The sequence below is a fragment of the Marinomonas shanghaiensis genome, assembly GCF_003259175.1.
GTDB classification, from domain to species: domain Bacteria; phylum Pseudomonadota; class Gammaproteobacteria; order Pseudomonadales; family Marinomonadaceae; genus Marinomonas; species Marinomonas shanghaiensis.
Map to the genome: position 1 here is coordinate 1 of NZ_QGOK01000012.1, position 57,671 is coordinate 57,671.

Consider the following 57,671-nt stretch of genomic DNA (forward strand, 5'->3'; position numbering starts at 1 on the left):
TACTGGCTTACTGAGGTGGGTGGCTTAGAAAGAGAAAAATGCTTCTTACCTCTCGGCAAAAAGCATTGTGTATTAAAGCTAGATAATTAGCGAAATTAAAGCGTGCTTTTCAGGCCTAATTCTAAACCTCTTACTTCTGCCAAGCCTTTCATTCGGCCTAGTTTTGAATAACCCGGTTTAGTATTTTTTTCTAAGTCATTAAGGATTTGGTGTCCATGGTCTGGTCGCATTGGAATCAAACTTGGAGCGTTGTTGTCATTACGCTTTTTCTCTTCGACAAGGAGTGCACGAACCACACCAACCATGTCTACATCACCACCAAGGTGAGACGCTTCATGGAAGCTGCCCGCGACCTCTTCACGTTTCGTTGAACGCAAGTGCGTAAAGAAAATTCGTGAACCAAAACGGTTTACCATATCCACTAGGTCATTATCGGCACGAACACCGTAAGACCCTGTACACAAGGTAATGCCGTTCACTGGGCTTGGTACAGAAGTCACCAGCCAATCAATATCGTCTTTCACTGATACAACGCGTGGTAGCCCAAGAATAGGACGCGGTGGATCGTCTGGGTGAATCGCCAAGCGTAGCCCACCTTGTTCAGCCGCAGGCACAATCTCTTCTAGGAAGAGTTTTAAATGCTCGCGAAGCTTGTCTTTGTCGATACCAGCGTATTCGTCCAATTTTTCACGGAACTGCTCTAGCGTATAACTTTCTTCAGACCCAGGAAGGCCGGCAATGATGTTTGCAACCAAGCGGTCTTTGTCTTCTGGTTTTAGGTTTTCTAAAAAGACTTTTGCTTGTGCTTTTTCTTCAGCACTGTATTCATTTTCTGCGCCTTTGCGCTCTAAAATGTACAGCTCAAAGGCCGCAAAAGCGGTTTGATCAAATCGCAAAGCACGTGAGCCGTCAGGTAATTCGTAATCCAAATCGGTACGCGTCCAATCCAACACTGGCATGAAGTTATAGCACACGGTATCAATGCCACATTCCGCCAAGTTAAGCAAAGTTTGCTTGTAGTTTTGAATGTACTCTTGGTAGTTGCCTGTGCGCTTTTTAATGTCTTCGTGAACTGGCACACTTTCCACTACAGACCAACGTAGTGAATGCGCTTCAATCATTTCTTTACGCGCTTTAATCGCCTCTACTGGCCACACTTCGCCATTAGGAATTTCATGTAAAGCCGTTACGACACCTGTTGCCCCAGTTTGACGAATATCCGTCAAAGTGGTTTCATCATTTGGTCCAAACCAACGCCAAGTATGTTCCATTTTATCCTCCAAAATTCGCAGTGTTGTTATTTGATAGCTTGTCAGTGAATGACAAAGATTCCACGACACCGCTTGAAATAAGTGTTTGATAAGCGCTCAACACAGCGCGAGAAAAGCTCTCGTTTTGGCTAAGCTTTGTAGAAAAAATATCGTTCAGTTTTAACGCTTCACGAACCAAGCTTTCAGGCTCAGAACAGCGACTGTGCAACTTGCTCAGCACGTCCGCCATTGGGTCATCCACCTTATGTGTGTTGCCTTCTAAGTCTTCCCCACGAACATAAAATAACCACGCTGCCACGCCTAATGCGGTTGCCGCAAGCACACTGTCTGAATCAGAAGAAAAACGCGCTTCCGCGCCATTTAACCAGCGTTGAGGAATTTTCTGTGATCCGTCCATCGCAATCTGCGACAACTGATGCTGCAAGCTGTCATTGGCAAAACGACTGATTAAGCTCTCAATGTATTCATGCACCTTCACCTCTTCTGGCAAATCCAAAGTCGGTGCTGCTTCGAAGCTCATATAGTGACGAATAAAGGCGGCAAACTTTTCATCCGCCACCGCTTGTGCCACGGTTTTGTATTTGGCGGCCAAGCCAACATAGGCCAACAAGGAATGACTACCGTTCAACAAACGCAACTTCATGGTTTCAAACGGATGAACGTCTTTCACCATTTGCACACCATCGTGTTCCCAATCTGGTCGACCTTGTGGGAAGTTGTCCTCCACCACCCATTGACTAAAAGCCTCACACATCACAGCGTTTTCATCGTGGCAATTAAGCTCCCGCTGCAAACGCTCATGGGAAGCCTCTGACATGGCAGGCACAATTCGGTCCACCATGGAACTTGGGAAAGCGACATGGTCATAAATCCACTGGGCAAACGCTTTTGAACGGTGTTCAGCCAACCCACACACGGCTTGACGCGTTAAATGACCGTTGTTCGGCATGTTGTCACAGGACAAAACAGTAAAAGGCGGTAAACCCAAGGCTTTTCGACGATACAAGGCTTCAACGAGTATGCCTGGCGCGGTTTTTGGCGCGTTAGGGTTTTCGATATCGTGCTGAATGCTTGGGTCGTCTTGGCGCAATGTTTTATCGGCTGGCGCTAAGTAATAGCCTTTTTCGGTGACGGTTAGCGTGACTATTTTGGTCTTCGCCGAAACCAGCTTGACAAATAAAGGCTCTTTATCTTGCCCTGCAAACAAAGCGTCACGAATCGCGTTGACTTCACGCCATTCCACCTGTTGGCTGTCTTGATATTCGGCAATATGGTAACGACAGTCATTGGCTTTTAACTGATCAACCAGTTGCGAATTAGAGCGAATATTCACCGCACAAATGCCCCAGTCTCCACCCTGATTACGATTCAGATTTTTTTCAATATAAACCGCTTGGTGGGCTCGGTGGAAAGCGCCCAAGCCAATGTGAACAATGCCCACATCAACCTTGTCAGGTTCGTATACGCTTTTGGTGGTTGTTATCTTGATCATGATGATTCCTTATGTTTAAAAACGTCTTAAAATCCGAAGTATTTTTTCGCGTTTTCAGCACAAATGCCTTTCACCATATCGCCCAATAGCGCCATATCGGCTGGGGCTTCACCACGTTCAACCCAACCCCCCATCATCTCGCACAACAAGCGGCGGAAATACTCATGGCGGGTATAAGATAAAAAGCTACGAGAGTCCGTTAACATGCCCACGAATTGGCTCAACAAACCCATTTGCGCGACGCTGGTAAGTTGACGTTGCATGCCGTCTAGCTGATCGTTGAACCACCAGCCAGAACCAAATTGCACCTTGCCTGCCACGCCACCACCTTGGAAGTTACCCGCCATGGTCGCTAACATTTCGTTGTGCATTGGGTTCAAACAATAAAGGATGGTTTTCGGCAATTCGTCACTTTGATCCAACACATTCAAGAAATCGGATAAAGGTTCAGCAAACGCGCGATCGTCCATGGAGTCAAAACCGGAATCCCCACCAATCAACTTAAACATTCTGGAAGAGTTGTTGCGACGCGCACCAATGTGCAGCTGCATCACCCAACCTTTTTTGGCGTATTGCTTGCCCAGCCAAACTTGAACCGTACTGGAAAATTGCGCGATCTCCAGCTCGGTTAAAGGCTGCTCATTTATTCGTTTCGTTAAAATGGCATCTAAGTCGGCTTCGCTTGGTTCATTGGCAAAGCGCATGATTTCAATACCGTGATCGGCACTGCGACAACCATGCGCATCGAATACCTCGAGACGTTGCGCCAAGGCATCAATCAAATCACTAAAACGAGTGATACTGATGTCAGCCGCTTTACCCAGTTTATTCAAGTAGTCTTTAAAACCCACATGATCGACTTTAAAAGCACGATCCGGACGCCAACTTGGTGTAACCGCAATGTCGAAGCTGCTGTCATTAGCAATAAATTTATGATGCTCAAGGCTGTCCGCAGGGTCGTCTGTGGTGCCGACCATTTTCACCTTCATTTGCTGCATGATGCCGCGCGCTGAAAACTCAGGTTGCTGTAGCATTTCATTGCATTGCTCCCAAATGGCATCGGCCGTTTTAGGGGAAAACAACACATCGGTAATGCCAAAAGGACGGCGCAGCTCTAAATGCGTCCAATGGTAAATAGGATTACCAATACACTGAGGCACGGTTTTCGCCCAAGCTTGGTATTTTTCCTTGAAGCTTGCATTGCCTGTGACCAAACGCTCTTCAATACCTGCGGTACGCATGGCGCGCCATTTGTAGTGATCACCCTCTAACCAGATCTCACCCAAGTCCGTGAAACGGCGATTCTCGGCAATTTCTTGCGGGCTTAAATGGCAATGGTAGTCATAAATTGGCTGATCAGCGGCGTATTCATGATATAAGCGCTTCGCCGTTTCTGTGGTCAGCAAAAAATCTTCTGTCATAAAGTTTTTCATATCATTCCCTCAGCTTATTTAAGGCTGCTCAGTGCGATAAGTTGTGAGCGCTCAACACGCTTGCCGTTCACATAGAAAGGACGTTGCTCACTGTCTGGCAAAACAAAACTCACCTCTTTGTAGGCGGGCTGCCATTCGCCTTCTTGGGCGACCATCAGGTCGATGCGCTCAAGATCGGATTTCAGCGTCATATTCAGCATTAGGTATTTGCCATCTAAATAGCCCGTTGATAGACCATCATCATCAAACACAGATAGATCTCGCTGCCCTGCGCCTTTAAATGGGAAAACAAGGAACTGACGTTGTGTGTCTTTTTCAGCATCCACATGAGCAATACGGCCGCTAGTCGGAATCACACTGCCAGCACGAGCCAGTAGCGGAATCTCTTCTAGCGCGGCAGGTAACGTAATGTCTTGTCCACCGGCATACCAAGTTTTGCGGTGGAAGTCGTACCAGCCTTCGCCATTGTCAGGCAAATACACTGGACGCGTGCGTTGACCTTGTTCTACGACAGACGCCACCAATAGATCTTTACCTAGCAAGAAGTCGTCGCTTTCTACATAGGTGCGAGCATCGGCTTCGTGGTCCAAGAAAGTAGGACGCAACATAGGTTCATGATCTTTGTGTGCCTGCCAAAGTAGATCATACAAATACGGCATCAGACGGTAGCGAAGCGTCATGGCTTCACGAATAATGGGCGTGACTTCTGGGTACATCCAAGGCTCGTTAACCGTCTTATCGTCATTCCAAGAATGGATGGTAAAACGCGGGTGCATAACCCCATTTTGAACCCAACGCACAAAGAGTTCTGGATCTGGACGATCACCTGAGAAACCACCGACATCGTGACCAAGGTTGTACAAACCAGAAAGGCTCATGCCCACACCCATACGCGTGTTGTAACGCAAAGTTTGCCAGTTGGTACGGTTATCACCGCTCCAGGTTTGCACGTAGCGTTGCATGCCTGGGCAACCAGAACGCGAGATCAAATAAGGCCGTAAATTTGGTGCGAACTCCGTTTGCGCTTCATAAGAAGCACGCATCATCAACAAAGGCTGTAATGGACGAATCAGCTTAATCGGCGTCGGTTTACCAAACCCCACACAGCGCGCATTGCCATCCCAGACTTCGTATTCGTTGTTGTCATTCCAAGTAGAATCAATGCCTTTTTCAAGCAGTTGCTCAGTGACATTCTGTTTCCACCACTGAATGGTATTCGGGTTGGTAAAATCCAAATGTGAGCCAGAGTCATCCCAAAACTGAGACGATTCAGGCGCATCAAACTCAGAGTCTTGAATGAATAACTGTTGTGAAGCGACTTCATCAAAGCGAGGGTGATCCTGCAGCAAGCAAGGCTTGATGTTGGCTGCCAGCTTAAGACCGGCTTGATGAAAGTCTGAGCTCAATTTAAGCGGATCTGGCACCTTACTGGTGTTCCAATTAAACACGTAACGCTTATTACCAATGGACGTGTAGCCAGACGAAAGCTGGAATGAATCACATGGCATGCTGTGATTGTCGCAGTGCTTAATAAAGTCACCAAGCTGTTCTTGCGCGTTTTCAGCGTCCGTATAAAGCATGGTTGAGCCACTGTAACCAAGGCTCCATTTAGGGCCAAAAATAGTACGCCCCGTCAGGTTCACATAGGTTTTGGTAACGTCTAGAACTTTTTCGCCATACATGAAGTAGAAATCCAAATCCCCTTCTTCTGCATGATAACTACGATAGTAGCCATGATAGTTATCCAGTTCATTACCCAAATCAAACCAGCTGGTAGATAGGTTATCGTAGAAGATACCAAAGCTCGCCTGCTCCGTTTTCGTGATGTAAAAAGGAATGTGTTTGTACAATGGATCGGTGTGTTTGGCATCGTACCCCATCGCATCGATATTACGCATTTGGTAGCGCGAACCGTGGCGATTTAAATCACCGGTCTTTTCGCCCAAACCGTAATATTTCTCGGACAAATCTCGGGCCATGTAATGGTGAATATCATTAGATTGCACACCCAACATATACGCACCACTGTGGCGGTCCGCAGCCAAATAGTGCCACTCACCTTTTGCGTCAGCGTATTCCCATGTCAATTTCAATGGTTTTGACAAAGTCACTCGAAGAGAAGAAGTCGCAATACTTAACTGATCACCTTGCTCAGCCACGCTAAAATCAGGGCAAGAAAACCCTTCCGTGCTCATGCGGTCACGACCTTCCCAGTTTATTTCACTGCCATTTAGGCTGTCATTTGGGGAAATGCACCAGCTGTTTTCAAGTTGCAAGGTTTTGTTCTTTTTCAACAAAACGCGAATGACGTTGGACTCTAGGACGAAAAAGTGCAAAACATGACGATCATCACATTCAATATCTATACGGTTATTTTCAACACCAAGAAGCTTCCAATGTTTAATCGGCTTCATAATTATTTATCTCCAAATATCGTTAAAATCTGCAAGCTTCTAAACTAGTAACCAAGCAAAAGAGACGGTAAAAACAAGGTAATTTCTGGAATGAAGGTCACCGCCAACAACGCCAATAACAACAATCCAAATATGGGTAATAAAGGCTTAATAACTTGATCGATTTTCACTCCGCTTACTGAACAGCCTACAAACAGAGCGCTCCCCACAGGAGGAGTACAAATACCAATACATAGGTTAAAAGTAAGAATGATGCCGAAATGCACTGGATCGATGCCCAGTTCCAAAGCAATAGGAAGAAAAATTGGCGTAAATATTAATAAAGCTGGCGTCATATCCATAAAGATACCGACGATAAGCAGAATTAAATTGATAATTAACAAAATGATAATTGGGTTATCAGACAAAGCGAGCAATGCATCACTCACCGCATAAGGTATATCGGCATTGGCCATTGCCCACGCCATAGACATAGACGCACCAATCAGCAACATGATCATAGCGGCTGTCATAACGGAACCGAGAATAATATTCGGCATATCTTTCAGGCTAACTTCGCGATAAATCAGCGCCAATAACAAAGAGTAAACAACGGCAATGGCGGAAGCTTCCGTCGCGGTAAAGACACCACCAATAATACCGCCCATAATGACAACTATAAGACCTAAACTGGGGACGGCTCGCCACGTTATAATTCCCGCCTCAGCAAGGGACACACGCTCGGATACAGGGTAGTTTTTTTTCTTCGCGACGATGGCAACAGCTAACATGACACAGGCGCCCATTAACAGCCCAGGTAAATAGCCACCTAAGAACAGTGCGCTAATAGAAGTGCCACCAGAGATAAGGGAATACACAATCAAGGCGTTACTGGGCGGAATCAACAAACCAGCGGGGCTAGAGGTAATATTCACAGCGGTTGAAAAGACCGGATCATAGCCATCTTTTTTCTGTAATGGCGCCATAGTGCCACCCACTGCGGCGGCTGCAGCGACAGCCGAGCCTGAAATAGAACCAAACAGCATGTTAGCGATCACGTTTACATGGCCTAAAGAACCTGGCAAACGACCTGCGAGTAGCTTAGAAAACTCAATAAGCCGAAGAGCTAAACCACCCCTATTCATGATGTTGCCGGCGAGAATAAAGAACGGGATGGCTAGCAAAGTAAAGCTGTCCATACCAGAAGCAAGTTTTTGCGAAACAACCGACAGTGACGCATCAAAAGGCAGCGACACCATGATAGACAACAACGAGGCAATCGCGATGGAAAAGGAAATTGGCACACCCAGTACCAACATGGTGAAAAAACTACCGAACAAAACAAGTGCAACTAACCATTCCACGTTTTTTATCCTTATTATTAGAATTTATGAATAACTGAATCAGGCAACGAAAAGACGTTATTACTTAGCCTGTAGAGCCGTTTAGTCTTGCGTTGGTGCAAAAAGATCTCGTAATAGATAGAGAATCATGCAAACACCGCTAATCGGAATGGCCGAATAAACCCATCCCATTTCCAATCCTAAAACGGGTGAAATTTGCCCGACACTTAGCGTTTTGAGCACTAAAGAACCGCCGCCAAACACCATAATGACCACAGCAAAAAACAACCCAATTAGCGTAATTAGCAATTGCAAGGTCGCTTTTTTTCGCCCATCCAACGCAAGCAACATAAAGTCCATTGCTAAGTGTTTTTTCTGGCCCAAGGTAAACGCCGCGCCTAACAAGCCAACCCAAATAAAGAGAAATCTCGCCATCTCATCTGTTGACGTACTCGGTGCCCCCAATACATAACGAGAGAACACTTGCCAAACCACACACGCCACCAGCGCCACCATTAACGTGACACAAACAGTAGACAATATGCGGTCTACCACTCGAATAAATTTCGTCATTTACCACCTCCAGAAGGGATAAAAATCTTACATGACCACCATCAATCCACAACATATTGAACCAAACATCAAATCTGGTCAACAAAATAGACCAAATTGGTTGACCAAATTTAATGTGCGTGCAATTATGCAAACTCATAAAGACACAATTTACTCATCCGAAAACGTAAAAAATAATATAAAAATACCAAAACGGAGATTTTGACAATGTTAAATATTAAACAAACTAAGCTGCATTTTGCCTCAGCATTACTGATAGGAGGACTAATGGGTTCCTCATCAGTAAGCTTCGCGGAAACGCTAAAGTTAAGTCACAACGGTGATACAAAATCGCCCGTCCATAAGGCACTCAAGTTCTTTGCCGATGAGGTAGAAGAAAAGACTAATGGTGACTTAAAAGTACGCGTTTATCCAAATGGTCAACTAGGCACACAACGTGAGTCTTTGGAACTGTTACAAAGTGGTGCTCTGGACATGGCAAAGTCTAATGCCAGTGAACTAGAGTCATTCGATCCCGCTTACGGCGCGTTTAATATCCCTTATATTTTTAGAGACCGTGAGCATTTTTATCGCGCACTAGAGAGTGAAGATATCGGCCAAAAGATTTTAAGCTCATCTGAAAAATATGGTTTTGTTGGTGTGGCCTATTTTGATGCTGGGTCTCGTAATTTTTATACGACGAAACCTGTTCGTTCCCCTGCAGATCTAAAAGGCATGAAGATTCGCGTCCAACCAAGTCCAAGTGCCATTAAAATGATGGAGCTCATGGGTGCCTCCCCTACGCCACTGCCATTTGGTGAGCTGTATACCGCTCTTCAACAACGTGTCGTCGATGGCGCTGAAAACAATATCGGTGCGGTGACAACCTATCGACATGGCGAAGTCGCAAAATATTACAGCCAAGATGAGCACGCCATGATCCCAGATGTTTTGGTTATTAGTAGTAAAACCTGGGAAAACCTATCCGATAAAAACAAAGACGCAGTACTGACTGCGGGTAAAGATGCAACCGCCTTCATGAAAACACTTTGGGCTGAGTACACAGAAGAAGAACTCAACAAAGCAACAAAAATGGGCGTTGAAATTCTAGATGTTGATAAGGATGCTTTTATTAAAGCCGTTGAACCGATGCATAAAGATGCTGCAAACGACCCCGTTATTGCATCCTATGTGGAGGCCATAAAAGCACTCGACAAATAAGCTGAATCAAGCGACTCTTTTTGATATTGTGTATCGGTATCAAAAGAGTCGCTCATTTATTACTTCATCTTAATGCATATCTATACCTAATCTTTTCCTGTTACTGGCTAATTTAAATAAAGTAGAAAGCTATGATAAATACACTTGTAAAACCAAAGCGCCTATACCAAGAAGTGGGACTTAAGTTATACGAGGAGCTCAGACAAGGCCAATATGATATAGGAGATCGGTTACCACCAGAGCGTGATATTGCGGAACAGCTAGGCGTTAGTCGAACCCTGTTACGAGAAGCATTAATCATGCTTGAACTCATGGAAATTGTTGAGGTTCGTAAAGGCAGCGGTATTTATCTTCTCAATCTACCAACTAGCATAAGATCATCAGATTCATTTGAAGAGTCTTTAAACAATGATGATGTTGGTCCTTTTGAAATGATGCAAGCAAGGCAGCTCCTTGAAAGTCATGTCGCTGAGTTTGCGGCCACTCAAGCGACCAAAAAAGACATTATTAAAATGCGTGATGCTTTGGAGCTAGAAAAACAAAACATCGATACAGTGGATGCCGATCATGCTGCTGATAAACTCTTTCATTTAGCCATTGCTGAAGCAACCCAAAACAGTGTGTTGGTTGACTTAGTAGAAAACCTTTGGGAAAGACGTGAAAACAGCCCAATGTGGAAACAGTTGCACTCTCATATTACCGACCAAGCCTATCGTAGAAAATGGCTAGTCGATCATGAAAATATACTATTGGCCATTCAACAAAGAAAACCCGATGTCGCACGTATGGCAATGTGGCGCCACTTAGAAAACGTCAAAGATACACTTATGTTATTGTCTGAACATCAAGACCCTAATTTTGATGGTTATTTATTTAGTTCAAACCCCGTACAACCCCCATGTGGTTAGTAAATGATACCCTTTCCCTTATTGGCTAATAAGGGAATCTTCGCTCTTTTCCTATTTAAGATACGCTTTTTAACAAATCTCTCTGTCTGCCTGATTGCCGTCAATGAATTCTTGGTCTATTAATATTAAAGAGAATCATTTTAAATGGTGTCAGTGATGGATCATAATGAATACACACAAAGCCCCCTTCTTGCCAGCAGTCTAAAATTAATGGAAAACACCTTTCTACAGCAATTAGTTAGCTGTTTACCGATGGGGGCAATGGTGGTTAACACCGAAGCGCGTATATTATTCGTTAATGATTCACTGACGGACATTTTAGGCTACTCAGCGACAGAGTTACTTGGGGCAGATATTGATTTTTTACTGCCTGACGAACTTAGATCAAATCACAAACACCTAATGAGTCAGTATTTTAGCCAACCACGCAAACGGCAAATGGGGGCAGGTCAGGCGCTACATGCAAAACGTAAAGATGGCGTGCTGATTCCAATAGAAATTGGCCTAAACCCGATTGAGCAAGACAATCAAACCCTGGTATTAGCTACCTTAGTGGATCTAACCTATAGGCTACGCGCTAACTCTATGTTCCAGCGGTCCATTCAAGATGCTCCACACGGCGTCTTAGTCATTGATGAAAAAGGCATTATTCGTGTTACCAACAGCATGCTTTGTGAGTGTTTCGGCTATCAGCCAGAAGAGTTACTCAATCAGCCTCTTGATCTCTTATTACCTGAACGCTATCGCCATCATCATGGCGATCTACGCCATTCTTTTCATCAGAACCCAATGCCTCGCATGATGGGGGTTGGACGTGATTTAACGGCTTTACATAAAGACGGGCGTGAGTTTCCAGTGGAAATAGGTCTAAGTCCTTTTGAAGATGAACACAACAACAATATGGTGTTCGTGTCTTTATTAGACATCACAAAACGTAAACGAATGGAACAGGAGCTGCGTGAGATTAATACCAATCTAGAAGAATTTACCTATGTTGCTTCTCATGATTTACGCTCCCCTCTTCGAGGTATTGCCGATTTATTAGAGTGGGTAAAAGAAGATCTCGGCCCAGACGCCTTACCAGAGGTGAGCAATAATCTGGATCGTATTGATATTCGCATTCAACGTATGGAACAGCTGATTGACAATCTATTAACCTATGCCCGAGCGGGAAAAAAAGACGCTATAACCCAACAAATTGATATAAACGCCTTGTTAGATAACGTTTTTGAGCTACTTGAAATACCGGAGGGTATGCATTTAGAGCGAGATATTCAAATAACACATTTTATTTCGACATGGGTACCGCTTGAAACCGTCATGCGTAATCTGATTAGCAATGCGATTAAACACCATGATACTAAAGTAGGTAACATTTTAATCCGCTGCGTCGTAGAAAATAATTTCTGTCATTTTTCAATTTGCGATGATGGACCTGGAATTCCTGCGGCGGCCCATGAACGCATTTTCCGATTATTCCAAACCATCACGGCAAGCGAGCGTGGTGGCACAGGTATTGGCCTTTCTGTCAGCCGACGGCTGGTGGAATCCCATGGCGGTCGTATTAGTGTCGAAGCCAATCAGCATCAGCGAGGCGTTACTTTTCACGTTTGGTGGCCGCGTTATTTAAGGAAGGATAACCATGATTAAAGAATTAAGTGTTTTAATCGTTGAGGATGATGATGTCGCAGCAGAATCCATCACTCGTGGGCTGCGAAAAGTGGCTCCCGATATTCATTTGGTCTACGCAGAAAACGGTCAAATTGCCATAGACATTTTAAAAAAGCAGCATCCAACTCGAGCCTTAAAAACCCCCTATTTGGTGCTATTGGATTTAAACATGCCCATTATGAACGGCTTTGAATTCTTAGAATACATTCGAGACGATAAAGCCTTACAAGATACGGTCATTTTCATTCTTACCACGTCAAATGATGATAGCGATCGATCTCGTGCCTATGACAATAATGTCGCCGGCTATATGGTTAAATCTTCCGTCGGTCCGCAGTTTGCGAAACTTGCCGCACTTTTACATGCTTATAAAAATGCGGTCGAACCAAATCGCTGATTCAGGAGGAATCATGGAAGCAACCATAAACGATACTGGGCATATTTTAAAACTTCTGCTTGTTGACGATGACGATGTAGACAGAGAACGTCTGCGCCGTATGTTGTCAAAATCTGATATTGAAACTCATGTATTAGAAGCCTCTTCAATTGAAGATTCGATGGCTTATTTAAAAGAAGGCGACTTTGACTGCGTCATTGTAGATTATCGATTAGGGCTTAATTCAGGCTTAACCCTTCTCAATCATATCCGTACTATTTTAGAGAAGCGTTGTGCTGTGATCATGGTGACAGGGTTGGGGGATGAAGAAGTGGCCGCTCAAGCAATGCGCTTGGGTGCAAGTGACTATTTGTTAAAAAGCCATTTGCAAAGTACCCAGCTTATCCGTGCCATTATTAGCTCTGTCCATCGTGCGGAAATTGACAAGAAACTGCACGACATGGCTCATTACGACAATTTAACGGGATTGGCTAGCCGCCCTCTGCTTTTAGAACATTTACAGCAAGCGATTACTCATGAAGAGTCTGCTGCGGTCGCCTTTCTTGACCTAGATAACTTTAAGCCTGTGAATGACAATTACGGCCATGACACGGGCGACTATGTACTGGTGACCATCGCCAACCGCTTAAAAGGGCTTCTTCGCAAAAGTGATACCTTAGCTCGAATCGGCGGTGACGAATTTGTACTCTTGTTGCGTGATGTATCCAGCAAAAAAGAGTGTGATGAATTCCTCAAACAACTCATTGATTTGGTCAATGCGCCAATTGAACTTGAAGCCTTCGATTGCCATGTTCAAGTGTCTGCTAGTATCGGTGTTGCTTTGGTTTCCAATGACAGCTTGGATGCTGACACCATTTTACGACGCGCGGATCAAACAATGTACCAGGCTAAAAACTTGGGCAGTAATAATATTTTATTTTTCGACCCTGAAGAGGAGCGCCGTCAATTTGCACGCCGAGCAATGTTACAAGCAGCAGAAAAAGGCATTGCAAACAATGAGTTCGAACTGCATTATCAGCCACAAATAAATATGGTAGAACATAAGTTAATCGGAGTAGAAGCGCTTATTCGATGGAATCATCCGACGATGGGATTTCTTTATCCGGCGGATTTTACAGAAGTACTAGAGCACCCTAATACCGGTATATTAATCGGCGAGTGGGTTTTACAAGAAGCCATGAGCCAACATGCCTTATGGCAAATAAAAGACCTCACGATCAGTGTTAACATCGCACCAGCCCACTTACTCAGCAAAGACTTTGTCCAACGTCTGGGCCTGTTATTGCAAAGTATGCCTGATATTAATCCGCAGTCGCTAGAACTTGAAATATTAGAAACGGTTTCGATATGTGACATTAATCAAGCAGTGGAAGTGGTAAAAGCCTGCTGTCAACTGGGGGTTCATGTCGCATTAGACGATTTTGGCACTGGATATGCGTCATTAAACTATTTGAAGAAATTGCCTCTCAATACCTTAAAAATTGATAAAGGGTTTGTACAAAACCTTTTAATCAATCAAGAAGATCGCTCCATTGTGAAATGTATTGTTGCTCTAAGCCAAGCGTTTCATTACAAACTCATCGCCGAAGGCGTAGAGTCACTCGAGCACGAGCAGACACTGATTGAAATGGGTTGCCAACTTGGTCAAGGCTATTTCATCGCTAAACCGATGTCCGCGGATAAAATGAGCTCTTGGATCCTATCGTACAGGCAAGAACATCAGCTTCATTAAGAAACATGACATCAAAACTGGACACTATTCCCCTCTAAAATAAGGATACGTTAACACCGTCTCATGGACTCAATCATGACAAAATGCGCGACCCATTGTGCAAAAAACCACCAAAAAAAGCCTTACAAAAGTTTCAAAACCGCTATTTAGTTTCATTAAAGGAAAAGTAACTTCCGCTTAGAAAGAAGGTTGGTAGACTTCTGCGCACATTAAAACAAGCAAAAAAAGAGAGTCTATCATGATCACTAACGATGTTATGACGGTGCAAGATCAGCGCACCAGCAAAATCATATTGGCCATAGCCGCTATCACTATTTTATTAGCTACCTTTGCAGGCAAGATGCCGGGTGGCATGATAGGGGCATTAGGAATTATGGTCATTATTGGTTTTATTCTTAACTATATTGGCGACAGAACACCGATTATTAACCAATTTTTTGGTGGTGGTGCTATTGTTGTCATTTTCGGCTCTGCATACTTATTTCACAGTGGTCTATTTCCTTCCAGTGCAGAAAACAATGTCACAACCTTTATGAAAAGTGGCGGTTTTTTGTCTTTTTATGTGGCAAGCCTAGTGACTGGCTCTATATTTGGTATGGACACTCAAACACTTAAAAAAGCCGCACTAAAATACATCCCTGTTATTTTAGGATCGGCTTTTTTTGCTTGTATCTTCACCGGTTTAGTCGGTATGTTGGTCAGTAAAGATTTTTATGACTCGGTTATGCTGATTGCCCTTCCTATCATGGGTGGCGGCATGGGCGCTGGCGCTGTGCCACTTGTTGAAATTATGTCTGGCAAAACAGGCATGAGCGCAGAATCCCTAATGTCGCAAATGGTACCAGCACTGGCAATTGGTAATGCCATTGCAATTGTCATGGCAGGCTTGCTGCACAAAGTAGGACAAATGGCCCCAAGCCTTACTGGTAATGGCCAGCTTATTCGTGGCCAAAAGCCAATGGAAGAAGAAGACCAAAAAGCCTCCGCGCTCAACGTGACCATTTTAGGTGTTGGCGCCTTGTTAGCCGTGAGCATGTATTTTCTTGGTACCTTGTTATCAAACTATATCAATATGCACACCTATGCGTTGATGATCCTTTCTATTGCCTTGATCAAGGTATCGGGCATCATGCCAAAAGCACTAGAGCAAGCCGCGTTCTCTTGGTACAAATTTGTCGTTAGCAACTTAACGCCCGCTCTATTAGTTGGTATTGGTGTGGCTTATACCGATCTGAACCAAATTTTGGATGCTTTGTCTCCAATGTATTTCTTACTGGTGTTAATTACAGTACTTGGGGCTGTATTTGGCGCAGGGTTAATCGGTTGGCTAATGGGCTTCTACCCTATTGAGGCAGCTATCACTGGCGGTCTTTGCATGGCAAACATGGGCGGAACAGGTGACGTAGCAGTACTTGCTGCCAGTAAGCGTATGGAACTGATGCCTTTTGCACAAATATCCTCTCGCATTGGTGGTGCTTTCATGCTGATACTGGCCACAATCGTGGTTCAAGCGATCGCTTAACACTTCCTTTTTAGACCATAGAAAAGGCAGAACATCCCTTGTTTTTGCCTTTTCTATTTTTGCGTTTTGTTTAGCACTCACTCTGTATGCTGTATAATCGCGCTTCTTCCTTTTCGTGATAATGAAGCGCCAATGACACTCAAGTCTTACCTTGCCTTAATTACAATCTCAACCATTACCATCATTGTCATTGCCGTCGCCTTAGTTTTTGGCTACTCCTTACAAAACGCCTATTTAGACGGCATCAGTAAGCGTGGGCTAGAATTAGCTCGTGTTGTTGCTCAAGATGACAATGTCATTCGTGCGGTACAATCCAGCAATACTGGACAAAGTATTTCCCTTGAGAAGCATATTGAGAATTTACGCGGTAAGACGGATGCCTCCTACATTGTGGTGGTTGACCAAAAAGCCATTCGTCTTAGCCATCCCACAGCCTCCCTTATCGGTAAAGTATTTATCGGTGATGATGTCTACCCAACCTTACAGCAAGGCATAGACTCTACCAGTATTGCCAGCGGCTCACTGGGAGAAGCCATTCGTAACTTTACCCCAATCAGAGACGAAACGGGCATTATTGGTGCGGTTAGTGTTGGCTATTTATCCAAGACCACCAGCGAATTGATTCATCAACACCTTCGTGAAGCGGGCCTATTAGTCGCATTCGTTTACCTACTTGGTGTCATCATCGCCATCGTCTTAATTGCCAAATTAAAGCGTACCTTTTTATCTCTTGAGCCAGAAGAAATTGTGCGTAAATTCAAAGAGCACGAATTAATTTTAGACAGTATTCGAGACGGCATTGTGGCGATTGATCATCAGCAAAATGTCACCGCTATTAATAGCATGGCCATTGAATGGCTAACCATGAATGTACTCAGTTCATCTCAGGTGGTAAACAAACCGCTTAGCGAGCAATCCCAAAGCCTTTCTCACTTTGCTCTAGAAGCAAAAGGGCAAATGACTCAAAATAAATTCAATTTGGGTAAGTTAAAGTTCCTTGCAAACTTATACCCAATTAAAAGCCCAAAAGGCGATGTCGGTTATGTTATTGTATTTTTTCCTGATCACGGTGAAAAATCTTTAGAGCAAGAACTGACCGCCAGTAAAAATTACGCCGATCTCTTACGCGCAAAAACCCATGAATACGCCAACCACTTGAATGTACTATCCGGTATGCTGCAAGCAGAGCGCTATGAAGACGCCATTGAGTTCCTTCAACAAGAAAGTGACGGTGATCAAGCGACTTTGCGGCGCATTATAAAAACCATTGAAAACAGCGCTGTGGCGGGACTGATTTTCGCAAAACACAATAAAGCCAAAGACTTAAAAGTGGACATGCTAATTGAAAGTGACTGTCAGCTCGGTAAATACCCACCTAAAACCAATGAAGCATTGGTAACACTCGTGGGTAACTTAATAGACAATGCCCTACTCGCGGCGTGGTCAAACAGATTAATGACATCGCCTTTTGTTAAGCTGTATATTAGTGACCGCAATGCTCACATCATGATTCAAATAGAAGACAGCGGCGCAGGTGTAGACGAAAAGCTGGAAAGCCGCATACTGGACTTTGGCGTCAGCAGCAAACACAACACAGAACAACATGGCATTGGACTGTATTTGGTCAAAAAAGTGGTTGACCAATACCATGGTAGCCTTGATTGGGAACGCAGTGAGGTGAATACCACTGTGTTTAGTATTTATTTGGATAAACGAGCACTAACAAGATGAATCGAATTCCTGTCATGATAGTGGAAGATGACCTGCGTGCTAGCTATGTATTGGAAAATACCATCAATCAGCGCACAGATTTTATAGTCGTCGCTGTCTGTGAAAGCTTGCTAGAGGCAGAGCTAAAAGCAGAAGCCTTTGAACCTGAACTAGTTATGGTCGACATCAGTCTACCCGATGGCAATGGCATTGACCTGATATCACGGCTCAAAAGCAAAGGCTTAAAAAGCGCTTTTATCATGACCACAGCAGAAAGGGACACCACCACCATTGAAAAAGCCATTCAACTGGGGGTAATGGATTATCTTGTTAAACCTATCAGAATGTCTCGGGTTCTTCAGGCGCTTGATGACTATCTTGATTTTAAGAAGCGCCTCAATAAAAATAATAAAATAGATCAGCAAGACATTGACGCACTCTTTAGAAAAAACGCTACATCTGATAATAGCCGAAAAACCCCCAAGGGAATTGATGAAAACACTCTAGACAAATTGACTCAATATTTGGAAACCACCGATAACAGACCGTTTACCGCCGAAGACATAGGTGAAGCCATCAACCTAAGTCGCATCACCGCCAGACGCTATCTTGAATACCTAGAGGCTCAAGGCCATGTTAGTATGACGCTGGATTACAAAACCGGCGGCAGACCCAAACAACGCTACAGTAAAACGGTTTAGCAACGCATGAGCACTCTACTGACACGCGTTAAAAAACGGCTTTTTCGTCGCAAACCTGCACCTAAAAAAGTAATTTTTATCGGCATAGATTATTTGTGCTTTTCCCTAGCAAAGACCTTACTAGACAGTAACAAACGCGCAGAACAACCCGTCGAGATTACCGCATTTATTGACGATGAACCTTGGAACAATCGCACCCAAGTACACGGTGCAACTGTTTTTTCACCCAGTGAAATAGCGTCTCTGGTTATAAAACACGATGTTGCACTGATCATACAAATTCAGGGAGAGTCTATCAGTATTGCGGATAATATTTGGGAAGGGATTTTTAAAACAAAAGCCAAACTGTTGACACTTGAAACACACCAAGAAATAAATACCATGCAGGCATTAGTATACCAAGCGTTATTATGATCTTTGATCTTTAAACGACGACACTATCCCATTCGCTTAAAGATCAAAGCTTTAGCGGCGATTATTGAGCAAACGCCACTTGCTGGTTAGACATATGCATTGCTGCTTTCAGAGACTGAGTCGATGACATTGCCATCACATTTAATTGATCTGTAAATGTGTCTTTTGGCAATACAATATCACTACGCTGTGCCATCACTGTTTTAAACTTTTCAACGTCTATCGAATCAGGTCCATTCTTAATCGAATTCAATTCATCGTTCGTTAAGCTTGCCACTCCGCCACCAGGTAAATAAATCGCGCCTGTCATAAAATCGACACCAAACGCTACCACACCAGGCACAAAGAAAAACAACAAACCAATCGCATCCAATGCCGCGACACCAACATCGATTTGACCACTTGTTTGACCACGACGCTCTGGATAAAGCAAAGTACCACACGCTGTCACTTGCGTAATAAGGAGCGCAGCGGCAATGCCTCGCGCCAGATGAGTAAAACCTAGATTTTTCTTTAAACCCGTCATACTTATTCCCTATCAATGATTATTACAAACGCCACTCTATATCGAAACACTGGCCTAGTACAAACCCAACCACTTTTATTTCACAATGCTTTCGTACTAAACAGACGTTATTTGTTCATCAAGCTTATCAATAATATAGGCACCAATAGGAAAGGCACTGGTAGCCGCTGGAGATGGCGCATTGCAAACATGTAAGGTTCGAGCACTCTGTGCGAACAAAAAGTCGTGCACCAAACTGCCGTCATTCATTACTGCTTGAGCCCTTATTCCTGCTGGATATGATTGCAAATCATCCAAAGTAACAAGATCGCAATACTTTTGAACTTGGGCTAGATAGCCGGGCTTGTACCAAGAGTTTTTTGTCTCTCTCAGTCCTGTTTTCCAGTGATTCATGAGTAACTTCCAAAAACCGGGAAAACGCACCATATCGAATACATCGCGCAAGCTTATATTAATTCGACCATAGCCTTCTCTTTTCCAACCTTGAACGGCATTAGGACCAACCGTCACAGAGCCATCAATCATTCGGGTAAGATGCACGCCCAAGAAAGGCAAATCAGGGTCTGGAATGGGGTAAATTAGATGATTGACTATCTGATTGTGTTTCGCTGGTAATTGATAATATTCGCCACGAAAAGGAACAATCTGAAAGTCAGTCGGTATGTTCAACATTCGAGTCAACCGATCGGCCATTAAACCACCACAGCTGACCAGATAAGCGGTGCTAACAACATCATTACTTAAGGTGATCGCCACTCGCTCATGACTTTCGTCAAGCTGCTTCACTTCGGTATTTAACCTAAGCTCCCCGCCTTTTTGCACAAAAAGCTCTGCTAATTTTTGGCAAATCCTTCGATAGCTCACAATCCCTGTAGAGGGAACAAACAGTGCTGCAATCCCCTTCACATTCGGCTCACGCTCTTTTAACTGAGCTTGATCCAACTGATGCACTTCTAAACCATTCTCCTGACAGCGCAGGTATAAGGCTTCCATGCGCTCTTTTTCAAGTGCATTGGTCGCCACCAATAGCTTGCCGCACTCATCAAACGCTATGTCATGTTGAAGGCAAAACGCCTTCGTTGCTTTGGCTCCTCGCTGACAAAAATCGGCCTTTAAACTACCGGGGGCGTAATACACACCTGCGTGAATCACACCAGAATTATGCCCTGTCTGATGCAGCCCGACTTCGGATTCTTTTTCGATGAGCAAAATGCGATATTTGGGATAACGTTGAAGTAACTGCCATGCCGTAGAAAGCCCAACAATGCCAGCGCCTATCACAGCAATGTCATAAATAGAGTTTTTTAACGCGTCACTCATCACCTCATTCCTTTTTATTGTTGTTACAACAGATCACAAAAAACGAATAATCTGCATAAGACAGACTAAAAAATAGAGAACCTTTCACATAAGATCAAATGTTTTTAAGAAGCCTAACCTATCGGTACGATAAAACTCAATGCACCGCCGACAAACACACAGGATACCTTTTTGCTGCTCTGGAATAAGCGCCAGCATATCGTCAGGGACTATGACACGAAAACACCAACAAGTTCGGCTTTTATCAAGCTCGCAACCATTATCACTTTTACAAAAAGGACATTTCATCGTTATACCCATTTATGTATCAATAGCGCAAAAAAAATCCCCGCCGAAGCGAGGATTTTATCATCCGTCACACTTTAGAATACCAGCTTACCAGCCAGTGATTTCTTTTAGTGCAGCACCGATGTCGGCTAGAGAACGAACCGTTTTAACACCAGCGTCTTGTAGCGCTGCGAATTTCTCGTCAGCTGTACCTTTACCGCCAGAAATGATCGCGCCAGCGTGACCCATACGCTTACCAGCAGGTGCAGTAACACCAGCAATGTAAGAAACAACAGGCTTAGTCACGTTTGCTTTAATGTAAGCAGCCGCTTCTTCTTCAGCTGTACCACCGATTTCACCGATCATAACGATCGCTTCAGTTTGTGGATCGTTTTGGAACATTTCCAATACGTCAATGAAGCTAGTACCTGGGATTGGGTCACCACCGATGCCTACGCAAGTAGATTGACCGAAGCCAGCATCAGTCGTTTGCTTAACCGCTTCATAAGTCAAAGTACCAGAACGAGATACGATACCAACTTTACCTGGCAAATGGATGTGGCCAGGCATGATGCCGATCTTACATTCACCTGGTGTGATAACACCTGGGCAGTTAGGACCGATTAGACGTACACCTAGCTCGTCACATTTAACTTTGCAGTCAAGCATGTCAAGCGTTGGAACACCTTCAGTGATACAAACGATTAGTTTGATACCAGCGTTCGCTGCTTCAAGGATAGAGTCTTTAACAAAAGGCGCTGGAACGTAGATAACAGACGCTTCCGCACCTGTTTGCTCAACCGCTTCTTTCACTGTGTTGAAAACAGGTAAACCTAGGTGAGTTTGACCACCTTTACCAGGAGTTACACCGCCAACCATTTTCGTTCCGTAAGCAATCGCTTGCTCAGAGTGAAACGTGCCTTGACCGCCAGTGAAACCTTGGCAGATTACTTTAGTATCTTTATTGATTAAAACAGACATTATTATTTGCCCTCCGCAGCTTTAACAACTTGTTCAGCCGCGTCTTTTAGACTTGTTGCAGCGATGATGTCTAGACCAGAGTTTGCTAGAACTTCACGGCCTTTCTCTGCGTTAGTACCTTCAAGACGAACAACAACAGGCACGTTAACACCTACTTGTTCAACGGCACCGATAATACCTTCAGCGATCATATCGCAACGAACGATACCACCGAAGATGTTAACCAATACCGCTTTAACATTGCTGTCAGAAAGGATGATTTTGAATGCTTCAGCAACACGCTCTTTCGTCGCACCGCCACCAACGTCTAGGAAGTTAGCTGGTTTGCCGCCATGTAGGTTAACGATATCCATCGTACCCATTGCTAGACCGGCACCGTTTACCATGCAGCCCACGTTACCGTCTAGCGCTACATAGTTGAGTTCCCATTTAGCAGCATGCGCTTCACGCTCATCTTCTTGAGATGGATCGTGGAACTCTTGCATTTTCTTCTGACGATAAACAGCGTTGCTGTCGATGCCAATTTTGCCATCTAGACAGTGAAGGTTACCTTCTTCAGTGATAACAAGAGGGTTGATTTCAAGAAGTGCGAAATCGTAATCGTGGAACATTTGAGACAAACCAAGGAACACTTTAGTGAATTGCTTGATTTGAGTTGGGTTAAGACCCAATTTAAATGCCAATTCACGAGCTTGGTAAGGCTGAGCACCCACTAAAGGATCAATGATCGCTTTATGAATAAGCTCTGGCGTTTCTTCTGCCACTTTCTCGATCTCAACACCGCCTTCAGTTGACGCCATGAAAACAACGCGACGAGTAGAACGGTCAACAACAGCACCTAGGTACAATTCGTTGGCAATGTCAGTGCAGGATTCAACAAGAATCTTAGCAACAGGCTGACCTTTTGCGTCTGTTTGGTAAGTAACCAAGTTTTTACCAATCCAGTTTTGTGTAAACGCAGCCACTTCTTCATAAGAATCAACAAGCTTTACACCGCCTGCTTTACCGCGACCACCAGCGTGAACTTGAGCTTTAACAACCCATTTATCACCACCAATTTTTTTCGCTGCTTCAACTGCCGCTTCTGGCGTGTCTACTGCGTATCCTGTAGATACTGGCAGGCCGTACTCAGCAAAAAGCTGTTTAGCCTGATATTCATGTAAGTTCATTTGATTCTTCCGCTCATCTGAATGATTGACATAAGCTCTGCCCGCTAAGACAGAAATTGCCGACTCGAGGCCGGCAAATCTAATTTTTTATTAACGCTTTTTACGGTTTGCGATATGAATCGCATGGTTGTCTACTGCTAACGCTGCTTCATGAACGGCTTCACTCACTGTTGGGTGTGCAAAAACAGTCAAAGCGATATCTTCTGCAGTAGAACCGAATTCCATTGCAATAACCGCTTGCGCGATCAAATCAGCCGCATGACCACCGATAATGTGGCAGCCTAGAATGCGATCTGTTTCTTCACAAGCAATTATCTTAACGAAACCATCAGTGTCATTTGCCGCCATAGCACGACCAGACGCTGCAAATGGGAATTTACCCACTTTAAACTTAATACCTTCTGCTTTGAGCTCTTGCTCATTTTTACCAACCCAAGCAAGTTCTGGGTGAGTGTAAATAACAGACGGGATGCAATCATAATTCATTTGTGCTTTATGGCCAGCGATAATGTCTGCAACCATAACGCCCTCTTCTGACGCTTTGTGCGCCAACATAGGGCCACGTACAATGTCACCAATCGCATACACACCGGGTACTGACGTACGGCACTGCTCATCAACGAATACGAAACCACGTTCGTCTAGCTTCACACCAGAGTCTTCAGAGAAACAGCCTTGAGTAAATGGCTTACGGCCAACAGCAACAATCAGCTTATCAAACGTTTGCTTCTGCTCGTTACCTTCTTTATCTAGGTAAGTCACTTCCACTTCTTCACCATTGATTTGGCTGCCAGTAACGCGAGCACCAAGGCGAATGTCTAAATGTTGTTTCTTGAAGATTTTAGCTGCTTCTTTCGCAAGATCTTGGTCGCAAAGGCTTAAGAAGGCATCTTGTGCTTCAAGTACGACTACTTCAGAACCTAAACGAGCCCATACAGAACCCAGCTCAAGACCGATAACACCTGCACCGATAACGCCAAGACGTTTTGGCACAGCACGGAAATCAAGCGCACCTTGGTTATCAACAATAATATCGCCAGTACGAGGTGCTGGTGGAATATTCACAGGAACAGAACCTGTTGCTAGAATCACATTTTCGGTTTCAAGAACAGTAACCGTACCGTCATGAGCCGTAAATTCGACTTTTTTGTTCGCTAGAACTTTACCAAAACCTTCAAAGCTTGTTACGCCATTCGCTTTGAAAAGACCAGTAATACCACCCGTCAATTGATCTACGATCTTGTCTTTACGATCAACCATCACATCAACGTTCATAGCAACATCATTCATACTGATGCCATGTACGCTAAAAGTATCTTTCGCATCATGGTATTTTTGTGAAGAGTCTAACAGCGCTTTAGAAGGAATGCAGCCAACGTTTAGACAAGTACCGCCAAGACGAGGCTTGTTGTCTTTGTCTAACCATTTTTCGATACAGGCTGTTTTTAAACCCAGCTGAGCAGCGCGAATAGCGGCGACATAACCACCAGGGCCGCCACCAATTACAACAACATCAAATTTATCAGACATAAGAGATCCCATTTTTCAGTCAAACTGAACGGCCCACAGGCCGTTCAGTATTCAATTCATACAAATCAATTGGTACGAACAATTAGATTTCAAGTAAAAGACGTGCAGGGTCTTCAAGCAATTCTTTGATCGTTACCAAGAATTGTACGGCTTCTTTGCCGTCAATCATACGGTGATCGTAAGACAAGGCCAAATACATCATTGGCTGAATAACCACTTGACCATTAACCGCCATTGGACGATCTTGGATTTTATGCATACCCAAGATAGCTGTTTGTGGTGGGTTGATGATAGGCGTAGACATCAAAGAACCAAACGTCCCACCATTGGTGATAGTAAAAGTACCACCTTGCATGTCATTCATACCCAACTTGCCATCACGACCGCGAAGCGCAAAGTCCATGATAGTAGATTCGATATCGGCAAGACCCATCGCTTCAGTATTACGAAGCACTGGAACCATCAAACCACGGTCAGTAGAAACCGCTACACCAATATCTTGGTAGCCATGATAAACCATGTCGTTGCCATCAATTGATGCATTCACAGCAGGGAAACGTTTAAGCGCTTCTGTCGCTGCTTTCACGAAGAATGACATAAAGCCAAGCTTGGTGCCGTTGTGTGTCTTAGCGAATAAGTCTTTATACTTAGCACGCAACTCCATCACAGGGGCCATGTTAACTTCGTTATAAGTGGTCAACATCGCAGCTGTTTGCTGAGCTTCAACCAAACGCTTAGCAATCGTGGCACGAAGACGTGTCATTGGAACACGTTTTTCAATGCGTCCATCAGCACCTAAAGCAGCGACAGGTGCCGCAGCAGGTTTAGAAGCTGGTGCAGAAGCTGCTTTAGCTGGCGCGGCTGGAGCAGACGCTTTGGCCTTCACGGCAGCATCTACGTCTTCTTTAGTGATACGACCACCTTTACCAGTACCCTTCACTTGAGAAGCTGTTAAACCCGCTTCAGACAGTGCTTTGCGAGCCGCTGGGCCTGCTACACCATCTTCATCTGCTTCTACTGCCGCAGCAGAGGAAGAAGCAGAAGTAGCAGGTGCCACTTCAGCAGCAGAAGCACCAACCAAGAAATTGGCAAGCACTTCATCACTCAAAACAGTATCACCTTCATTTTTCAGAATATCACCGATCACGCCATCTGCTGGAGCAACCACTTCTAAAACCACTTTATCCGTTTCAATGTCAACAATGTGCTCATCACGTGAACACGCTTCACCGGCTTTCTTATACCAAGTTGCCACGGTACCGTCTGCAACAGATTCAGGAAAAGTCGGCGCTTTAATTTGAACGGTTTCTTTTGATGAAGAGGCCGCAGCGGCAGGAGCTGCCGCTTTTTCAGCTTGAGCAGGCGCTGCCGCTGCAGCCGCACCTGATTCAAAAATAGCCAATACTTCGTCGCTTAGTACAATATCGCCTTCTGCTTTTAAAATTTCTTTTAGAACGCCGTCTGCTGGTGCAACCACTTCTAAGACAACTTTATCAGTCTCAATATCAACGATGTGCTCATCACGCGCACAGGACTCACCTGGCTGTTTGTACCAAGTAGCAACGGTGCCGTCTGCTACGGATTCTGGAAAAGTAGGTGCTTTAATTTCAATGCTCATTTTATACCCTTATCTCTCTGACAGGCTATGGTACTAACCAACTAATGCGTCGTTGACCAGCGCTTCTTGTTCTTCAACATGGATTGACATGTAACCAGCCGCTGGAGCAGCAGACGAAATACGTCCTGCAAAGCGGATTTTCAATTCTGGGTACAGTTTTTCCAGTACTCGATTCATACGGTGACGATTGGCGTGCCAAGCACCTTGGTTCTTAGGCTCTTCTTGACACCACACCAAGCTCTCAACATTGTTGTACTGCTCCAATACAGACTCTAGGTCTGCGTATGGGAACGGATACAACTGCTCCAAACGAATCACAGCAACATCATCTTTTTGCAGCTCTTCACGACGGTTGATTAAGTCGAAATAAACCTTACCGCTACATAGGACAATACGTTTTACTTTATCCGCAGTAACCGTTTCAGATGATTCTGGTAATACCGTTTTAAAACTTCCCTCTGCCAAATCTTCTAATGTCGAAATGGCCTGTTTATGACGCAACAGACTCTTCGGTGACATGATGATCAGCGGACGACGCATAGGACGAATCGCTTGGCGACGAAGAATGTGGAAAATTTGTGACGGCGTTGTCGGAACACAAACTTGAATATTGTATTCAGCACAAAGTTGCAAGAAACGCTCTAAGCGTGCTGATGAATGCTCTGGCCCTTGACCTTCATACCCATGAGGCAACAACATGGTCAAACCACATAGGCGACCCCATTTATGCTCACCACTGGTAATAAATTGGTCAATAACAACCTGCGCACCGTTAGCAAAGTCACCGAACTGCGCTTCCCAAATGACCAAACCTTTAGGCGATGTACTAGCGTAACCATACTCAAAGGCTAAGACGGCTTCTTCTGATAAATAAGAGTCATAAAGATCTATTGTTGGTTGATCTTCTGACAAATGCTTAAGAGGAATATAGGTACTGCCGTCTTTCTGACTGTGAATAACCGCATGACGGTGCGAGAATGTACCACGACCAGAATCCTGACCCGTAATACGAATCGGATAACCCTGTTCAAGCAAAGTCGCAAAGGCAAGCGTTTCAGCATAACCCCAGTTAAGAGGCAAGGCACCCGCCGTCATCTTATCGCGGTCTTGGTAAATTTTCTGCACTTGGCGCTGAACAACAATACCATCAGGTATATTGGTTAACTTCCTAGCAACTTCCTGTAATTTAGAAAGCGGGTAAGTTGTATCGCCAGCATCTGTCCATTCGACACCAAGGTATGGTTTCCAATCAACAAATGAACCTGTTTGAGATTCAAGAACCAAGCTTTTCGCTACATGACGAGCGTTATCAAGGTCTTCTCTGTTCTCAGCGACCATTTGGTCAGACTTTTCTTGTGTAACCACAGATTCTGCAACGAGACGCTCAGAATAAAGAGTACGTGTCGTTTTTAGATTGTTGATCACATTGTACATTAATGGCTGAGTACCTGATGGCTCATCCGTTTCATTGTGACCACGACGACGGTAACACACCATGTCAATCACAACATCACGACCAAACTCATAGCGGTAATCTAGCGCAAGCTGAGTTACAAACAACACGGCTTCTGGATCATCACCATTAACGTGGAAAATAGGCGCTTGAATGATTTTAGCAACATCTGTTGCGTATTCCGTAGAACGCGAATCTTCTTGACGGTTCGTGGTAAAACCCACTTGGTTGTTGATAACAATATGAACCGTACCGCCTGTACGATAAGCACGAGTTTGAGACATCTGGAATGTCTCCATAACCACACCTTGGCCTGCAAAAGCTGCATCACCATGAATGGAAATAGGAACAACGCTCTTACCGGTGATGTCTTTACGACGATCTTGACGAGCACGCACCGAACCTTCAACAACTGGGGAAACGATTTCCAAATGCGATGGGTTAAAAGACAGAGCAATATGAACTTCTCCGCCGGCCGTCATCACATTAGAAGAGAAACCTTGGTGGTATTTAACGTCACCTGATGTATTGACTAGCTTCTTGCCTTCAAACTCGTCAAACAAATCTTTCGGGTTTTTACCTAGCGTATTAACCAAGACGTTTAGACGACCACGGTGAGCCATGCCGATTACAACTTCTTTGGCACCAAGGGCACCAGAACGTTGAATCAACTCATTTACCATTGGTATGAGACTTTCGCCACCTTCAAGACCAAAGCGCTTGGCGCCAGGGTATCGGCTAGCAAGGTATTTTTCTAAGCCTTCCGCTGCCGTTAAACGCTCTAGCAGGCTTTCGCGAGTTTCTTGAGAGTATTCAGGACGAGAACGAACGGATTCGACACGCTGTTGAAGCCAGGCTTTTTCCTGCGTATCAACGATGTGCATGAACTCATAACCGATGCTACCGCAATAGGTTTTTTCAAGTTCGGATACAATTTCACTTAATTTAAGAGCGTCTTTATTAAAAAACAAAGAGCCTACATTGAATACTGTATCTAAATCAGCGCCTGTTAATTGGTGATAGCCAATATCTAAATCAGCTACTTTCTCACGTTTTTGCAATCCAAGCGGATCAAGCGTTGCATGTTGATGCCCGCGAACGCGATAAGCATTAATCAACTGCAAAACACTAATTTGCTTCTGCTCATGATCAGAAGTCGCCACTTTACCAGTAGAAACTGGCATTGAGCGAAATTTATTCTTACCAATTTGTAGAAACTGCTCTTGAATCACTGAATGAGGTAGATCAGTTGATTGCGCTTCGCTTACACGAGGCAATTGATCAAAACATTTACGCCATTCTTCCGACACTGAGTTCGGATCGACGAGGTAGCTTTCAAACAACCCTTCAACATATTCCAAGTTTCCACCTGAAAAGTGAGAGGTGCTCCACAGCAACTCCATTAAACTTTCGTGCATTCTCGATCACCCTTATGTTCGAGCCAGCTACCGGGGTCCCGGTATCAACCTATGATTAAGATCGATCATTTTATCAGGCCCGTAAGGCTATTAAAGCCTCGATTTTTTTGTTTATTTCCAGCTACTTCCGCCCTTCTACGTTCAATACTAAACCACCACAAGCGTTTTATTTAAATAAACAAAACCCTTTGAATCCATAATCACTGAGGCAATGGTTTTTCTTAGCACATCCTTGTTCGTAAAGATCGAATTTTAAAACGTTTTTGCCATATTCTCTACAGCAGAATATGCAAAAATGGCGGCATTGAATCATTCATCAAGCCGCCTACTTTCGGTGATCACATTAAAACAAGGTTATGGATCACATTAAGCATTATCAGGTCGCTCTTTGCAAAAGCATCGAACGAATATTACCAATGGCCTTAGTCGGGTTTAACCCTTTAGGACATACGTTCACACAGTTCATAATACCATGACAACGGAAGACACTAAACGGATCATCTAGATCACTCAGACGCTCCTGTGTTGCTGTATCACGGCTGTCTGCTAAGAAACGGTAAGCTTGCAACAAACCAGAAGGCCCTACAAATTTATCTGGATTCCACCAGAAAGATGGGCAGGCTGTTGAACAGCAAGCACACAAGATACATTCGTAAAGACCATCAAGCTTTTCACGTTCTTCAGGGCTTTGCAAACGCTCAATCGCTGGCGCTGGCGTATCATTAAGCAAATAAGGACGAATCTTCTCATATTGCTTATAAAACTGCCCCATATCAACAACGAGGTCACGAACCACTGGCAAACCAGGAAGTGGGCGCAAAACCAACTTACCTTTTTTCACCGCTTCAGAAACAGGCGTAATACAAGCCAAGCCATTTTTCCCTGACATATTCATACCATCAGAACCACACACACCTTCTCGGCATGAACGACGGTATGAAATACTTGGGTCTTGCGCTTTAAGCAAGTTTAAAACATCAAGTACCATCAGGTCTTTACCTGCTGGCAACTCAATTTCATAATCCTGCATGTAAGGAGCGTCGTCCTTCTCAGGATTGTAGCGATAAATACTAACTAACATTGACATAACTCCTTAGTATGAACGAGCCTTAGGTGGGAAAGCTTCCATGGTTTTTGGCGCAAAGTTTACATCACGCTTGGTCACAGTCTTACCTACTGGGTGGAATAAAGAATGCTTCAACCAGTTTTCATCATCACGTTCAGTAAAGTCATTGCGAGCATGCGCACCACGGCTTTCTTTACGGAATTCCGCCGGAATAGCAGTCGCTTCAGCAACTTCTAGAAGGTTTTCAAGTTCAAGAGCTTCAATACGAGCGGTATTGAACGCTTGACTCTTATCTTCAAGGTATAAGTTCTCAACACGAGCACGAATTTCTTTTAGCTGCGCCAAACCTTTTTGCATCGCTTCGCCATCGCGGAACACACCAAAATAAAGCTGCATTACACGCTGAAGATCTGCACGAACAGCGGCAACACTTTCACCACCAGTTGAACTATTCAAACGATTCAAACGAACCAACGCCTGTTCAATATTGGTATCATCAGCGTCCAATGAATCAAAACCGGCATCTAACGATTTCTTAACATGCAAACCAACCGCCCGACCAAATACAACCAAGTCAAGCAAAGAGTTACCACCTAGACGGTTGGCACCATGAACAGATACACAAGCCGCTTCACCACAAGCGTAAAGACCATCAATAATGACGTCTTCGCCCGCTTCATTTTGCTTAAGAGCTTGACCACCAATATTAGTAGGAATACCACCCATCATATAGTGACAAGTTGGGATAACTGGAATTGGCTCTTTTACTGGGTCAACGTGAGCAAAAGTACGAGATAGCTCAAGGATACCTGGAAGACGCTTATTCAAAGTTTCTTCACCCAAATGATCCAATTTCAGCAATACGTGATCTCCATCAGGACCACAACCACGGCCTTCTAGGATTTCAAGAATCATTGAACGTGCAACAACGTCACGACCAGCAAGGTCTTTGGCGTTTGGCGCATAACGCTCCATGAAACGCTCTCCGTCTTTATTGATCAGGTAACCACCTTCACCACGACAACCTTCCGTTACCAGCGTGCCCGCACCGTAAATACCGGTTGGGTGGAACTGCCACATTTCCATATCTTGCATAGGGAAACCAGCACGCAAAGCCATACCAACACCATCACCCGTATTAATGTGTGCGTTGGTTGTAGATTGATAAATACGGCCAGCACCACCTGTTGCAATAACAGTCGCTTTGGCTTTCAGGTAAACGGTCTCACCACTTTCGATACAAATAGCAATAACACCAACTACCGCATCTTCACTATTTTTAACAAGATCCGTCGCATACCATTCATTGAAGAATGTCGTGCCGCCTTTTAAGTTACCTTGGTACAAGGTATGTAAAAGAGCATGTCCAGTACGGTCAGCCGCAGCACAAGTACGCGCCGCCTGACCACCCTTACCAAAATCTTTAGACTGGCCACCAAATGGACGTTGATAAATACGACCTTGTTCAGTACGAGAAAACGGTAGACCCATGTGTTCAAGTTCAAAAACCGCTTGAGGACCAACAGAACACATATATTCGATTGCGTCTTGGTCACCGATGTAATCCGACCCTTTTACAGTGTCATACATGTGCCAGCGCCAATCATCATTCGGGTCATCACTTGCAATTGCGCAGGTAATACCACCTTGAGCAGATACGGTGTGTGAACGAGTTGGGAATACTTTCGTTACACATGCCGTATTCAAGCCAGACTCAGTCAACTGAAGTGCGGCACGCATACCTGCGCCACCACCACCAATAACAATGGCATCAAAAGAAATCGTACGAATATTTGCCATTACTTATAGCCCCCAAAGAACCTGAACACCCCATACGATGTAAATAAACATTACAAGACCGCATAGAGATTGAAAGAAGAAACGTGCACCCGTTGCTTTGATGTAATCTGTTGAAACAGACCACAAACCAATCCAAGAGTGCATACCGATTGACAACAGCACCATCAGACTAAAAATACGCATCCATGTTGCTTCAAACAGAGCACTCCACTGATCATAAGTAAGATCTGGGTTAAGCAACAAATAACCAATAATAAAAACCGTATACAAAGACAATACAACGGCAGAGACTCGCTGCATCATCCAATCATAAAGACCTGAACGACCAAAGCTTGTGATTTGAGTTACCATATCCACACTCCTGCTAACACAATAAGAACCGCCGCAATCACAAAGTTTGCGATAGCAGCATTACGTCCGCTCTCCAGCTCTTCAAAATACCCCATATCCATAAACAAGTGCTTAACACCCGCTACGAAATGGTACATCAGAGCAGACACCACACCCCAAATCACAAACTTCACCAAGAAATTTGTTTGTAGCGCAGTTACCACCTGATCAAACCCCTCTTGTGACTCTAGAGAAAGGTCAAAGGCATAGAACAAGAATGCCAATCCAACAAAAAGGATGATTCCTGTTACACGATGAAGAATAGACACGATTGCTGTGACGGGCATCGATATTGTTAAAATATCAAGGTTGACTGGTCTTTTTTTATTCACGACTTTTTACACCATTTTGTATTGATTGAATGGTCAATCACGACCCAATGTCTATACGTGCTATTATTACCGTTAGATCATAGTAGTATAGCGACGTCATAGGCCTGCTTTGAAAATCTCATCGATTTGCAAACAAATGCTTAAAAGCGACTCTCTTTTATCCATTAGCAGCAACAAATCAATGAAATCGTCTGAGGCGCAATTATAGACCAGCCAAAAATACTAAGACAAATAGACTGAACAAGAGGTTTTCAATGGTCACCATTCATCAAATGAATGTAACCATAAGCCGAAACAATAATGGTATAAAATTACATAAAAAACCACCCATAAAAAACACTGAAAAAACATATAAATCAAACACTTAACTATTTTATGTCATTTTCTTGACTTTACACCAACCCCTTGTTTTGTCAGATAATTACAAAATAACTCAACCCAATGTAAATAGAGTGCAAATGAACAAGATTGACTTTTATAGTCTAGAGACAGTATTTTTTCCGCACCTTCTGGGCCAGGTGGAGTCAACCTACGACGTCTTAGCCCCGAACCAGAATACGAAGGAGACCATAAATGGCTGATAAAAAAGCGCTACTCAAAGTGGATGGGATCGATAAAACTATCGAACTTCCTGTTCTTTCAGGCACTCTAGGCACAGACGTTATCGACGTCAGAAGTTTAGGTGCCAACGGTGTATTCACCTATGACCCAGGATTTATGTCTACCGGCTCTTGTGAATCCTCTATTACCTACATAGATGGAGATGCTGGCATTCTTTTGCATCGCGGCTATCCTATTGCCCAACTTGCAGAACACTCAGACTATCTAGAAACCTGCTATTTGTTACTTTACGGAGAACTACCGGATAAAAAACAAAAAGCAGAATTTGAAAGAACGGTTGGTAAACACACTATGGTGAACCAATCGATGCACAAATTCATCGAAGGTTTCCGTAATGATGCTCACCCTATGGCCATTATGTGTGGTCTCGTTGGTGCGCTCTCTGCTTTTTACCAAGATCATATGGACATCAGCAACCCAAAACACCGCGAAATTGCTGCATTCCGTCTTATCTCTAAAATGCCGACATTAGCATCGATTTGCTATAAGTATTCTAAAGATCAGCCCGTTATGTATCCTCGTAACGACTTGTCTTATGCTGAAAACTTTTTGTACATGATGTTTGCGACACCTTGCGAAGATTACAAAGTTAACCCTGTTTTCGCCAAGGCCATGGACAGAATTTTCATTCTTCATGCAGACCATGAACAGAATGCTTCAACGTCCACAGTACGTTTAGCAGGCTCTTCAGGCGCCAACCCGTTTGCTTGTATTGCTGCAGGTATTGCGACACTTTGGGGGCCTGCTCACGGCGGTGCTAACGAAGCGGTTTTGACCATGCTTGAAGAAATTGGCGATGTGGAACATATCGACAAATTCATTGCCAAAGCAAAAGATAAAAACGATCCATTCAGATTAATGGGCTTCGGTCATCGCGTTTATAAAAACTTTGATCCTCGTGCCAAAGTTATGCGTGAGACATGTGACCAAGTATTGGCTGAATTAGGCCAATCAGATGATCCATTATTGAAAATTGCCAAACGTCTTGAACAGATTGCCCTAGAAGATCCTTACTTTGTCGAGCGCAAACTGTATCCAAATGTGGATTTCTATTCTGGTATCATCATGAAAGCCATTGGCATCCCGACCAGTATGTTTACGGTTATTTTTGCTATGTCTCGTACCATTGGCTGGATTTCTCATTGGAACGAAATGATCAGTGGACCCTATAAAATTGGCCGTCCGCGCCAACTTTATGTGGGCAAACCGCAGCGCGACTATCCAACTGAAAAATAATCTATTGAATAGCCTACAAAAAAACGCGCTCTAGGCGCGTTTTTTTTGGTTATTTTTGTCGAACATCAGTCGTTATGTACAAACTTATTCGTCATCATCTTCCACAATTTCAGTGACCGTGGACTGACCACACTTAACGCAATCTCCTTCGATCCAAACCCTATCTTTGCTTTCAAACTCTCTTGGGTTGATCATACCCAAATCCTCTTCCATACAATGGTTACACCACGTTTGCGCCAAAAAATCTCTTTGCTCCTCCTCAGAGCGAGCAAAAAAATCTCTGTTTACGATGTCTTCGGCCAGTATATCTGTCATTTAATTACCTCCACTGTATTGATAAGATACCACTCTGTTAGCGTCAGGATCTAACGCATTTAATGGCGCACTAATCAACAGACGACTCAAGGATATACTGTTGAACAATTTTTGCTTATCACCATCAATTTCTATTGAAAATTCAAGACTATCGCCGTCCACTTGAAGCAAAGTCACATTACGTACAACACCAATACTTTCTAGATAAGACTGGACTTTACTCATGGCACTATAACTTTCCACACCTGCCACCCGAATGCTTAACTTACTTACCGATCCGCTATCACGCACCGAAGCATAACGAGAAGAAAATACCTTAGCCAATCTAACCGTGGCTTGGTCAACGACCTCTTTTAGCGTACTGCCGGTTAATGCAAATCGCTCTGATTCACCGTTCTTAAGCAACACCAGCAAATTCCCACTCACTTGACCTGCGTAATTACTGATTCTGATCGCCGCCACAGAATCTGTCTGATAACGAGTACTAGCACGGCTAATGCTGTCCTCAAAAAAACCCCAAACATCGGCTGTAGAAATCATTCTTTTATCCACGTCGTCCTGCAAAGGCGCGTAAATTGGCAGACCAGCCGAATTTGCGGACAGTGCAAACTCATTTAACGCAACGGAGGGCTCTCTTGAGCCTGACAGGCTGCGAACGCCGTTCGCCTCACTTACTAACCACACGAGCACTGAGGGTCTATTCTCCCCCCAGACCGGTAAATTATTTTGTGACAGAAAGCGATCAATCGACTCTTGATAAAAAGTCACTTTAACCTGCTTACCCGGCACCAAACCACCCCCTGAGGGTATGAGTTCACTGAGTGAGGCAACCGAATGTTGCGCAACCCAAGCTGACGCCTGCCGCTTAGCTTGGGTCAACACACTGTTTGTGATGGCACTTTTATCACCAGACACCTTTATCAATACGGCTTCTGCCGCCAAACCAAACGCTTGACTTAACATCTGCTCCTCTGATTGTGCCACTGGCAAATTAATTTCAGCACTATAAAGCCCTTGAACAGGGACCGCATTGGCTGTCGGAATCAACAAAACACTAATGAGTAATAAAAATATACGAGAATTCATAGCCTTTCCTTCGTTTATTTGCCTATTCTACTGTCTTAATTGCAAAGAACCATAGCCCTAATGCGCCACTATGCTAAAATGCATTTTTTTCCTCGTACCATGATAAGGCATAGGCAATGACCAAGTCAGATAAACCATCGATTAGTTATAAAGACGCCGGCGTAGATATTAACGCAGGCAACCAACTTGTTGAACGTATCAAAGGCGTAAGCAAAAAAACTCGTCGCCCTGAAGTAATGGGTGGTCTGGGAGGATTTGGCGCCTTGACACGCCTTCCAACAAAATACAAAAACCCCATTCTTGTTTCCGGCACAGATGGTGTGGGCACTAAGTTGCGTTTAGCAATGGACCTCAATCAACACGACACCATTGGTATTGATCTCGTGGCAATGTGCGTTAACGATTTAGTGGTAGCTGGCGCAGAGCCACTATTATTCCTAGATTATTACGCAACAGGCAAGCTAGATGTTGATGTAGCTGCTAATGTCGTCACTGGAATTGGCGAAGGCTGCATTCAAGCAGGTTGCGCACTGGTCGGTGGTGAAACCGCAGAAATGCCAGGTATGTACCACGATGGAGATTACGATCTAGCAGGATTTTGTGTTGGTGTCGTTGAAGAAGAAAACATCATTGATGGTAGCAAGGTAAAAGCAGGCGACACATTAATCGCATTAGGCTCGTCTGGCCCACATTCAAATGGTTACTCTTTAATTCGCAAAATTCTTGAAGTCAGCAAGACCGATCTTAATCAGGAGATCGACGGTGTTGCATTAAAAGATGCGCTCATGGAGCCAACCCGTATCTACGTCAAATCCATCCTAAAATTGATGGAATCTGTTTCCGTCAACGCTTTGGCTCACATCACTGGGGGCGGGCTTTTAGAAAATATTCCTCGTGTTCTTCCTGAAGACACTGCCGCTCGCATTGATGCAAGCAGCTGGAAACGCCCTGCTGTGTTTGATTGGTTACAAGAACAAGGAAATGTTGAGCAAGAAGAAATGTACCGTGTTTTAAACTGTGGTGTCGGCATGGTACTTTCTATTGATGCAGACAAAGCGAACCAAGCACTTGCTATTTTAAAAGCAGAAGGTGAAAACGCTTGGATCATTGGTGATGTTTGTCCTCGTAACGGTGGCAAAGAGGTATTAATCTCTGATTTAGAGGCACAGGCATGAGTTTCCCGATCGTTGTCTTAATTTCTGGCAGCGGCAGCAACTTGCAAGCTTTGATTGATCAAAGCTTGCAAGGACAACTCAACATCAATATTTGCGCAGTGATTAGCAATAAGGCGACCGCTTATGGACTCGAAAGAGCCAAAATAGCGGGCATTCCTACTCACACACTTGACCACAAGTCCTTTGCGAGTCGAGAAGAGTTTGATGCCGAGCTACAAACACTTATTGATCAGTATCAGCCAAAATTGGTTGTTTTGGCGGGTTTTATGCGTATTTTGACGGAAACCTTTGCGAAACATTACGAAGGTAGAATGCTTAACATTCATCCTTCATTGCTTCCTAAGTACAAAGGATTAAATACACACCAACGAGCAATTGATGCGAACGAGAAAGAGCATGGCGTGTCGGTGCATTTTGTTAGTCCAGAGTTGGATGCTGGCGCTGTGATACTGCAAGCAAGCACTCGTATAACAAAGGACGATACGGCAGAATCGTTAGCCAATAAAGTTCATGCCCTAGAGCACATCATCTACCCTCTGGCCGTTAAGTGGTTCAGTGAGGAAAGATTAACATTCCAGAATGGAAAAGCTTTTTTTGATAGAAATACGCTTCCCGAAAGCGGCATTCTGTACAATGAAGCGTTAACATAATGTAGGAGAAAGCATGAGAGCGAGTAAAATTCCAAAGCGTTTAAGGGCGTTTTTTATGGTTTTTTTTATAAGCACTCCCATGCTTTCTCTTCCTTCTCAAGGCATCGCCTCCGAAGCACAAAACACGTTTCTGGCCCCTTACTCTGCAGTCTATAGTACCATTTGGAAAAAAGGCATTAGTCTAAAAGTAGAAGGCAAACAAACCTTATCGAAAAAAAGCAACAACCTATGGCAGTTTGTCTTTACGGCCGACAGCATGATAGCGTCTCTTAACGAATCCTCTACTTTTTATGTAAAAGACCATCAGATCATTCCAACCCACTACCGCTATAAAAGTTCGGCATTAGGAAAAAAACGCAGTGCCACACTTACCTTCGATTGGGATAACAATCTTGTCCGCAATGATGTCAAAGACAAACCGTGGAACCTGACTATTCCTTCAAAGACATTGGATAAACTGTCTGTACAATTGCAAGTTAGACAAGACTTAAAGCAAGGAAAAAACGACTTTGATTATCAAATTGCCGATGGTGGATACATTAAAAATTGGCGATTTAAACGCGACAGAGTAGAAGACATAAACACCAAACTGGGTCGATTTTCGGCGATTAAAGTCATTCGCACCGACAATCTAGAAAAGGGCAAAAAGACGTCTTTCTGGTTTGTCCCCGCACTCGACTACCTTTTGGTGAAATTAGAGCACCAAGAAGACGGTGAATCCTACCATCTCGATATTGAATCCGTGAAATAGACTTAGACTAAGTCACTAGGCGTATTAACATTCAACAAGTCCACATCGTCAGACCAAACAACAGACTGACAACCAAATTCCTCATAAAAAGCGAAAACACTATATCGCTGAGTGTTATCTAGAAATTGCCCAAGCGCTCGGTAAGCGCTTTCTACAGGCAAAATGGCATGCAAAGGATGAGTACCAGAGACACTTTCTAAATAATGAATTTTTTCTGGTGATAACAAACTAGCGTCTTTCAGTTTTGCAAAAGCCTCACTGCTAATACGAGGCGTATCGCAAGGCGAGATCAATAAATGCGATGTTTTCGCAAAGGCCAAACACGTTAATATACCGCATAATGGCCCTTTTCCTTGATAATATGGGTCATCGGCAATCACCTCATAACCAAGCGCTGCATAAGCGTCAAGATTTCGGTTGGCATTAATAAATACGGGCGTTGCAACCAGTTGCAACGCCCGCCCTACCAACACAGCCATAGGCTCATTCTGAAAACGCAATAAACCTTTATCTTGACGTGACATCCGCTCGGCATTACCGCCCGCCAAAACCGCTGCTGATAAAGATATAAATGCCATAATACTCTCTTTATATACCTAAAAATCGAAATACGCTTTGTCTCGTTTCGCCCAGATACTATCGGCTAACACCAGACACTCCTCGTGAGAGGTGACACCATAAAGAAGTCCTGCCACCGACGCAATGGTTTGTCGCACCGCTTGCTCACCAAATGGATCCAGTTGATCACCACGCCAATGTTCGGTTAAACGAGACAAATCTAAATTGTCTTTTAGACGTTTATGCTCCTTCTCCGCTTTCGGCCAATCAGACCAACTGGCCACACCATTCTGCCATTTACCCAGCGTCACATCTCGCTCTGGATTCACCTCCGCCTCACCGTTACCACCACGAAACACCAGTACGGAAACATCACCTAATTGCTCACACGCAGAAAGATGCAATGCATCATATCCTCGATGAAACACCCCATGAACACTGTGATTGGCAAAAAATGGATTCATCATCCGCACCACGGTGTTTACAGGGGAGCGTAATCCTAAAACATACTTTAAATCCATCATATCCCCTAAAGACTTATCTATTTGGGCAAGAGGAATGTAAGCGAAGTTTCTACTCTCAAGCTCCCGCGTTATATCTTCCCTTGAATGACTAATCGCCAAACCAAGTTGTTGAATGCTTTGCTCAACATAAATGCGATTTTCACCGTCAAATGTATGACCATGCATAACAATTTTCACGCCCGTATTGGCCAGCGCAAGAGCGGCTAGTAAAAACCAAGGCAGCTCATTCCGTTTACCAGCGTAAGCAGGCCAATCCAAATCCACCTTGGTTCCCAATGGTTCTTTTTTCGATAAATACTCTCGAGTCGCTTTGGTAAAGCCAACGGTTTCTTCTACCGTTTCTTCTCGTATGCGAATCAGCATCCAGAAAGCACCCGATTGTTCTGGGGCAACCTGACCAGACAACATCAGGCTCATAGCGTGCTCAGCTTCGTCTACCGTTAAACTACGCGCTCCCTTTTTCCCACGCCCCAAGATTTGCACATACTGGGTAAAATCATTGGCTGCTAATTTTTTTCTCATGCTGATAACTCCGCCACTACAGGGATAAAGCGTTTTAATTCGGGAAGGCAGGAGCCACAATTGGTGCCGCATTTCAATGTGTCCCCCAAAGCCTCGACTGAACAGATGCCTGTCGCAATCGCTTTTTTTATCTGCTTGCTACCGACTTGATAACAAGAGCAAACAATCTCACCTTTTTCTTCAACATTGGCAGGAATCCCCACCAATATCGCCAAACGGTCTGATACGGAAAGAGCGGTGTTGATGGTTAGCTGAGAGATCAGCCAATCAGCCATTAATGACTCAGGTTGCGGATGCAAATACATAAGCAAAGTCAGTGTTTGATCGACTAACCTAGCCACCCGAATTTGCTGCGTAATAGGATTAGAATATTCCAGCCATTCCGTCTTTTTTACTGCGGCCGTTACCTTACTCTGACCTGCGCCCATCGCCTTCAAAGACGCTTGCGTTTGCCCTTTTGGCCAAACTACTTCGTAATGAAAACCCTGTTCAGAAGGTATTCGGCACCAATATAAACAGTCAGCTAGGCTAAGTGGCGTCGCAGACACTATCATGCCATAGCAAATATTCTCGACGGCTTCGAGCCGTACTTGGGCATGTTTCGACTCTGGCTGTCCTGATAACGGATCAACCACTTGTGGAATAAGGTTTGATACCACGGCTGCATTCGCAAATTGCTGCGTCCAATGAATTGGTACAAAAACCTGACTCGGCGCAACCGCTCTACTCAGCTTAGCTTTTAGTAACACTTCACCATACAGCGAAGTAAGACGCACTAAAGCTTTGTCTTTAATACCAAGCTGTCTCGCATCCTGGGGATGAATTTCCACATAAGGTTGCGCGGTATGCTTAGCCAATGACGCGGCATCGCCCGTTCTCGTCATGGTATGCCACTGATCACGTACTCGTCCGGTATTTAAGGTAAAGGGCCATTCTAGTGAAGCTTGATGCTTCGGCAAACTGGGTGTGATAGCCACAAATCGTGCGCGACCATCCGGGGTAAAAAAACGGCCATTTTCAAACATCCGCTGGGTACCCTCAGGTCGACCTTTTGGTACGGGCCATTGCACAGGGGTCAAAGCATCGTATTCGGCCTTAGTTATCTGGCTAAAATGGCCAATATCAAAATCACGCTTGCCATTATTTTCAAAGGCCGACAAAGCCGCATGCTCCGCAAAGATTTCATGGATACTTTGGTAGGAAAACGCCGACTGAAAGCCCATTTTTTTGGCGACTTCACAAATAGCCCACCAATCATGTTTAGCCTCTCCTGGCGCAGGCAACAAACCCCGTTGACGAGAAATACGGCGCTCTGAATTTGTCACCGTTCCGTCTTTTTCACTCCAGCCAGTAGCGGGAAATAACACATCCGCCATAGCCGTGGTATCCGTATGCGCTTTGCAATCACTGACGATTACCAGCTCGCATTTTTCCAATGCGCGTCGAACTTGAGCGGTATCCGGCAAGCTCACCATCGGATTGGTCGACATAATCCACACGACTTTGACTTTACCCTCTTCAATGGCCTGAAATAAGTCGACGGCTTTTAAACCATTTTCAGTGGCCATATTGGGCGCTTGCCAAAAACGCTGCACCAGATCCTGAGCACCTGGTGTGGCAAAATCCATGTGCGCAGCAAGTTGGTTAGCCAAGCCACCTACTTCTCGCCCGCCCATCGCATTTGGCTGACCAGTAATCGAAAAAGGCCCAGCCCCTTCTTTGCCAATACGACCTGTCGCCAGATGACAATTAATAATCGCGTTGCATTTGTCCACACCCGACGACGACTGGTTTACCCCCTGAGAATAAAAGGTGATGGTCTTTGCCGTGTCCCGCCACCAGCCCACTAATCTGACTAAATCTTGCTCACCGATTCCACAAAAGTCCGCGGTATAAGACAAGTTCGGAGTCGATGCCCTCGCTTGCACCAACGCCGTCTCAAATCCGTTGGTATGCTTCACAATAAAGTCATGATCCACAATATCCGCTTGAACAGAGTCGCTTAATAAGAAAGAAAAAATCGCCGCGTCGCTTCCGGGCTTAATCGCCAAATGCAGATCCGCAATATCACAGGTCGCCGTCTCTCGGGGATCAATCACCACCACCTTCATGTCAGGTCGCTGTTTTTTCGCGGCGGCAATGCGTTGATATAAAATAGGGTGTGTCCACGCTGCGTTCGATCCAACCATGATCAATAAATCGCAGCGCTCTAAATCCTCATAATTACAAGGCACAGTATCAGAGCCAAAAGCACGCTTATAACCGACAACAGCAGACGCCATACACAACCGAGAATTGGTATCCACGTTGGCTGTACCTATAAAGCCTTTAGCGAGCTTATTCGCCACATAATAATCTTCGGTGAGAATTTGCCCTGAAAGATAGAAAGCAAACGCATCTGGTCCATGATCTTTTACAACTTGAGAGATTTTTGAACTGACAGTTTCTATCGCAGATTCCCAAGACACAACTTGGCCATTAAGCATAGGAGCCAATAAACGGTCATCAGATTTAATCGTCTGAGCAAGGCTGCTACCTTTGACACATAAACGACCAAAATTCGCCGGATGATCCATATCACCAGAAACAGGAGGAACACCCTGATTGACTGAGTCCGGAATAGTTAAGTTAACCCCACAGCCAACACCGCAATAGGGACAAGTCGTTTTTACGCTGCTTGCTGGCATCACTGTTGTTGTCATGGATTCTCCTCAACGCTTTACGTTTCTTCAAAACAAAAAAAGGCCCAATCACTTTTTTAAAAAAGTGATTGGGCCTCGTTGCCTTTTGTAATATCTGTATGCTTTATGTGTAAGCCATCGTCGGTCTACGGTGCATCAGTGTTTTGTAGAAAGCAATTAGCAAGCCAACTTTCAAAAACAACAAAAAATCCTATCCTTCCTTACTCACTGTGGCTCAATTGTTGATTTTTCCTCGAGTGTCGAAATCATCTCACCATACTTAAGGCTCTCAAACAGTGCACAGAAACAGGTTTGTGCACTGTTATTAATAGGCCGCGATAAACACATCTCCCCCTTCCAACTTAGCCTGCCAATGAGGCACATTCACATCTTCTTCTAGACATTGACCCGACGCTAATACAAAGTGATGTTTATATAAAGGACTCGCCACCACCCATTGCTCTTGCAGGTGTGCTACCAAGCCTCGCGACAAAACATTCGCCTTGCCAACAGGGTCCCAATTGCCAATCGCGAAGACTTTATTGTCGGATTCAGGCACATAGAAAATAGCCACTTGTTCGCCATTGACCATAGCGGCGACTCCAGCTCCTTCCACTAACGCTTCTTGTTTACAAATGAATTTCCATGGCATCGTCATTGTTTTAACCCACCTTTGCAATTAACTGCTGCTTTTCCCATTCTGTTGCGGGGCGCATTTGGTCACGCTCTTCAACAAAGACCACATTGCTGTCATTTCCCTCATAATTCACAAATTGACGAAAGGTTTTGAGTGCTTCTGGATCTTGTAGCGTCGTTTTCCATTCGCATTGAAAAGTATCTACGACGTGCTGCATACGCGCTTCCAGCTCGGCGCATAAACCCAGCTTGTCGTTAATCACTACCTCTTTCAAATACGCTAACCCACCCTCGAGACTCTCCATCCAAACCGAGGTTCGCTGCAATCTATCTGCGGTTCTGGTGTAAAACATCAGTACACGATCAATGTATTTCACCAAGGTTTCATCGTCCAAATCTTTGGCAAATAAATCGCCATGACGAGGCTTCATACCACCGTTACCACACACATATAAATTCCAACCGCCTTCTGTGGCGATCACGCCAATGTCCTTACTCTGCGCTTCGGCACACTCTCGAGTACAGCCAGATACAGCAAATTTTATCTTATGAGGCGAGCGCAACCCTTTGTAACGATTCTCTAGATCAATCGCCATTTTCATGCTGTCATTTACACCATAACGACACCAGGTGCTACCGACGCAAGATTTCACTGTACGCAAAGATTTGCCATAGGCCTGACCCGTTTCAAAGCCCGCTGCGATTAATTTTTCCCAAATCTCAGGCAACTGCGATAAGGTCGCACCAAACAAATCAATTCGTTGACCGCCCGTTACCTTGGTGTACAAGCCATACGTTTTTGCCACTTGCCCCAAAACAATCAACCTATCTGGTGTAATTTCACCGCCAGGAATGCGCGGCACAATGGAATAAGTGCCGTCTTTTTGCATGTTGGCAAGAAAACGATCGTTGGTATCTTGCAAACTAATGTGCTCTTTTTTAAGCACATATTCATTCCAAACGCTTGCCAAAATAGAACCCACAGCAGGTTTGCAAATGTCACAACCATGCCCTTTACCATGCTTATGCAACAGGGCTGAAAAACTTTTGATTTCTTCTACTTTAATCAGGTTGTATAAATCTTGACGGGTGTAAGCAAAGTGCTCGCAAAGGTCCGTGCTAACCTCAACACCCAATGCCAACAGCTCATTGTCAACGACCTTCTTCAGTAACGCTGCACAACCACCGCAACCTGTTGCGGCTTTAGTCACACCTTTCACATCGGCCACAGACAAAGCCCCCTGACAGACTGCGTCGCTGATGTCTTGTTTGGAGACGTTATGGCAACTACAAATCGATGCCGTTGCGGGCAAAGCATCCACGCCTAACCCCACTGGCGCACCATCCATGGCAGGTAAAATAAGCGATTGTGCTTGAGACGGTAGATCTATCGCGTTGAGATAATATTGCAGCAGTGTGTCGTAATAACTGTTGTCACCCACCAAGACAGCACCTAGCAATTTTTTGCCATCTTCTGATACCACCATTTTTCGATAACTTTGGCTGATTTCATCTTGATAAACAAAGACTTTACAGCCTTGAGACTGGGCATGCGCATCGCCAACCGAGCCGACATCGCACCCCAAGAGTTTCAATTTGGTACTCATGTCTGCGCCAGTAAAGGTCACTCCTGCATCACCCATCAGATGCCCTGCTGCGGATTTTGCCATAGCGTAACCTGGCGCTACCAAGCCAAAAATACGGTTATTCCACAGTGCACATTCGCCAATGGCATAAATATCGTCATCGCTGGTTTGACAATGATTATTGACACTAATGCCACCACGCTCGCCCACGCTTAAACCGGATTGGTGTGCCAACGCATCTTGAGGCCGAATACCTGCAGAGAACAAAATTAAATCTGTTTCAAGATGAGAGCCATCAGCAAAGTTCATGCGATGAAAAGCGCTCTCACCATCGACAATTTCTTTCGTGGCAGTGTCTGTGTACACCTTCACACCCAGCCCTTCGATCATCTCTTTCAGAACCGCACCGCCCTTATCATCAAGCTGGACTGGCATCAAACGGGGAGCAAACTCCACCACGCTGGTTTCTAAACCAAGGTTTTTCAGTGCATTAGCGGCCTCTAGACCTAATAAACCACCGCCTACTACCGTGCCTCGTGTCACTTGCTTCGCACAGTCTCTGATAGCATCTAAGTCATCGAGAGTACGATAAACAAAGGTATTCTCACGTTTGTGACCTGGAATGGGCGGAACAAAAGGATAAGATCCCGTCGCCAAAACAAGTTTGTCATAAGAAAGCGCGTTGCCATTTTGCAGCACCAATTGCTGAGTAGTACGGTCAATCTTAGTCACCAAGCTATTGGTAAAGTAGCGCACACCATGTTCGTCATATAAAGAACCATCCGTCATGGCTAAATCGGCCGCACCTTTACCTGTGAAATATTCACTTAGGTGTACTCGATCATAAGCAAGATACGGTTCTTCACCGAACACAGTGATTTGAAAGGTTTCGTGGCCACCTTGAGCGATCATTTGCTCAACAAAATGGTGACCGACCATGCCATTGCCAATAACAATGAGATGCGGTTTTGTGGTAAGAAAAGACACAGATGACGTCATTATATTCCCCTTGCTATAACCCTTATTGAAGTAACATGCCTAACGGCTAGCAATGTCTAAGATGATGAAATTTTAGGCAACTTGGGCGCAGCAATAGGCTTCACCAAATACCAGTAAATCCAGCATGTCAGAGACATTGGTCTTATTTTGAATTAACTGGAAATACCAGCTTCCATCGGCCACGTTGCCGTACAGAATGGCGCCAACCAGTAAGCCTTCGTTGACCACCAGTTTGCGATAATGATTTGCGCCCACATCTTTGAAAAAAATACAGTTATCCTCTTCTAAAGGCTGAATTCTTCCCACTGAAAAAAGGTTGACGCCTGACACTTTTAACTTGGTAGGCGTTGGCTCAATAACAAACGCCGCCTCTTCTCCTACCAAGGCTTTTATCAAGACCTTAATTTGTGTCCAAATGGGTGCCACCAAACCGAAGGTGTGTTGCTCAAATTCACAACACTCCCCCAAAGCATAAACATCGGGATGAGAGGTTTGCATTTGCTCGTCAACTAAAATGGCCCGATTCGTGGTCAATCCCGCTGCCTTGGCTAAGGTAATTTCAGGGGAAATCCCTGCCGCCATCACCACCAGACTCACCGCTAACGATTCACCACTTTGACAAACCACATGAGACACGTTTCCGTCAGCCGCTTGCAAAAAGGACTCAGGCGACTCACCAAGGCGAAACTCAATGCCCATTTGCTCAAGCCTTGTCTGCAACAGGCTGGCGGATTCTTCGTCTAACTGACGATTTAGCAAATATTGAGCGCGATGAAAAACCACAACCTTGTGCCCACGCTTTACCAACCCCACTGCTGCTTCTAACCCCAACAAGCCACCACCAATGACACAAACAGGTTGGCAACCTTGCAGCTGTGTCATGACATCAACGTCATGCCAAGTACGAAAGCCCATTACGTTGGGAGCACAAGCCCCTTTAATTGACAACACACTGGCCCGAGAGCCTGTCGCTAACACCAATTGATCATAGGCAATTGCCTGCCCGCTTGATAAATGCAGGATTTTCGCTTCTAAATTCAAACTCATGACAGGATCATTTGAGCGAATCAGTACCCCATCATCTTGCATCTTTTGCGTATCAACTAATGGCATATCCGCATGGGAAATTTCGTTTGCTAATAAAGACGACAGCATGATTCGGTTATAACCAACGTGAGGCTCTTCTCCTATCAAGAGGATCTGATAGCGATGCCCATACGCTTGTTGTAAATCATGCGCCAATTTACTGCCTGCCATGCCTGCCCCCACAATGACGAGACGGCGCTTATCGGCCTGATTGACAAAACTAAGCATTGGCAACCTTGGCACGGGTCACCGTTTTTTTGCTTTTAACCACCGCTTGAATGGGCTCCACTTTACGTTGCTTCTCATACAAAAAAGTCAGTACTTGGGTTCGATAATCCACGTATCTTGGATCATTCGCCAAAGCAAGACGGTCGCGCGGACGCTCAAGGTCAACATGGAGAATTTCTCCCACCGTTGCGGCTGGACCATTGGTCATCATGACAATGCGATCCGACAACAACACGGCTTCATCTACGTCATGGGTAATCATAATCACGGTGTTGTTTAAATCTTTTTGGATTTCCATTAACGAGTCTTGCAAATGGGCGCGCGTCAAAGCATCCAAGGCGCCAAAAGGCTCATCCATTAACAAAACACTCGGCTCCATCGCCAAGGCTCTTGCAATACCAACTCGTTGCTTCATGCCGCCTGAAATTTCATCTGGGCGTTTGTCCGCGGCATGGGTCATATGGACCAACTCTAGGTTGTGCATGATCCAGTCATGCATTTCTTTTTTCGATTTGATTTTACGAAACACCTGCTTAACCGCTAACTCAACATTTTGATAAGACGTTAACCAAGGCAGCAACGAATGGTTTTGGAAAACCACCGCACGCTCTGGCCCCGGTCCCTTTACTTCTCGGCCATCTAATAAAATGCCACCCTCAGTCGCATCGTATAGACCCGCGACGATATTCAGAACCGTGGATTTACCACAACCAGAGTGACCAATGAGTGAAACAAATTCGCCCTTCTCAATTTTTAAACTGACATTATCTAAAGCCTTAAACGGACCTTTTGGGGTTGGAAATTCAATCGATATATGACTGATGTCTAAATGTGTTGCCATGTTCATTCTCCCGTTAGCATTTTTTAGCTATCTTTTTCTAGCGAAGTACCTGAGTTTTATCCCAAGAAGCAAAGCGCTGAATGGTCAACATGACTCGGTCTAACAAATAGCCAATAAAACCAATCATCAATACCGCCACCATGATTCGTCCCAAAGAGTTCGAACTACCGTTTTGGAATTCATCCCAGACGAACTTCCCAAGCCCTGGGTTTTGCGCCAGCATTTCCGCAGCAATCAACACCATCCAAGCAATACCCAGTGATAAACGCAGACCGGTAAACATCAAAGGAATGGCGGACGGAATAACGATTTTCATCACATGTGTCATCCAACCAAGACGCAACACCTTAGAGACATTCAGCAGATCTTTCTCAACGGCTGCCACACCCACGGCGGTATTAATCAAAGTGGGCCACATACAACACAAGGTCACAGTGAACATGGACGTTAAAAAAGATTTAGAGAACATCGGATCATCAGACACATAACTCGCACTCACTACCATGGTCACCAAGGGCAACCATGCCAGTGGAGAAACCGGCTTAAAAACTTGAATCACAGGGTTTAAAGCACTGTAAACAGAGCGATTTAGACCAATTAAAATGCCCAAAGGAATCGCAATCAGGCTCGCCAAACCAAAGCCAGCCAATACGGTATAAAGACTGGTAAAAATCTGATCAAAGAAAGTCGGCTTGCCAGTGTAATCCCTTAGCGTTGCAACATAACTTGGATCTTTGGCTTGTCGTTCTGCATTACGTTCTTCTTGTCGCACATAAAATTTTTCTTCTTTTACACGCTCTCTCTGATGTTCAGCCACAAGGCTGTTCCATTGCTCGTACACCACAACTGGGCCAGGAAATTCTCCCAGTGAGGTATGCACTCGGCTCGCGCCGACTTGCCACAACAAGATAAACACTAAAATGCCAAAGACGGGCAGCAAGATTCCCTTAACAGAGAAGGCGCTGATTTTGTCTTTTAACGCAGCCAAGGTTACGCTTGGTATCATCATCTTTTTCTCACTTTCTCTTATTTGGTTTAGATTTGGTCATCGCCTTTTAAACCGATCTTGAAGCTTTTCAAGTAATCATTAGGGCGTTTACCGTCGTAAGTCACCCCATCAATGAAATCGTTTTGTGGCGGTTTAAAACCATCTTCTTTTTCAAAATCTGGAAAGTCAGATGCCATCATCACTCCCTCTTCAATCAAAGATTTTGCCGCTTGCGCATAAATGTCTGGGCGATAGACCTCTTTCGCCGTTTTCATAAACCATTCATCGGATTTAGGTTCGGCAATTTGTCCCCAACGACGCATCTGTGTGAGATACCAAATCGCATCACTGTAATAGGGATAGGTCGCGTGGTGGCGAAAGAAGACATTGAAATCGGGGATGTCACGCTTATCGCCTTTTTCATACTCAAATGTGCCAGTCATACTGTTGGCAATGACATCATAATCCGCCCCAACATATTGACTGCGAGCGAGTATTTTGACCGCCTCAGGACGATTGGCGTTATTGTTGTCATCCAACCATTTCGCCGCGCGAATCATGGCTTTTACAACACGAATATGCGTATTAGGATACTGTTCCGCCCAATCACTGCTCACACCGAACACTTTCTCTGGGTTATTTTTCCAGATTTCATAATCCGTAATGACAGGTACACCAATGCCTTTAAATACCGCTTGTTGGTTCCAAGGTTCGCCAACGCAGTAGCCTGAAATCGTTCCCGCTTCCATGGTGGCTGGCATTTGTGGCGGCGGTGTCACCGACAACAAGGCGTCAGCATTAATTTGACCACTGGTGTCACCTCGTGCGGGCGCGTAATACCCTGGGTGAATGCCACCCGCAGCAAGCCAATAACGCAGCTCATAATTATGAGTGGATACTGGGAATACCATGCCCATTTTGAAGGGCTTACCTTGCGCTTTATAACCATCAATCACCGGTTTTAACGCACTGGCGCTAATGGGATGAACTGGCTTACCATCTGGGCCATTCGGAATGTTTTTCTTCATCTCTGCCCAAACATCGTTTGAGACCGTAATGCCGTTACCATTCAAATCCATACTAAAAGCCGTCACTATGTGCGCTTTCGTGCCATATCCAATCGTCGCACCCAGTGGCTGACCTGCTAGCATATGTGCGCCATCTAACTGACCGTCAATCACTCGATCTAGCAACACTTTCCAGTTTGCTTGCGCTTCTAAGGTGACGTACAAACCCTCATCTTCGAAATAGCCTTTTTCATACGCAATGGCCAATGGCGCCATGTCCGTCAATTTGATAAAACCGAATTTCAGCTCTTCTTTTTCCGCATACCCTAGCTCAGCATGAGCCGCTCCAGATAACAACGCAGAGCCTAACAAGATAGACAGACTCACTTTCTGAGTGGCATTGACGAATGTCGGCAAAGGAATGGCCGTTGTAAAAGGTCTTAGGTTCATAGTCACGCTCCGCTTAAGGAATGAAAAAATACAAAAACAAAAAAGGCGCATGCAAATCACAAAAAATGTGTTCGCAGGCGCCTTTGCCATTCAAAGAAAGTCCGACATTGGACCATCAATAATGTGGGTGACAATTAACCATCGTTGCTAACTTCACCAAAAATTTTAAAACTCTGTGTTCCTGTTGTGTTTGTAAAGCACGCAACGTGCCAATATAACTAACTCAATGATTTATAAGTTTTTTAGGTTAAAATGCTTATCTAGATAACACCATTCAACACGTAAAACGAACCTATGCGCCCAATAATCAAGCAGAGCGCACTAAAAGAAGACACGCAAACACATTATTTAACCGACTTATCAAAACCGGTTAAAATCCCATCTGGATGCAAACGTATCTTTCCTGCCGCAACGGCATCCAACCAAGTTGCCTCCTCCTCGGCAGACAAATACCAATCCCTACTCTCACCTTCTTCAGGTAAACCTAAAGCTTTGTTATAAAGATCCTGACGATAAACTTGCTCTGCCACTTTATTCAGTGACCGAATCCCTCCCAGCTGCTGCCAACGATACATTTGCGCCATGATCCACAGGGCGTAACTCGGCAAGGGTTTGTTAATCACACTACCAGAAAAACGCTGATAGGCTTCCATTGGCCAATCAAACTGCCCTTTAGGTTTTATGGCACTAAAACCATAAACTAACTGTTCTAGGGTGCAGTTCAAATAATCTGGATGACTCAAGATACTCAGCAATTCGGTTTGGTTACTTGGCTCATCGACCCACAAACAGGCTTTTTCTAACGCTCTTATAATGGATAAATGCACTTCCTGATTCTGTTCAGCCCAAGCGGAATTTACACCAAACACTTTTTCCGGTGTACTGCCCCAGATCTCATAACCTGTCACCAACATATGACCAACACCCTGCTCCACAGCAAGGCTATTCCACGGTTCACCAACACAGTAACCATCAATATCGCCTTGCCTCAAGCTGTTAAGCATCTTCACCGGTGGAACCACCACTATTTGCACATCTTTATCTGAATCGACTCCGGCACGGCACAACCAATCCCTTAATTGATAATTGTGAGAGGAATAAGGGTAGACAACAGCAAAGCGCAGTGGCGCGGCATCAGCACTTCGACTATTCAGCATTTTTTTCAATGCCACACCCGTTCGAATATCCAAAGAGGACGCAGCGTAATGTTTCAGTTCTTCATATAAAGCATTGCCAATGGTAATGCCGTTACCATTATGACTGACCGTAAAACTCGTCTGCATGGCGGCTTTAATGGAACCAATCCCCAAACTGGCCGCAATCGGCATGGAGGCCAGCATATGGGCGCCATCTAGAATATTAAACGCCACCTTGTCACGAATACTGGCCCAAGAAGCTTCTTTTGATAACTCAACATTCACACCCTCCTTTAGAAAAAAGCCTTTTTCCTGAGCGATAACAAAAGGGGCGCAGTCAATTAACGGAATAAAACCGATCCGCACCGGCGCTCCGTTTTGAGTAATATTGGTCTCCATTTGGCTCATTTTGAACCTCCCATCAATTCCATTACTGAGATAATATTGCGCGCGACATCTGTCATACGCTGACTGCGGTCCATGGCCAGTTTTCTTAGCGCTTGATAAGCAGCCGGTTCATCACATTTTTGATGTTTCATTATTAGGCCTTTTGCTTTGTCTATTAGCTTACGATCTTCAAGTTGGCTTTTTACCGATTCTAATTCTAACCTTAAGGCCTGAAACTCTCGGAATCGCGCAATGGCGACTTGCAGTAAGGCTTTCACACTGCCGCTGTTAACACCATCTACAACATAAGCGCTGACGCCTGCGCGAATCGCGGCTTCTACATGCCTTGAATCGTCTTCTTCAGCAAACATCACAATGGGACGAGGGTTATCTTTGGTGAGCCGAGACATGTTTTCCAACATATCTCTATCTGGAGATTCGATGTCAATAATCACCATATCAGGTTGAAATTCGGTCACCGCTTCCGTTAGATTTTTAGCGTTTTCCAACCGTCTGATGACACGATAACCGCTGTCAATCATAGCTTGCTCTACGATCGCTGCTCGCGCAGGCTCATTATCAACAAGCATCACGGTCAATTCTTTTTCAAGGGGTGAAGGCATGGCGCATTCTCTATCAAAGCATAAAGAGACCTTTACACGAGGTCACGAGCCTAGTCGTTGTGCAAAGATCCCGAAAGGTTATGCTCTGATACGATGCAAGATATGCGCCATTTAGAAACACAAAATGCTAATAGAATAACGATGGAGAAGACCCAGAATAGGGCCTTATAGTAGATAACCTAACGATACAAAGACTGATAACGAACAAAAAAGGGGCGAAACACAACTCAAAAAGAACCAAATTACAGCACAGCGTGCCGATCTTGCGCCAACAATGCCAAAGATAATCTGTCTTTGGTTTTGGTTTTTTTGAAAATAGACGTCAGATGCGCTTTTACTGTTCGTTCTGTAATCGCCATTTCAGATGCAATTTGCTTATTCGATAATCCCTTGGCAATAAGCTGAGCGACGTTCAATTCTCGTTCCGATAAATCATCAAGTTCACTGTCATGGGACGGTGCAGTTACAGCCGATTGCATAATAAGCTGCTGAATAAACGCCTTCCCACCCCAAATCTCGCCAGACTCAACAACAGACAAGACCAAAGATAACTGCTCTTTACCTATGTAAGGGGCACACTGACCACATACGCCGACCGAAAATAATCTCAATGCAGCCGCTTGGCTAGACTGATTGGGAAAAACAATGACTTTTTGTTTAGGAAAAACAGAACGCAACGCAACCACATCTTCAACTTGTTGCGAAAAATGAGAGTCTTCCAAGTAGATAAAGCAATAATCAAAGTCCGATGGTGTGTGTGTTAATAAATCATACGCCTCTTCTCGCTTTTCGACTCGAACTAACTGCGTATCAGCACTGATCACCTGACACCAATGCTTCCATACGGCTTCATCTGTATTCCAACACAAAATCTTCAAAATAAGCCTCGTCCCATTAAGTGCGATACGTTTATTTTAACCAGCAAATAAGAATCAATTGTTAACATTTGTTACCAATCTATCCCACCGCTAAGATATTTTGTAATTATCGCTCACGAAGGGCATTCTGCTTTGCTTTTAAAATAGGCTTAAGCAGATAGTCCAACAAGGTTTTCTTACCCGTAATAATGTCTACCGTCGCTTGCATACCAGGAATAATAGGCAATGGAGAGGCCTCTGTTCCCAAATGATTTTTATTTGTTTTCACTCGTACCAAATAAAAACTGTTGCCTTCTTCATCAAGAATGGTATCCGCACTGATGTTCTCGACAATGCCCGGCAAACCTCCAAAAATAGCAAAATCATAAGCTGACAATTTTACTATTGCATTAAAACCAGGCTGTATAAAACCAATATTCTCCGGACGAACTTTTGCTTCGACCAACAAAGAGTCTTCTATTGGCACAATTTCCATTAAATTCATACCCGGTTTGATGACGCCCCCAACGGTATTAATTTGCAACTGTTTTACAATACCTTTCACCGGCGAGCGCACTTGTGTTCTTGATACCTTGTCCTCAAGTGACACACTGGCTTCTCGCAATTGGTCCAGTTTGCTACGTACATTCGTCATCTCTTCACGAGCATCGGCACGAAAGGTTGCTTCACTTTCTTGGAGCTTACTTTGCGCTTCTTTTAACGCTGAATTGGCACGTGGAATCGCTAACTGTGTAGCATCTAAATCGCCTTTCAACTGATTCACTTGTCGTTCAAGCTGAAGTAATTCAACACGGGACACCGCCCCCTGTTCAAAAGCGGGACGTGTCAACGTCAACTCTTCCTTCGAAAAAGCATAACTTTTCTTTAAATTCTCTAACTTAGCCTGAAGCTCAACAATTTCTTGTTTCTTTTGCTCTATTTGTTGCTGAAAACTCACTTGATTGGTCCGCAATGAATCCAAACGATTGCGATATAGATCCAATTCACGTTGTACGACCAAAGGTGAATCATTAGTCATTTGAGGATCATACACTGGTTGGAGACCAGAAGACTCTGCTTCCAAACGAATAGCACGGGCTTGTAGATTAACAAACTCAGCCTGCTGTTCACGCAAAGATGACAGCGCCTCCGTATTTTCAATGGTCATTAAAATTTGACCGCTGTCCACAACTTGGCCAACCTGAGCGTTAATTTCTTTTAAAATCCCCCCCTCAAGGTTTTGAATTTGCTGAACCTGACTCGATGGAATAACTTTACCTTCACCCACCGTCACTTCGTCTAAAGACGTATAATGAGCCCAAATCAAAGCGACGGTAACAAAGATAAAAATCACCCAGAGAATAATCCGCCCTCCTCTTGGGGTTTTCAACATCAAAGCGGCATTACGGTCCGTCAAATATTCTAAATCATGTTGTGATATGGATTTTTTATTACTCATTTTAACTGACCTTCAACTTGCCTTGGCGAAGCGCTTCATGCACCTGCGCTTTTGGACCATCCGCAATCAGGCGACCATTATCCATAACGATAATACGGTCAACCATATCTAGCATAGAGGCCTTGTGCGTAATCAAAATAAGCGTTTTATCTTTTATCCCTTCCATCAAGCGACGCTTCATCCGCGATTCCGTGGTATTGTCCATAGACGCCGTTGGCTCATCTAAAATAAGAATGGGGGGATCAAATAACAAGGCCCGAGCAATCGCAATGCTTTGGCGCTGACCACCCGAAAGTAACATTCCCCGTTCACCGACAATGCTGTCCAAGCCACTTGGTTTTCGATTAGCAAATTCAGACACACCAGACAGATCCGCAGCGCGAATGATTGCACTGTCATCCATATAAGGAACACCCATCACGATATTGTCTTTAATAGATCCGTAGAATAAATTGACGTCTTGAGAAACCGCACCAATGTTACGACGTAAATCGGTTGGGTTAACTTGCCGTAAATCCACCCCATCAATACGAATGGCGCCACTGTCTGGTGTATAAAGACCCGTCATTAATTTACCAAGTGTCGATTTACCTGAGCCTATACGACCAATAATGGCGACTTTTTCACCGGGTTTGATATTAATATTGATCGCACTTACCGCTGCTTGTTCTTGATCTGGGTAGGCGAAATTAACCGCTTCAAATTGAAACTCCCCTTTAAATATTGGACGATGGACGAATTTCACATTATCCGGCTTTTCAACAGGTGAAGACATAATTTCGTTCAATGACGTAAAGGCCGACTTAGCTTGATTATAACGGGTCGCTAAACTGGCCACTTGCCCCATTGGTCCAAGCGCTCGACCTGTCAACATGACCGCGGCAACCAATGCCCCCATGCTCATCAGGCCTTCAGAAATCTGATACACCCCAACAATCACAATAATCACCGTCGTTAATTGCTGAGCCACCATGGCAAAAGAAGAAGAGGATTGGGATAACTGACGTGTTTTTACCCCCCAATCCGCGATATTCCCCACCGCATTTTCCCACTGCTTTTGCAAGACACCTTCTGCGTTATTCAATTTCACGCTTTCTGCGTTGTAGAGACTTTCTATCAAAACAGCATTTTTCTGCGAAGCGGTTTTTTGACTTTCTTCAATGGAACGACGTAACGGTATTTGAATAATGACACTATAAAGCAGTATCAGGAATATGGTTATGATAGGAATATAACCGACAGGGCCACCAATCAGCCAAATCACCCCGATGATCAAAAACATAAAGGGGATATCAACCAAGGTCGTAATCGAAGCTGACGTAATAAAGTCACGAATGCTCTCAAACTCTTGCAGGTTTTTCGCAAAGGCTCCAACAGACTTTGGCCTAGACGCCATCGTAATGTTATTCACCTTAGAAAAAATGGCCGCAGAAATTAAAATATCAGATTTTTTACCTGCTATATCAATAAAGTAGGCCCGTAATGTACGTAATAAAAAGTCGAATAAATAGACGACAGCAGCACCGATTGCTAGAACCCAAAGTGTGTCAAACGCATTATTTGGTACCACTCTGTCATAGACGTTCATGACAAACAACGGACTGGCAACCGCAAAAATATTAATCAGCAAGGATGCAATAAAAACGTCGCGGTATATCCGCCAAGAGCCAGCAATGGTTCCCCAGAACCAATGCCCTTTCTTTTGCTCGGCTTCATCATTTTTTTCAGAGCGTTTATCAAACTGATAGAGGGGACGAACAAAAAAACAATAGCCTGTAAACGATTCATCAAGAGCATCAAAAGGCAGCGTGATCTCTCCCTCTCCAGACTCTGGGCGCAATATTTTTACCACGCCTTGCACTTTATCGACTTCAAGTAAGATGCAGGCCTGCTGATCTTTCAATAGAAGCACCGTGGGCAAGACCATTTCTGGAATTTTTTTCAGTGAACGTTTTACAAAACGTGAACTGATACCAATACGCTGAGCGGCACGCTGAAACAAGGCCGGAGTCATATCGTTGTCAGTAATGGGTAAGCCAGCGGCTATGCCGTCAGCAGTGTACGGGTTATGAAAATATTTGCTCAACAGCACCAAGCAGTCTAACAGCGGATTGGGGTATTCTAAAGCCGCGTCGTGGGTATTCCATTGACGCTCACTTGCTTTGGCATCCTCGCCCTTTAATGTTTCTGCTCTTCCCTCGTCAGACTCGTTCATGACGTCGTTTTCTTCATAAGAATCATTTTCTAGAGGCGACGAAGTGTTCTGTTCTGAACGACCAGAGTCAGACATACTCTATATTCTCCTACGGGTGTTCATATAAAAAGTGCGAAAATCTGGTTTACAAACCGAATCACATTAATTCTAGCCTAGAATAGTGTTTATTCAGTAAGATGGGAAGCGAACAAACCACCTAGCTACAAATTGAAACATACAAGGAAATCAATATGCTATACGCAAAAGTCAATGCTAATGGCGAAATCATAGATGTGGCTACATCACAATCCGATGAATACAAACTATTAGTAGCGCCTAATGAGCCGACTGTCGCCAGCATATTGGAAAAAAAATTCGCCACGTCCGATGCCAGCACTCAAGAAATTTTAGCCAGCTCAGACAGTGATATGATGCGAATTTTAGA

At 44.4% G+C, this 57,671-nt stretch carries 48 protein-coding genes (1 of these 48 running past the window's edge); 14 read left to right on the forward strand and 34 right to left on the reverse strand.

Translation table 11 applies throughout. The annotated features are described in order from the left end of the window. Window positions 1–95 precede the first annotated feature (95 nt). The 6 genes from uxuA to DKT73_RS10460 form a co-directional block, all read right to left on the reverse strand. Window positions 96–1,271: a mannonate dehydratase gene (gene uxuA / locus DKT73_RS10435; protein WP_111638498.1), complete on the reverse strand. Its 1,176-nt coding sequence runs from the start codon at window positions 1,269–1,271 to the stop codon at window positions 96–98. 1 nt (window position 1,272) lies between these two features. Beyond that, window positions 1,273–2,763: a mannitol dehydrogenase family protein gene (locus tag DKT73_RS10440; protein ID WP_111638499.1), complete on the reverse strand. Its 1,491-nt coding sequence runs from the start codon at window positions 2,761–2,763 to the stop codon at window positions 1,273–1,275. A gap of 26 nt (window positions 2,764–2,789) precedes the next feature. Further along, window positions 2,790–4,196: a glucuronate isomerase gene (gene uxaC / locus DKT73_RS10445; RefSeq protein WP_111638500.1), complete on the reverse strand. Its 1,407-nt coding sequence runs from the start codon at window positions 4,194–4,196 to the stop codon at window positions 2,790–2,792. Window positions 4,197–4,210: 14 nt separating this feature from the next. Further along, entirely contained in the window at window positions 4,211–6,610 is a 2,400-nt protein-coding gene (locus tag DKT73_RS10450; RefSeq protein WP_111638501.1) for a glycoside hydrolase family 31 protein, read from the reverse strand. Between the two features lie 44 nt (window positions 6,611–6,654). Then, window positions 6,655–7,953, reverse strand: coding sequence for a TRAP transporter large permease (locus tag DKT73_RS10455; RefSeq protein WP_111638502.1), 1,299 nt, complete (start codon window positions 7,951–7,953; stop codon window positions 6,655–6,657). Between the two features lie 81 nt (window positions 7,954–8,034). Next, complete coding sequence (locus tag DKT73_RS10460) at window positions 8,035–8,505, reverse strand: TRAP transporter small permease (RefSeq protein ID WP_111638503.1); 471 nt, start codon at window positions 8,503–8,505, stop codon at window positions 8,035–8,037. 207 nt (window positions 8,506–8,712) lie between these two features. On the opposite strand from DKT73_RS10460, the gene DKT73_RS10465 reads away from it, so the two are divergent. The 9 genes from DKT73_RS10465 to DKT73_RS10505 all read left to right on the forward strand — a co-directional run bounded on the left by DKT73_RS10465 (window position 8,713) and on the right by DKT73_RS10505 (window position 18,760). Further along, complete coding sequence (locus DKT73_RS10465) at window positions 8,713–9,705, forward strand: TRAP transporter substrate-binding protein (RefSeq protein WP_111638504.1); 993 nt, start codon at window positions 8,713–8,715, stop codon at window positions 9,703–9,705. A gap of 131 nt (window positions 9,706–9,836) precedes the next feature. Further along, window positions 9,837–10,613: an FCD domain-containing protein gene (locus DKT73_RS10470; protein WP_111638505.1), complete on the forward strand. Its 777-nt coding sequence runs from the start codon at window positions 9,837–9,839 to the stop codon at window positions 10,611–10,613. A gap of 156 nt (window positions 10,614–10,769) precedes the next feature. Beyond that, window positions 10,770–12,263, forward strand: coding sequence for a sensor histidine kinase (locus DKT73_RS10475; protein ID WP_111638635.1), 1,494 nt, complete (start codon window positions 10,770–10,772; stop codon window positions 12,261–12,263). After that, window positions 12,256–12,681 carry a response regulator gene (locus DKT73_RS10480; RefSeq protein ID WP_111638506.1) on the forward strand — a complete coding sequence of 142 codons (426 nt, stop codon included), beginning with the start codon at window positions 12,256–12,258 and terminating at the stop codon, window positions 12,679–12,681. Before DKT73_RS10475 ends, DKT73_RS10480 begins: the two co-directional genes overlap by 8 nt. A gap of 13 nt (window positions 12,682–12,694) precedes the next feature. Beyond that, complete coding sequence (locus tag DKT73_RS10485) at window positions 12,695–14,413, forward strand: EAL domain-containing protein (RefSeq protein ID WP_111638507.1); 1,719 nt, start codon at window positions 12,695–12,697, stop codon at window positions 14,411–14,413. 238 nt (window positions 14,414–14,651) lie between these two features. After that, window positions 14,652–15,935, forward strand: a complete 1,284-nt coding sequence (locus DKT73_RS10490) for a 2-hydroxycarboxylate transporter family protein (protein ID WP_111638508.1) — start codon at window positions 14,652–14,654, stop codon at window positions 15,933–15,935. Between the two features lie 132 nt (window positions 15,936–16,067). Beyond that, a complete protein-coding gene (locus DKT73_RS10495; protein WP_111638509.1) occupies window positions 16,068–17,666 on the forward strand; it encodes an ATP-binding protein in 1,599 nt (532 codons plus the stop codon). Next, window positions 17,663–18,346, forward strand: coding sequence for a response regulator (locus DKT73_RS10500; RefSeq protein WP_111638510.1), 684 nt, complete (start codon window positions 17,663–17,665; stop codon window positions 18,344–18,346). The genes DKT73_RS10495 and DKT73_RS10500 overlap by 4 nt, the downstream gene beginning before the upstream one ends. 6 nt (window positions 18,347–18,352) lie before the next feature. Then, window positions 18,353–18,760, forward strand: a complete 408-nt coding sequence (locus DKT73_RS10505) for a nucleoside-diphosphate sugar epimerase/dehydratase (protein WP_111638511.1) — start codon at window positions 18,353–18,355, stop codon at window positions 18,758–18,760. A gap of 61 nt (window positions 18,761–18,821) precedes the next feature. Here DKT73_RS10505 and DKT73_RS20195 read toward each other — a convergent pair whose 3' ends face one another. The 12 genes from DKT73_RS20195 to sdhC all read right to left on the reverse strand — a co-directional run bounded on the left by DKT73_RS20195 (window position 18,822) and on the right by sdhC (window position 32,630). After that, window positions 18,822–19,286: a polyribonucleotide nucleotidyltransferase gene (locus tag DKT73_RS20195; protein WP_198666589.1), complete on the reverse strand. Its 465-nt coding sequence runs from the start codon at window positions 19,284–19,286 to the stop codon at window positions 18,822–18,824. A 96-nt stretch (window positions 19,287–19,382) separates the two neighbouring features. Continuing rightward, window positions 19,383–20,606 carry an L-2-hydroxyglutarate dehydrogenase gene (lhgO, locus tag DKT73_RS10515; protein ID WP_111638512.1) on the reverse strand — a complete coding sequence of 408 codons (1,224 nt, stop codon included), beginning with the start codon at window positions 20,604–20,606 and terminating at the stop codon, window positions 19,383–19,385. An 84-nt stretch (window positions 20,607–20,690) separates the two neighbouring features. After that, the gene (locus tag DKT73_RS20490; RefSeq protein WP_111638513.1) at window positions 20,691–20,906 is read right to left on the reverse strand and encodes a cysteine-rich CWC family protein; all 216 of its coding nucleotides are present in this window, start codon (window positions 20,904–20,906) and stop codon (window positions 20,691–20,693) included. 75 nt (window positions 20,907–20,981) lie between these two features. Beyond that, complete coding sequence (sucD, locus tag DKT73_RS10525; RefSeq protein ID WP_111606182.1) at window positions 20,982–21,854, reverse strand: succinate--CoA ligase subunit alpha; 873 nt, start codon at window positions 21,852–21,854, stop codon at window positions 20,982–20,984. A 2-nt stretch (window positions 21,855–21,856) separates the two neighbouring features. Continuing rightward, entirely contained in the window at window positions 21,857–23,023 is a 1,167-nt protein-coding gene (gene sucC, locus DKT73_RS10530) for an ADP-forming succinate--CoA ligase subunit beta (RefSeq protein WP_111606183.1), read from the reverse strand. Between the two features lie 90 nt (window positions 23,024–23,113). Then, window positions 23,114–24,553 (reverse strand): dihydrolipoyl dehydrogenase, encoded by a 1,440-nt coding sequence (gene lpdA, locus DKT73_RS10535; protein ID WP_111638514.1) that lies wholly within the window; start codon window positions 24,551–24,553, stop codon window positions 23,114–23,116. 82 nt (window positions 24,554–24,635) lie between these two features. After that, window positions 24,636–26,171 carry a 2-oxoglutarate dehydrogenase complex dihydrolipoyllysine-residue succinyltransferase gene (gene odhB, locus DKT73_RS10540; protein ID WP_111638515.1) on the reverse strand — a complete coding sequence of 512 codons (1,536 nt, stop codon included), beginning with the start codon at window positions 26,169–26,171 and terminating at the stop codon, window positions 24,636–24,638. Window positions 26,172–26,204: 33 nt separating this feature from the next. Further along, entirely contained in the window at window positions 26,205–29,042 is a 2,838-nt protein-coding gene (locus DKT73_RS10545; RefSeq protein WP_111638516.1) for a 2-oxoglutarate dehydrogenase E1 component, read from the reverse strand. A 376-nt stretch (window positions 29,043–29,418) separates the two neighbouring features. After that, window positions 29,419–30,123 carry a succinate dehydrogenase iron-sulfur subunit gene (locus tag DKT73_RS10550; protein WP_111638517.1) on the reverse strand — a complete coding sequence of 235 codons (705 nt, stop codon included), beginning with the start codon at window positions 30,121–30,123 and terminating at the stop codon, window positions 29,419–29,421. Between the two features lie 12 nt (window positions 30,124–30,135). Beyond that, window positions 30,136–31,908 (reverse strand): succinate dehydrogenase flavoprotein subunit, encoded by a 1,773-nt coding sequence (gene sdhA / locus DKT73_RS10555; protein WP_111638518.1) that lies wholly within the window; start codon window positions 31,906–31,908, stop codon window positions 30,136–30,138. 3 nt (window positions 31,909–31,911) lie between these two features. Then, complete coding sequence (sdhD, locus tag DKT73_RS10560; RefSeq protein ID WP_111638519.1) at window positions 31,912–32,259, reverse strand: succinate dehydrogenase, hydrophobic membrane anchor protein; 348 nt, start codon at window positions 32,257–32,259, stop codon at window positions 31,912–31,914. Next, a complete protein-coding gene (gene sdhC, locus DKT73_RS10565; protein ID WP_111638520.1) occupies window positions 32,253–32,630 on the reverse strand; it encodes a succinate dehydrogenase, cytochrome b556 subunit in 378 nt (125 codons plus the stop codon). The genes sdhD and sdhC overlap by 7 nt, the downstream gene beginning before the upstream one ends. Window positions 32,631–33,203: 573 nt before the next feature. Between sdhC and gltA the strand changes: the two genes are divergently transcribed. Further along, window positions 33,204–34,487 carry a citrate synthase gene (gene gltA / locus DKT73_RS10570; protein ID WP_111638521.1) on the forward strand — a complete coding sequence of 428 codons (1,284 nt, stop codon included), beginning with the start codon at window positions 33,204–33,206 and terminating at the stop codon, window positions 34,485–34,487. An 84-nt stretch (window positions 34,488–34,571) separates the two neighbouring features. Here the strand turns inward: gltA and DKT73_RS10575 are convergent, their stop codons facing one another. Both DKT73_RS10575 and DKT73_RS10580 read right to left on the reverse strand, forming a co-directional pair. After that, window positions 34,572–34,802: a hypothetical protein gene (locus tag DKT73_RS10575; protein ID WP_111638522.1), complete on the reverse strand. Its 231-nt coding sequence runs from the start codon at window positions 34,800–34,802 to the stop codon at window positions 34,572–34,574. Next, window positions 34,803–35,888, reverse strand: coding sequence for a DUF2066 domain-containing protein (locus DKT73_RS10580; protein WP_111638523.1), 1,086 nt, complete (start codon window positions 35,886–35,888; stop codon window positions 34,803–34,805). 116 nt (window positions 35,889–36,004) lie between these two features. Here DKT73_RS10580 and purM point away from each other — a divergent pair, with 116 nt between their 5' ends. The 3 genes from purM to DKT73_RS10595 are packed head-to-tail and all read left to right on the forward strand — an operon-like array spanning window position 36,005 to window position 38,464. Next, the gene (purM, locus tag DKT73_RS10585) at window positions 36,005–37,063 is read left to right on the forward strand and encodes a phosphoribosylformylglycinamidine cyclo-ligase (RefSeq protein ID WP_111638524.1); all 1,059 of its coding nucleotides are present in this window, start codon (window positions 36,005–36,007) and stop codon (window positions 37,061–37,063) included. Beyond that, on the forward strand, window positions 37,060–37,713 hold the full coding sequence (purN, locus tag DKT73_RS10590; RefSeq protein WP_111638525.1) for a phosphoribosylglycinamide formyltransferase: 654 nt from the start codon (window positions 37,060–37,062) through the stop codon (window positions 37,711–37,713). Before purM ends, purN begins: the two co-directional genes overlap by 4 nt. A 13-nt stretch (window positions 37,714–37,726) precedes the next feature. Further along, window positions 37,727–38,464, forward strand: coding sequence for a DUF3108 domain-containing protein (locus DKT73_RS10595; RefSeq protein WP_111638526.1), 738 nt, complete (start codon window positions 37,727–37,729; stop codon window positions 38,462–38,464). A 2-nt stretch (window positions 38,465–38,466) separates the two neighbouring features. On the opposite strand, the gene DKT73_RS10600 is transcribed toward DKT73_RS10595, so the two are convergent. From DKT73_RS10600 to DKT73_RS10665, 14 genes are all read right to left on the reverse strand, one after another. Next, window positions 38,467–39,042 (reverse strand): molybdenum cofactor guanylyltransferase, encoded by a 576-nt coding sequence (locus DKT73_RS10600; RefSeq protein ID WP_111638527.1) that lies wholly within the window; start codon window positions 39,040–39,042, stop codon window positions 38,467–38,469. Between the two features lie 18 nt (window positions 39,043–39,060). Beyond that, a complete protein-coding gene (locus DKT73_RS10605; RefSeq protein WP_111638528.1) occupies window positions 39,061–40,068 on the reverse strand; it encodes a glycosyl transferase family protein in 1,008 nt (335 codons plus the stop codon). Further along, entirely contained in the window at window positions 40,065–42,770 is a 2,706-nt protein-coding gene (locus DKT73_RS10610; RefSeq protein WP_232827842.1) for a nitrate reductase, read from the reverse strand. Before DKT73_RS10610 ends, DKT73_RS10605 begins: the two co-directional genes overlap by 4 nt. A gap of 304 nt (window positions 42,771–43,074) precedes the next feature. After that, window positions 43,075–43,407 (reverse strand): nitrite reductase small subunit NirD, encoded by a 333-nt coding sequence (nirD, locus tag DKT73_RS10615; protein ID WP_111638529.1) that lies wholly within the window; start codon window positions 43,405–43,407, stop codon window positions 43,075–43,077. A 4-nt stretch (window positions 43,408–43,411) separates the two neighbouring features. After that, a complete protein-coding gene (nirB, locus tag DKT73_RS10620; protein ID WP_111638530.1) occupies window positions 43,412–45,970 on the reverse strand; it encodes a nitrite reductase large subunit NirB in 2,559 nt (852 codons plus the stop codon). Window positions 45,971–46,042: 72 nt separating this feature from the next. Next, window positions 46,043–47,284 (reverse strand): NAD(P)/FAD-dependent oxidoreductase, encoded by a 1,242-nt coding sequence (locus DKT73_RS10625; protein ID WP_111638531.1) that lies wholly within the window; start codon window positions 47,282–47,284, stop codon window positions 46,043–46,045. Further along, window positions 47,277–48,125, reverse strand: coding sequence for an ABC transporter ATP-binding protein (locus DKT73_RS10630; protein WP_111638532.1), 849 nt, complete (start codon window positions 48,123–48,125; stop codon window positions 47,277–47,279). The genes DKT73_RS10625 and DKT73_RS10630 overlap by 8 nt, the downstream gene beginning before the upstream one ends. Before the next feature lie 37 nt (window positions 48,126–48,162). Next, on the reverse strand, window positions 48,163–49,134 hold the full coding sequence (locus DKT73_RS10635) for an ABC transporter permease (protein ID WP_111638533.1): 972 nt from the start codon (window positions 49,132–49,134) through the stop codon (window positions 48,163–48,165). A 26-nt stretch (window positions 49,135–49,160) separates the two neighbouring features. After that, on the reverse strand, window positions 49,161–50,570 hold the full coding sequence (locus tag DKT73_RS10640) for a CmpA/NrtA family ABC transporter substrate-binding protein (RefSeq protein WP_111638534.1): 1,410 nt from the start codon (window positions 50,568–50,570) through the stop codon (window positions 49,161–49,163). A 344-nt stretch (window positions 50,571–50,914) separates the two neighbouring features. Then, window positions 50,915–52,114 (reverse strand): CmpA/NrtA family ABC transporter substrate-binding protein, encoded by a 1,200-nt coding sequence (locus DKT73_RS10645; RefSeq protein ID WP_111638535.1) that lies wholly within the window; start codon window positions 52,112–52,114, stop codon window positions 50,915–50,917. Beyond that, window positions 52,111–52,716, reverse strand: coding sequence for an ANTAR domain-containing response regulator (locus DKT73_RS10650; protein WP_111638536.1), 606 nt, complete (start codon window positions 52,714–52,716; stop codon window positions 52,111–52,113). The genes DKT73_RS10645 and DKT73_RS10650 overlap by 4 nt, the downstream gene beginning before the upstream one ends. 242 nt (window positions 52,717–52,958) lie before the next feature. Then, window positions 52,959–53,594: a response regulator transcription factor gene (locus DKT73_RS10655; RefSeq protein ID WP_111638537.1), complete on the reverse strand. Its 636-nt coding sequence runs from the start codon at window positions 53,592–53,594 to the stop codon at window positions 52,959–52,961. Between the two features lie 106 nt (window positions 53,595–53,700). Continuing rightward, window positions 53,701–55,032, reverse strand: a complete 1,332-nt coding sequence (locus tag DKT73_RS10660; protein ID WP_111638538.1) for an HlyD family type I secretion periplasmic adaptor subunit — start codon at window positions 55,030–55,032, stop codon at window positions 53,701–53,703. Window position 55,033: 1 nt separating this feature from the next. Next, window positions 55,034–57,322: a type I secretion system permease/ATPase gene (locus DKT73_RS10665; RefSeq protein WP_111638539.1), complete on the reverse strand. Its 2,289-nt coding sequence runs from the start codon at window positions 57,320–57,322 to the stop codon at window positions 55,034–55,036. A gap of 155 nt (window positions 57,323–57,477) precedes the next feature. Here DKT73_RS10665 and DKT73_RS10670 point away from each other — a divergent pair, with 155 nt between their 5' ends. Further along, a protein-coding gene (locus DKT73_RS10670; protein ID WP_111638540.1) for a hypothetical protein crosses the window boundary here: on the forward strand, window positions 57,478–57,671 show its 5' portion. The gene runs 172 nt beyond the window's last position; 194 of the gene's 366 nt are visible here — the first part of the coding sequence; its start codon is at window positions 57,478–57,480; the stop codon falls past the right edge of the window.

Excerpts from the sequence above, each read along its gene's own strand:
- uxuA (WP_111638498.1), bottom strand. The coding sequence starts at position 1,271 with ATGGAACATACTTGGCGTTGGTTTGGACCAAATGATGAAACCACTTTG.
- DKT73_RS10440 (WP_111638499.1), bottom strand. The coding sequence starts at position 2,763 with ATGATCAAGATAACAACCACCAAAAGCGTATACGAACCTGACAAGGTT.
- uxaC (WP_111638500.1), bottom strand. The coding sequence starts at position 4,196 with ATGAAAAACTTTATGACAGAAGATTTTTTGCTGACCACAGAAACGGCG.
- DKT73_RS10450 (WP_111638501.1), bottom strand. The coding sequence starts at position 6,610 with ATGAAGCCGATTAAACATTGGAAGCTTCTTGGTGTTGAAAATAACCGT.
- DKT73_RS10460 (WP_111638503.1), bottom strand. The coding sequence starts at position 8,505 with ATGACGAAATTTATTCGAGTGGTAGACCGCATATTGTCTACTGTTTGT.
- DKT73_RS10465 (WP_111638504.1), top strand. The coding sequence starts at position 8,713 with ATGTTAAATATTAAACAAACTAAGCTGCATTTTGCCTCAGCATTACTG.
- DKT73_RS10470 (WP_111638505.1), top strand. The coding sequence starts at position 9,837 with ATGATAAATACACTTGTAAAACCAAAGCGCCTATACCAAGAAGTGGGA.
- DKT73_RS10475 (WP_111638635.1), top strand. The coding sequence starts at position 10,770 with ATGGATCATAATGAATACACACAAAGCCCCCTTCTTGCCAGCAGTCTA.
- DKT73_RS10480 (WP_111638506.1), top strand. The coding sequence starts at position 12,256 with ATGATTAAAGAATTAAGTGTTTTAATCGTTGAGGATGATGATGTCGCA.
- DKT73_RS10485 (WP_111638507.1), top strand. The coding sequence starts at position 12,695 with ATGGAAGCAACCATAAACGATACTGGGCATATTTTAAAACTTCTGCTT.
- DKT73_RS10490 (WP_111638508.1), top strand. The coding sequence starts at position 14,652 with ATGATCACTAACGATGTTATGACGGTGCAAGATCAGCGCACCAGCAAA.
- DKT73_RS10495 (WP_111638509.1), top strand. The coding sequence starts at position 16,068 with ATGACACTCAAGTCTTACCTTGCCTTAATTACAATCTCAACCATTACC.
- DKT73_RS10500 (WP_111638510.1), top strand. The coding sequence starts at position 17,663 with ATGAATCGAATTCCTGTCATGATAGTGGAAGATGACCTGCGTGCTAGC.
- DKT73_RS10505 (WP_111638511.1), top strand. The coding sequence starts at position 18,353 with ATGAGCACTCTACTGACACGCGTTAAAAAACGGCTTTTTCGTCGCAAA.
- DKT73_RS20195 (WP_198666589.1), bottom strand. The coding sequence starts at position 19,286 with ATGACGGGTTTAAAGAAAAATCTAGGTTTTACTCATCTGGCGCGAGGC.
- lhgO (WP_111638512.1), bottom strand. The coding sequence starts at position 20,606 with ATGAGTGACGCGTTAAAAAACTCTATTTATGACATTGCTGTGATAGGC.
- DKT73_RS20490 (WP_111638513.1), bottom strand. The coding sequence starts at position 20,906 with ATGGGTATAACGATGAAATGTCCTTTTTGTAAAAGTGATAATGGTTGC.
- sucD (WP_111606182.1), bottom strand. The coding sequence starts at position 21,854 with ATGTCTGTTTTAATCAATAAAGATACTAAAGTAATCTGCCAAGGTTTC.
- sucC (WP_111606183.1), bottom strand. The coding sequence starts at position 23,023 with ATGAACTTACATGAATATCAGGCTAAACAGCTTTTTGCTGAGTACGGC.
- lpdA (WP_111638514.1), bottom strand. The coding sequence starts at position 24,553 with ATGTCTGATAAATTTGATGTTGTTGTAATTGGTGGCGGCCCTGGTGGT.
- odhB (WP_111638515.1), bottom strand. The coding sequence starts at position 26,171 with ATGAGCATTGAAATTAAAGCACCTACTTTTCCAGAATCCGTAGCAGAC.
- DKT73_RS10545 (WP_111638516.1), bottom strand. The coding sequence starts at position 29,042 with ATGCACGAAAGTTTAATGGAGTTGCTGTGGAGCACCTCTCACTTTTCA.
- DKT73_RS10550 (WP_111638517.1), bottom strand. The coding sequence starts at position 30,123 with ATGTTAGTTAGTATTTATCGCTACAATCCTGAGAAGGACGACGCTCCT.
- sdhA (WP_111638518.1), bottom strand. The coding sequence starts at position 31,908 with ATGGCAAATATTCGTACGATTTCTTTTGATGCCATTGTTATTGGTGGT.
- sdhD (WP_111638519.1), bottom strand. The coding sequence starts at position 32,259 with ATGGTAACTCAAATCACAAGCTTTGGTCGTTCAGGTCTTTATGATTGG.
- gltA (WP_111638521.1), top strand. The coding sequence starts at position 33,204 with ATGGCTGATAAAAAAGCGCTACTCAAAGTGGATGGGATCGATAAAACT.
- DKT73_RS10575 (WP_111638522.1), bottom strand. The coding sequence starts at position 34,802 with ATGACAGATATACTGGCCGAAGACATCGTAAACAGAGATTTTTTTGCT.
- DKT73_RS10580 (WP_111638523.1), bottom strand. The coding sequence starts at position 35,888 with ATGAATTCTCGTATATTTTTATTACTCATTAGTGTTTTGTTGATTCCG.
- purM (WP_111638524.1), top strand. The coding sequence starts at position 36,005 with ATGACCAAGTCAGATAAACCATCGATTAGTTATAAAGACGCCGGCGTA.
- purN (WP_111638525.1), top strand. The coding sequence starts at position 37,060 with ATGAGTTTCCCGATCGTTGTCTTAATTTCTGGCAGCGGCAGCAACTTG.
- DKT73_RS10595 (WP_111638526.1), top strand. The coding sequence starts at position 37,727 with ATGAGAGCGAGTAAAATTCCAAAGCGTTTAAGGGCGTTTTTTATGGTT.
- DKT73_RS10600 (WP_111638527.1), bottom strand. The coding sequence starts at position 39,042 with ATGGCATTTATATCTTTATCAGCAGCGGTTTTGGCGGGCGGTAATGCC.
- DKT73_RS10605 (WP_111638528.1), bottom strand. The coding sequence starts at position 40,068 with ATGAGAAAAAAATTAGCAGCCAATGATTTTACCCAGTATGTGCAAATC.
- DKT73_RS10610 (WP_232827842.1), bottom strand. The coding sequence starts at position 42,770 with ATGACAACAACAGTGATGCCAGCAAGCAGCGTAAAAACGACTTGTCCC.
- nirD (WP_111638529.1), bottom strand. The coding sequence starts at position 43,407 with ATGACGATGCCATGGAAATTCATTTGTAAACAAGAAGCGTTAGTGGAA.
- nirB (WP_111638530.1), bottom strand. The coding sequence starts at position 45,970 with ATGACGTCATCTGTGTCTTTTCTTACCACAAAACCGCATCTCATTGTT.
- DKT73_RS10625 (WP_111638531.1), bottom strand. The coding sequence starts at position 47,284 with ATGCTTAGTTTTGTCAATCAGGCCGATAAGCGCCGTCTCGTCATTGTG.
- DKT73_RS10630 (WP_111638532.1), bottom strand. The coding sequence starts at position 48,125 with ATGGCAACACATTTAGACATCAGTCATATATCGATTGAATTTCCAACC.
- DKT73_RS10635 (WP_111638533.1), bottom strand. The coding sequence starts at position 49,134 with ATGATGATACCAAGCGTAACCTTGGCTGCGTTAAAAGACAAAATCAGC.
- DKT73_RS10640 (WP_111638534.1), bottom strand. The coding sequence starts at position 50,570 with ATGAACCTAAGACCTTTTACAACGGCCATTCCTTTGCCGACATTCGTC.
- DKT73_RS10645 (WP_111638535.1), bottom strand. The coding sequence starts at position 52,114 with ATGAGCCAAATGGAGACCAATATTACTCAAAACGGAGCGCCGGTGCGG.
- DKT73_RS10650 (WP_111638536.1), bottom strand. The coding sequence starts at position 52,716 with ATGCCTTCACCCCTTGAAAAAGAATTGACCGTGATGCTTGTTGATAAT.
- DKT73_RS10660 (WP_111638538.1), bottom strand. The coding sequence starts at position 55,032 with ATGAGTAATAAAAAATCCATATCACAACATGATTTAGAATATTTGACG.
- DKT73_RS10665 (WP_111638539.1), bottom strand. The coding sequence starts at position 57,322 with ATGTCTGACTCTGGTCGTTCAGAACAGAACACTTCGTCGCCTCTAGAA.